General features: G+C 50.3%; 35 protein-coding genes and 2 pseudogenes. 12 read left to right on the top strand and 25 right to left on the bottom strand.

All coding sequences use genetic code 11. The features are described 5' to 3' along the window. Window positions 1–437: 437 nt before the first annotated feature. The 7 genes from araC to SPM24T3_RS21415 all read right to left on the bottom strand — a co-directional run bounded on the left by araC (window position 438) and on the right by SPM24T3_RS21415 (window position 10,270). Window positions 438–1,313, bottom strand: a complete 876-nt coding sequence (gene araC / locus SPM24T3_RS21445; RefSeq protein WP_009638929.1) for an arabinose operon transcriptional regulator AraC — start codon at window positions 1,311–1,313, stop codon at window positions 438–440. A gap of 39 nt (window positions 1,314–1,352) precedes the next feature. Beyond that, window positions 1,353–3,374, bottom strand: a complete 2,022-nt coding sequence (locus SPM24T3_RS21440) for a beta-galactosidase (RefSeq protein ID WP_009638928.1) — start codon at window positions 3,372–3,374, stop codon at window positions 1,353–1,355. Between the two features lie 14 nt (window positions 3,375–3,388). Further along, window positions 3,389–4,621 carry an oligosaccharide MFS transporter gene (locus SPM24T3_RS21435; RefSeq protein WP_009638927.1) on the bottom strand — a complete coding sequence of 411 codons (1,233 nt, stop codon included), beginning with the start codon at window positions 4,619–4,621 and terminating at the stop codon, window positions 3,389–3,391. A gap of 264 nt (window positions 4,622–4,885) precedes the next feature. Then, a complete protein-coding gene (locus SPM24T3_RS21430) occupies window positions 4,886–6,139 on the bottom strand; it encodes a cytochrome c (protein ID WP_369699995.1) in 1,254 nt (417 codons plus the stop codon). A 14-nt stretch (window positions 6,140–6,153) separates the two neighbouring features. Next, entirely contained in the window at window positions 6,154–7,923 is a 1,770-nt protein-coding gene (locus tag SPM24T3_RS21425; RefSeq protein ID WP_009638925.1) for a GMC family oxidoreductase, read from the bottom strand. Between the two features lie 53 nt (window positions 7,924–7,976). Further along, window positions 7,977–8,702: a gluconate 2-dehydrogenase subunit 3 family protein gene (locus SPM24T3_RS21420; protein ID WP_037379403.1), complete on the bottom strand. Its 726-nt coding sequence runs from the start codon at window positions 8,700–8,702 to the stop codon at window positions 7,977–7,979. A gap of 545 nt (window positions 8,703–9,247) precedes the next feature. Further along, window positions 9,248–10,270, bottom strand: coding sequence for a LacI family DNA-binding transcriptional regulator (locus SPM24T3_RS21415; RefSeq protein WP_009638923.1), 1,023 nt, complete (start codon window positions 10,268–10,270; stop codon window positions 9,248–9,250). Window positions 10,271–10,481: 211 nt separating this feature from the next. Between SPM24T3_RS21415 and SPM24T3_RS21410 the strand changes: the two genes are divergently transcribed. Beyond that, window positions 10,482–10,667 carry a tautomerase family protein gene (locus SPM24T3_RS21410; protein ID WP_009638922.1) on the top strand — a complete coding sequence of 62 codons (186 nt, stop codon included), beginning with the start codon at window positions 10,482–10,484 and terminating at the stop codon, window positions 10,665–10,667. Between the two features lie 52 nt (window positions 10,668–10,719). Here the strand turns inward: SPM24T3_RS21410 and SPM24T3_RS21405 are convergent, their stop codons facing one another. Continuing rightward, window positions 10,720–11,820, bottom strand: coding sequence for an NADH:flavin oxidoreductase/NADH oxidase (locus tag SPM24T3_RS21405; protein WP_009638921.1), 1,101 nt, complete (start codon window positions 11,818–11,820; stop codon window positions 10,720–10,722). 365 nt (window positions 11,821–12,185) lie between these two features. On the opposite strand from SPM24T3_RS21405, the gene SPM24T3_RS21400 reads away from it, so the two are divergent. After that, window positions 12,186–13,241, top strand: a complete 1,056-nt coding sequence (locus tag SPM24T3_RS21400; protein ID WP_009638920.1) for an NAD(P)-dependent alcohol dehydrogenase — start codon at window positions 12,186–12,188, stop codon at window positions 13,239–13,241. 630 nt (window positions 13,242–13,871) lie between these two features. Continuing rightward, a complete protein-coding gene (speF, locus tag SPM24T3_RS21390) occupies window positions 13,872–16,031 on the top strand; it encodes an ornithine decarboxylase SpeF (protein WP_009638919.1) in 2,160 nt (719 codons plus the stop codon). 61 nt (window positions 16,032–16,092) lie between these two features. Here the strand turns inward: speF and SPM24T3_RS21385 are convergent, their stop codons facing one another. From SPM24T3_RS21385 to mutY, 4 genes and pseudogenes are all read right to left on the bottom strand, one after another. Beyond that, a complete protein-coding gene (locus SPM24T3_RS21385) occupies window positions 16,093–17,436 on the bottom strand; it encodes a hypothetical protein (RefSeq protein WP_009638918.1) in 1,344 nt (447 codons plus the stop codon). 233 nt (window positions 17,437–17,669) lie between these two features. Continuing rightward, window positions 17,670–18,746 (bottom strand): membrane-bound lytic murein transglycosylase MltC, encoded by a 1,077-nt coding sequence (gene mltC / locus SPM24T3_RS21380; RefSeq protein WP_009638917.1) that lies wholly within the window; start codon window positions 18,744–18,746, stop codon window positions 17,670–17,672. Window positions 18,747–18,814: 68 nt separating this feature from the next. Then, window positions 18,815–19,086, bottom strand: a pseudogene (locus tag SPM24T3_RS21375) (oxidative damage protection protein). A gap of 92 nt (window positions 19,087–19,178) precedes the next feature. Continuing rightward, window positions 19,179–20,231 carry an A/G-specific adenine glycosylase gene (mutY, locus tag SPM24T3_RS21370; protein WP_009638914.1) on the bottom strand — a complete coding sequence of 351 codons (1,053 nt, stop codon included), beginning with the start codon at window positions 20,229–20,231 and terminating at the stop codon, window positions 19,179–19,181. A gap of 224 nt (window positions 20,232–20,455) precedes the next feature. Between mutY and trmB the strand changes: the two genes are divergently transcribed. From trmB to SPM24T3_RS21350, 4 genes are all read left to right on the top strand, one after another. Then, entirely contained in the window at window positions 20,456–21,175 is a 720-nt protein-coding gene (trmB, locus tag SPM24T3_RS21365; protein WP_009638913.1) for a tRNA (guanosine(46)-N7)-methyltransferase TrmB, read from the top strand. Beyond that, complete coding sequence (locus SPM24T3_RS21360; protein WP_009638912.1) at window positions 21,175–21,501, top strand: YggL family protein; 327 nt, start codon at window positions 21,175–21,177, stop codon at window positions 21,499–21,501. Before trmB ends, SPM24T3_RS21360 begins: the two co-directional genes overlap by 1 nt. A 226-nt stretch (window positions 21,502–21,727) precedes the next feature. Continuing rightward, the gene (glsB, locus tag SPM24T3_RS21355) at window positions 21,728–22,654 is read left to right on the top strand and encodes a glutaminase B (protein WP_009638911.1); all 927 of its coding nucleotides are present in this window, start codon (window positions 21,728–21,730) and stop codon (window positions 22,652–22,654) included. A gap of 60 nt (window positions 22,655–22,714) precedes the next feature. Further along, window positions 22,715–23,443 (top strand): DUF2884 family protein, encoded by a 729-nt coding sequence (locus SPM24T3_RS21350; protein WP_009638910.1) that lies wholly within the window; start codon window positions 22,715–22,717, stop codon window positions 23,441–23,443. Between the two features lie 108 nt (window positions 23,444–23,551). Here the strand turns inward: SPM24T3_RS21350 and hemW are convergent, their stop codons facing one another. The 5 genes from hemW to SPM24T3_RS21325 all read right to left on the bottom strand — a co-directional run bounded on the left by hemW (window position 23,552) and on the right by SPM24T3_RS21325 (window position 27,686). Further along, window positions 23,552–24,688 carry a radical SAM family heme chaperone HemW gene (gene hemW, locus SPM24T3_RS21345; protein WP_009638909.1) on the bottom strand — a complete coding sequence of 379 codons (1,137 nt, stop codon included), beginning with the start codon at window positions 24,686–24,688 and terminating at the stop codon, window positions 23,552–23,554. After that, window positions 24,681–25,289 carry an XTP/dITP diphosphatase gene (locus SPM24T3_RS21340; RefSeq protein ID WP_009638908.1) on the bottom strand — a complete coding sequence of 203 codons (609 nt, stop codon included), beginning with the start codon at window positions 25,287–25,289 and terminating at the stop codon, window positions 24,681–24,683. The genes hemW and SPM24T3_RS21340 overlap by 8 nt, the downstream gene beginning before the upstream one ends. A 76-nt stretch (window positions 25,290–25,365) precedes the next feature. Then, window positions 25,366–25,920, bottom strand: a complete 555-nt coding sequence (locus tag SPM24T3_RS21335; protein WP_009638907.1) for a YggT family protein — start codon at window positions 25,918–25,920, stop codon at window positions 25,366–25,368. Between the two features lie 131 nt (window positions 25,921–26,051). Continuing rightward, a complete protein-coding gene (proC, locus tag SPM24T3_RS21330; RefSeq protein WP_009638904.1) occupies window positions 26,052–26,873 on the bottom strand; it encodes a pyrroline-5-carboxylate reductase in 822 nt (273 codons plus the stop codon). Window positions 26,874–26,972: 99 nt separating this feature from the next. Continuing rightward, window positions 26,973–27,686, bottom strand: coding sequence for a YggS family pyridoxal phosphate-dependent enzyme (locus tag SPM24T3_RS21325; protein WP_009638903.1), 714 nt, complete (start codon window positions 27,684–27,686; stop codon window positions 26,973–26,975). Between the two features lie 21 nt (window positions 27,687–27,707). On the opposite strand from SPM24T3_RS21325, the gene SPM24T3_RS21320 reads away from it, so the two are divergent. Beyond that, window positions 27,708–28,706, top strand: coding sequence for a type IV pilus twitching motility protein PilT (locus SPM24T3_RS21320; protein ID WP_009638902.1), 999 nt, complete (start codon window positions 27,708–27,710; stop codon window positions 28,704–28,706). A gap of 34 nt (window positions 28,707–28,740) precedes the next feature. Here the strand turns inward: SPM24T3_RS21320 and ruvX are convergent, their stop codons facing one another. The 8 genes from ruvX to metK form a co-directional block, all read right to left on the bottom strand. After that, window positions 28,741–29,175, bottom strand: a complete 435-nt coding sequence (ruvX, locus tag SPM24T3_RS21315) for a Holliday junction resolvase RuvX (protein WP_009638901.1) — start codon at window positions 29,173–29,175, stop codon at window positions 28,741–28,743. Next, complete coding sequence (locus SPM24T3_RS21310) at window positions 29,175–29,738, bottom strand: YqgE/AlgH family protein (protein WP_009638900.1); 564 nt, start codon at window positions 29,736–29,738, stop codon at window positions 29,175–29,177. The genes ruvX and SPM24T3_RS21310 overlap by 1 nt, the downstream gene beginning before the upstream one ends. Before the next feature lie 140 nt (window positions 29,739–29,878). Continuing rightward, window positions 29,879–30,832, bottom strand: coding sequence for a glutathione synthase (gene gshB / locus SPM24T3_RS21305; protein ID WP_009638899.1), 954 nt, complete (start codon window positions 30,830–30,832; stop codon window positions 29,879–29,881). A 23-nt stretch (window positions 30,833–30,855) separates the two neighbouring features. Then, entirely contained in the window at window positions 30,856–31,587 is a 732-nt protein-coding gene (rsmE, locus tag SPM24T3_RS21300) for a 16S rRNA (uracil(1498)-N(3))-methyltransferase (protein WP_009638898.1), read from the bottom strand. 116 nt (window positions 31,588–31,703) lie between these two features. After that, entirely contained in the window at window positions 31,704–32,420 is a 717-nt protein-coding gene (gene endA, locus SPM24T3_RS21295; protein ID WP_009638897.1) for a deoxyribonuclease I, read from the bottom strand. A 111-nt stretch (window positions 32,421–32,531) separates the two neighbouring features. Continuing rightward, on the bottom strand, window positions 32,532–33,047 hold the full coding sequence (locus SPM24T3_RS21290) for a SprT family zinc-dependent metalloprotease (protein WP_009638896.1): 516 nt from the start codon (window positions 33,045–33,047) through the stop codon (window positions 32,532–32,534). A 124-nt stretch (window positions 33,048–33,171) separates the two neighbouring features. Then, a complete protein-coding gene (locus SPM24T3_RS21285; protein WP_037379396.1) occupies window positions 33,172–34,569 on the bottom strand; it encodes a sugar porter family MFS transporter in 1,398 nt (465 codons plus the stop codon). Between the two features lie 414 nt (window positions 34,570–34,983). Next, window positions 34,984–36,135, bottom strand: a complete 1,152-nt coding sequence (gene metK, locus SPM24T3_RS21280) for a methionine adenosyltransferase (protein ID WP_009638894.1) — start codon at window positions 36,133–36,135, stop codon at window positions 34,984–34,986. A gap of 710 nt (window positions 36,136–36,845) precedes the next feature. Here metK and SPM24T3_RS25990 point away from each other — a divergent pair. The 4 genes and pseudogenes from SPM24T3_RS25990 to SPM24T3_RS21265 all read left to right on the top strand — a co-directional run. Then, window positions 36,846–36,989: a hypothetical protein gene (locus SPM24T3_RS25990; protein ID WP_237713129.1), complete on the top strand. Its 144-nt coding sequence runs from the start codon at window positions 36,846–36,848 to the stop codon at window positions 36,987–36,989. Beyond that, entirely contained in the window at window positions 36,982–38,961 is a 1,980-nt protein-coding gene (gene speA / locus SPM24T3_RS21275) for a biosynthetic arginine decarboxylase (protein ID WP_009638893.1), read from the top strand. The genes SPM24T3_RS25990 and speA overlap by 8 nt, the downstream gene beginning before the upstream one ends. A 94-nt stretch (window positions 38,962–39,055) precedes the next feature. Further along, complete coding sequence (gene speB / locus SPM24T3_RS21270; protein WP_009638892.1) at window positions 39,056–39,982, top strand: agmatinase; 927 nt, start codon at window positions 39,056–39,058, stop codon at window positions 39,980–39,982. A 324-nt stretch (window positions 39,983–40,306) separates the two neighbouring features. Further along, window positions 40,307–40,666: pseudogene (locus SPM24T3_RS21265) on the top strand (transketolase); the annotation flags it as partial.

The following is a 40,666-nucleotide window of genomic DNA, read 5'->3' as shown; positions in this document are numbered from 1 at the left end:
ATCATCCGATTAAGTAGTTTGGGGATTTGCAGCATCATAGACTCCGACTCCTTGCCTTTCGGCGGGTAAGAGGCTAACCTGATGTTTCTGACGCATCGAGTAGGCCTCGTTTTGATTAATTTCAATTCGGGGCTTTTCTCTTTTTGTCTTCCGCATACCGGTTACAGCAAATACTAAACGTATAAAACAGGACATCATGCTCGGGACAAAAAGATCCAGAGCACCCGCGAGCAGTGTACCAGCAAGTTAATATTAAGGCTGCGAAAATAACTTATTAAAATTAACGTTTCATTATTTTTAATATTAGATCATTCTAATTAACCTAATCGATAAACTGTTTGCGTGATATTATTATGATAATTTCTTATGATTTTTAATGCCAAGAAAAACGTTTCCATATAAAAAGCCTATAAAAAAATACCAAAGTATTAATGCTACTAAATAGAGATCATATGTTCATAACGTTTTTTATATTGACGCGGACTGACTCCGACGTGATGCCTGAAAATGCGTGAAAAATAAAGTGCATCCTCATAACCTACCGCCTGAGAAACTTGGCCGATGGTCAGATGCGTGGACTGGAGCAGGTTTCTGGCGCGGTTAACACGCTGTTTCTCACGCCATGCAAAGATAGTTTCCTGCATTTGATCTTTAAACAAATGAGCCAATCGTGAGGGAGAGAGAAAAACCTGTTTTGCCAGATGTTCAATGGTCAGATCCTCGACTATATGCTCGGTGATATAATGGCATAGGGTACTAATTCGTGGATCGAGACTTTGGTGGTTGGATAAAGGTTGTAATTTAAAGCACGATATAATTAGCCGCTCGAGTGCGTTCATTGCCAGTGCTTCACTCAGTAATTCATTGCTGGCATTCTGCTGGATAACTTCCCAAAAACAGCTCTGAATAATCTCGGACAATGCAGGGGCATGAAGATGGGTTATACCAATATGATCTTCTAACCTGTCCCAGCGTAGCCAATCTAGCCAATAGGGACGTGGATGAAAATAGATCCATAAGTGATCCCAGTGTTCACTCGTTTCTGCACGTCCGTAGTAGTGGGCTACATCAGGTGGGAAAAGGAATAGGTCGTTTATACGGCTGGTGATGTAACGATTGCCTGCTTTGATCCTTCCTTCTCCTCTTAGCGTCAAATGCAGGATATAACCTTTCATTCCTCCAGGGCGATTAATATAAAAATCGAGCTGGCTGGCTCGCGAAATGGGGGTATAACCGGCAACCAGATAGGCATTGAAAGTAAAGCTTTTCATTAGAGGTGAATAGCTCACCATATCCTGCGGGTTTAATTCCATTGTGTCCTGCTCGGTTGCCGATAAGAGAATTGTTGGGTACTAAATATCTGACAGGTAAATACGTAATCCCCAAGGTTCAATTTGCTGACAGTTGGTGGCATTCGCAACATGGTCACCTATTAGGCAAACTGCATTCTCGGGCGTCTGGATCTGCTGCGTATCTTCAGAATAGTTAAAATAGAATGTCAGGGTTTGACCATCCTTGGCTACGGCCTTTTTAACAATGATTGGAAAACTGTGAGCCGAGTGGCAAGATGATAGCGTGGTCTGTTTGCCAAAGCGCATTATCAGCTGTGAAATCACGGTTTTACTGCTCAGGCAGCCTATATAAATTGCTGAACCTTTTCCGTATCGTGATTCCGTTATTGCGGCATATTTCCCCCAATTAGGATGCTGATAGGTTGCAAGTACCTTTACTTGATCAGAATCATCGGCGGTTAATAGCTCCATCCATAATTCAGCCCGTTCTTCAGCATCTATCTCAAAATCGGCTGCACAGCTTTTAAAACCTACATTCTGAGGTAGAACAAATTGGCTGTAGCTCACTCGGCAACTTTCATTCAGTATACCGGGCTGTTTTCCTGTTCTGACTTTAACATTCTGATCGCTGAAACCGCTTTTGAAACCGATAAGCACATTGCCGCCAGATTCCACATAATGATTAATACGTTTTAAAAGTGCATCATCGGCGGCGTAAAGGGCAGGAATAACAATTACCCGATAACGTGAACAGGCTGAATCGACATCATTGATGATATCTACCGAGATATTGCTGTCATAGAGCGCATCGTAAAATCGGCGAAATACATCGTTGTAAACATTAGTTTGTGCATCACCGGGCTTGAACCAGTTCACGGCATCCATCGCCTGATTGCTAACCAGAATGGCCACGTCGTTATTCATTTTCATGCCATCAAAATGATCGGCTAATCTGGCGAGGTCTGCCCCAATGGTTTTGGCTTCAAGATACGTAGGATTGGGTGCGAAGTCGTGGCTGAGTAATCCTTTCCAATAGGTTTCAAAAGAATTGTGGATTGAGTGCCAGTGCCAGTATGAAACCATTTTCGCGCCTGAAGCAATATGACTAAAGGCTTGCAGGCGAAGCTGGCCAGGGAAGGGAGTCCATTGGGCAAATCCCTGAGCCTCGGTTTCAAGTACTAAATATCCGGCTCCCTTTTTTAATGCTCGGGCGATATCGCCACCAAATGAAATCTCACGCCCAGTAAGCTGTTCCTGTGAAGGGTGATATATATCCACCCCGGCAATCGTTAATGATTTGGCTGCCTCAAAATGATCGACGCGAGGCTGAACGCCGTAAGAAAAACCGCGCCATTCAAAATCGAAATTGTGGGTAATAAACTGTTCAGGGCGAGAATATTCTCTAACGATCTGACTCTGCCATGCCAGATACTCGGTCACGGTTTTACGCTGAAAGGCTGAAAATGCACAGCCAAGGCTAGCATTAATCGTTGATTCTAAAGGAGGAAAATCCTCCCAGTTATCTATACGATTACTCCAGTAATCAAGCCCGAAGTCTTTATTCAGCTGGTTCAAATCGGGATAACGCTGTCGCAGATTGGCGATAAATTTTTGCTGCATTACCGGACCGACATTATCGTAATGCTTGGTTTCATTATCTAGCTGATAGCCGACAATTGCTGGGTGAGAATGAACATGTTTCAGCAGTACGCGGATGATATTTTCCGCATAGCGAAGAAATACCGGACTGACGATATCCATGATTTGTCGACGGCCATATTTTTCCTGGCCTTTAAGCGTGGTGACCATCACTTCTGGGTGTTTACGGGCCAGCCATGAAGGAATGGCATAGGTTGGCGTGCCGATAATGACTGCAATACCAGCCTCATGCATGGCATTAAGTACCCGATCAATATGATAAAAACAGTATTCCCCTTCCTGCGGTTCCAAGGTGCTCCAGGTTGATTCGGCAATACGCACGATGTTAATGCCAGCTTCTTTCATCATGCTAATATCTGCTGCCAGCCTGTCCTCTGGCATATATTCGTCATAATAAGCAACACCATAGTAAATCTTCGACATACTGCCTCCTGATATTAGTCAGTGATTGTCTTTTGAGGAATGAAAACGCGTGTTTTATCCAGAGTAAAATAGGAAATTAGTGTGAATGAGAATGCAATGAAACCAAGCACCAGATAGCTGTCGGCAAAACCAAAGTTTTTATACATATGGCCTATAGCGCTGGACAGAAATATTTCGCTAAATCGTTTCGAAAATTGAAAGCCAATTAAATACACTGTTGCTGATAACCAGGGATTAAAGTTTTTGGCAATATATTTTAATCCGGCAACCAGAAATACAGAGCTTTCAAAACCATGCAGCATTTTAACCGCGCTGATAGAGACAGGTCCGACTGCGTAAGCAGAGCCAATGATTCGTAAACTCATAATCAAGCCACAATAAATAAGCGCATTTTTAGGGCCGATTTTGTTTACGAACCACGGCGAGAAGAACATGACGATGGCGTCGAGGAATATTTGCGCCGTATACAGATAACCGAATACTTCCGCGCCACGGGCTTTAGTTGAAAAAAAGTGGCTATAGTAAATAGCGAATTGCTGGTCGTAGGTCTCATAGACGGCTCCAACGCCAATCATGTAGAGTGCGAAGAACCAGAATTTTCGCATTTTCAGTAAATTACGGACGTCGCGTAAAGTAACCGGAGCCCGTTTGGTGCCTTGCGCGGCATCTGCAATTGAAATCTTTGGGTTGGTCTTCCAGACAATAAACAGTAATACTACACCTGCCAGGCTTGCCATCCAGAAAATGTAATTCTGATCGATGCCGTAGAGTATTCCAGCCAGAAATGTGGCGATTGCAGCGCCAATACCGCCAAACATTCGAGCTTTACCAAACTCAAAACCGGTCATGCGGCTGACTTTATCAATGTAAGCTTCGCACACACCACAGCCTGCACCAAAGGCAAAGCCAATATATACCCCACCGGCAAATGCACCGAGAATAACGTTATATTTTAGCAGTGGTGCAAAGATCCAGATCCAGTAAGGAGCAAAAAGTGTGACTATTATTGCTAGCATCCACATTAGATTTTTTCTGAATATCAACTTGTCGGCGATAAAACCAAAAATAGGCTGCACGCAGACAGAAACAATAGCAGTAAAAGAATAAACTAACCCTACATCAGCATAATCTATGCCGATAGTATCCGTTAGCCATAATGACAAATAGGGATAACAACTTCCCCAGCCAATAAAGAAGAATAAAAAGAACAGGCAACACATGAAATAATTATTATTAAGTTTTGGCATGATCCACCTCTTTTCCCCCGATGGGTTATTGGCTTAATTTAACGCTAATAATCCTGATAAAGAGGTAAAGAGACGCTGCTAACATAGAAAAATCTGCTGCGCATGAAAGCTTTGTGAGCCATCTCACGCTGGGGAGGCTGCATAAAAAAACGGCCCCCGTTAAGGTGGCCGTGAGGGGCTAATTAAACTGGCTAGAAATTCAGCGAACTTTACAAGAGCTGTTCTTGAAGTTTATAACCAGTCTCATTCCATCCGCTTAGGGACTTATTTTTCCAGCGTTTTTCTAACCTTACTGACCTGATCCGCTGTAACTGCTGGCGCTTTGTTACTCCAGCCTTGGCGAATAAAGGTAGATAGCTGCGCGACGTCATCATCTGATAGCCGAGCCGCAAAGCCTGGCATTGCCAACGTTGAAGGTGCCCGCGCGGTAGAAGGTTGCTGAGCCCCGGCCAGAATTGTGTGGATTAGGCCGGTAGGATCCTGAGCGTTGACGATCGTCGCCTGATCCAGCTGTGGGAACACGCCCGGCGCACCTTTACCGGTGACAAAGTGGCATGCACCGCAGTTGTCGAGATACAAACGTTCACCTACGCTAAGATTTTTGGCTGTCGTTAGCTTGGCCTCGGTCGTGCTGGCAGCCTGAACATTGGCTGCTGGAACCGGTGGATTACCGCCTAAATACTTCACATAAGCGGCGATAGCTTTGAGGTCTGCATCAGTCATATAACTGGTGCTATTCTCGACAACTGAAGTCATTTCCCCGCCAACCGCTGCTTTGTCATTGCGGCCTTTACCAAGATAATCAACGATTTCTTGTTCATTCCAGTGAGCAACACCGCGCAAAGAGGGCACTTCCCAACCGTTGAGACTGCCGCCTGCCAAGAACTTGGCATCGCTGCTGTCGAGGGCTTTTTCGTTCATTCCCAGCCCGCGCGGCGTGTGGCAGCTGCCGCAGTGACCGAGGCCTTCAACCAGATAGGCTCCGCGATTTACTTCTGCAGACGCACCTTCAATCGGCTTGAATGGTTTCTCGGAAGTAAATGCCCAGTTCCAGAAACGCATCCCCCAACGTTGGTTGAACGGGAAGCTCAAATCGGTTTTTGAGGGTTCTTCCGCACTCGGTTTCACGCCCTGCATAAAGTAGGTGTAGAGCGCATGCATATCCTCATCGTTGATTTTGGCATAATCAGGATAAGGCATCGCAGGATAAAGGCGGGTGCCGTCGGGCAATACGCCTTTGCGCACCGCATCGGCGAACTGCTGCTCGCTGTAACCTCCGATGCCGTGGTCTTTGTCCGGCGTGATATTGGTCGAATAAATAGTGCCTAAATCTGACTTAATCGCCAGCCCGCCGGAAAAGGCCGGCTTGCCCGCGACGGTATGGCATGCGCCGCAGTCTCCGAGGCGAGAAATGTATTCACCCTGTTTAATCAACTGAGCGTCGTCGGCCTGCGCATGTGCCATAAAGCCCGCGCCCATCAACACGACGTTAGCAATAAAAAAGCGTTTTAAATTCATCATGTTCATGTCACTTATACCTGTACCAGTGGGCCGGGATTTTTCAGATAGTGATCTTTAATTGCCTGTGCGGCCATCAGAGTGATCGCTCCGATAGTGTCGGTTGGGTTGGCCTGGAAGTTTTGCGGGAAAGCATTGCCGCCCGGCACAAAGACGTTGTGTACGTCCCAACTTTGCAGGTACTTATTCAGCGCCGAAGTTTTCGGGTTATCACCCATCACCGCACCGCCAACGTTGTGAGTCGACACGTATTTGGTCAGATCAAAGTGAGCATCCATCGGCAGGAAGCTTTCGCTGTAGCTGTCTGGATTTAACTCTTTGGTGATATTGCCGACGATGCCTTTCAGATACTGCTGCAGTTTGAGTTCATTCTGCTTCCAGTCGAAAGTCATACGCAGCAGCGGCATGCCGTATTCATCTTTGTAGTTCGGATCCAGGTCGAGATAAATATCGCGATAGGACTGGCAGGTCGTGGTGATACTTATCTTCATCGAATGGCCGTACCAATCTTCCATCCCTTCTTTCCAGCCGGTTCCCCAGCTCGGCGTGCCTTTTGGCAACGCGGTGCTGATAGGTGTGCCGGTAGCCTGGGAACTGTGGATCTTGGCACCGCCGATAAAGCCAAGGCCAGGACCGTCGTAGTTGCCCGGAGAAATATCGTTGATCATTTGCCCGGTCGCGCCAGCGGTTGCAAACGGATTGAAGTTTTTGTCTTTGAAGAACAGCGTCGAACCGCCGTTGCTCAAGAATGCATAGTTGCGACCCACCACGCCTTCCTCGGTGATCGGGTTGTAAGGCTTGCCGATCCCGGACAGCAGCATCAGCCGCACGTTGCAGAATTGGAAGCTGCTCAGCACCACAATTTTTGCCGGCTGGAAGCACTCGTTGCCCTGTGCGTCCATATAGATAACGCCTTTGGCCGTCTTTTTATCGTCGTGCAGCACCACTTTCAGTACGTTGGCGTGAACTTCGTAAGAGAAGTTTTCCATGCGCTTTAGTGCGTCCATCACCGCAGTTTGTGGCGAGGCTTTAGAGTAGTTCAGGCAAGGATATTTACTGCAATAGCCGCAATAGTTGCAGGGAGCGATCTGGTTGCCGTAAGGATTGGTCCAGGCGCGCGAAACGCAGGCCGACGGATTTGGAAACGGGTGATAACCCATTTTCTTTGCCACGTCAGCAAACATGCTGCTGTTGAGGGTATCTTCCAGCGCGGGAAGGGGAAACGGTTCAGAACGTGGGCCTTCAAACGGATCGCCACCTTCCATGATTTTCCCGCGCAGGTTGCCGGTTTTTCCTGACTGCCCGCAGATGTGCTCGAACTTAGTGTAATAAGGCTCGATCTCGTCCCAGGTGAACGGGAAGTCCATGATCCGCATTTCTTCCTGCAAGATCCCCGGCTTGTAGGCCTGATCGGCATAAGTTTTGAGTTTCAAATCGGTTGGTGTGGGGCGGATCAGTACCGCTGTCCAGTGCAGACCCGATCCACCAACGCCGGTACCTGGTGCAAAAGCGCCCCATTTTCGGGTTGGCAGCGCGGTTTCGCTCATATTATAGCGAACGGTAACTGCGGCCTCTGCCGGAGTCGCCATCACTTTATTTCTGACCGCGTAAGCGTATTCATCTGCTGGTTTTGGGTAGGCGAACTCTTCATAGCCGCGATCGCCCCCGCGCTCCAAGGCACGGACTTTCAGTCCTGCCATCGCCAGCTCGATACTCATCAACGAGCCAGCCCAGCCCAGGCCGACAACAACGACGTCGACTTCTTCTTTAGTTACTTGTGCCATCATTAATCCTGTCAAATCATAAGAAACGGAAAGTTTGAATACAGTCAGGTCTGTTAGGCGCGTGCACCAGCCAGACTGACAGGACCCAATGGGTAAGGGATATTGTGCTGCTTGACCCATTCCGTGTAGCTGGCTCGCGCCCCTGGGAATCCGATGGCTATCCAGGCTTTCATGCCTTTATTACCGCCGTAAATCGGGTCTGCGAGATAGCCATGTTTGGTATCGGAGAGCAATTCGCTGAAGAATTGCGAAGCCAGCAGAGACTCCTCGCCCATGTCGGCGAATTTAATACCGTTTTTCTGCAACTGAGTCAGGGCGTCGTCTTTATCTTTTTCAGACAATTCGTGGAAGGCTTTTTGATGATTTTGCTGGCACCAGCTATTGGCGAGTCGGATGCCAATTTTATAGATTTGCTGCGGGCGATAGGGTAATTGGTAGCCCATAGTGGCAGGGGCGTGGACGTTAAAAGGTCCCTGCATATAGATCTCTTCACCAAATTCGCCGTGCATTTGCTGATCGATAAAAACAGGCACGTTAGTTTCCAGTGCGCCCGGGGCTTTACCTTTACCGCCAGCCGGGATCAGACGATCGGCAGCGGCCATAATAAATTGCCATTCATCGGCGCTAAAAAATACTGGCTTGTAATCGCTTAATTCAGGTGCTGCCATTTCTGCTGCTTGTGCAGCAGTGAATCCTTTCATAATGACTGCACTCACAGGCAAAGCCATTACTGACCCTAGTAAGAATTTACGACGAGTAGTTTTCTTTTGAAGAAGCATAGCATTACAACTCTCACATGTTTAAATGTTAGAAAGGGGTTAGTTTTTATTGTTGTTTGGGTACAAATTTATAATATCACTGCTACATTAAAAATAAATTATTAAATTCCATGCTAATTATGGGTGCTTAAATTCATCTGCTTTAATTGAAGCTGTTTTTATTTGTATTTTATTGTTTTATATGAGTTTATTTTAATTTTTCTTGTTGATAAATTCAGTGTTAAATAAAGCATTTAGGTATCATGATGTTCCATTTGGTACAGTTTTTAATTTAGATTTATCTTCCTTTAATATAATTAAACAATGAAATTCACTGTTATTAAATGTTGGTTTTGTTAGCTAACATTTCTAACAAAATAAACAAATAAGAATGGTTTTCAATTAAAGGTAAATAACCGAGGGCGTATTCTGGTTAACTAATGATATTGACCATTAATAAGGAAGCCTACAGGATGATTTTAAATTCAGGGGAGGAATTCTACTAAAGGTGGGGGTAAATACTTCGCCTATTCCTGATTTGGAACAGGCGGATAAAACTTAACGACTCATGCTGATTCACGAACGATGAGTGTAAAACCAGTATCGACCACGTTCTCGGATATTTCGTAGCCTTCAATTTTATCGGCCAGCATGGTGGCGGCCTGCTGGCCTATCTTTTCTTTATCGACACTCACGGTGGTGATAGCAGGTCTATTGTGGGCAGCAAAATTTAAGTCGGCGAAACCAATCACCTTGAGATCCGCAGGCACGCTTAGCCCCTGAGCTTCGGCTTCCATGATCACGCCCTGCGCCAACGTATCTGAGGTACAGATAATGGCATCAAACTGCTGGCCTTGTTGAATCAACTCGCGAAAAGCGCTGCGGCCTACCGCCATATTCGCCGGGGCTGGCACGGTGATTTCGCGGATCAGGTGATCAGAGTTTCTGCTCAGGACCTCAACTGCACCTTTATTACGCACCTGCGCGCGGCGGTCGCTGGCAGTAATAAAACCAAACCGGCTAAAGCCCTGCTTAAGGAAGTAGTCACCAATCGCGTGACCGATTTTTTCATGTGAAAATCCAATCAGCATATCCAGCGGTGTCGGGGTGAGATCCCAGATTTCCACCACCGGAATATTGGCATTCAAAATAATGCGTTTGAGTTCGGAAGTGTGATGGATGCCGGTCAGCACAATGCCGTCCGGGCGGCGCGACAATAAGGTTGCGACAATTTCCGTCTCTGATTCAGGGGCATACCCGACTATACACAGCAGCATGTGATAGCCGCGCAAGGCCAGCTCATCGCCAATCGCCTGCACGGTGTCAACAAACATGTTGTTATTGATTTGCGGCACTACCACAGCAATCAGTTTGGTGCGTTTGGTCGCCAAACCTCCGGCCAACATATTGGGGATATAGCCGGTGAGATTGACGGCTTCCAGCACGCGGGCAATCGTTGCTGGGCGAACGACTTTAGGGTTGTTCAACGCCCGACTTACGGTCATCGGCGAGAGCCCCGAAGCTTTGGCTACGTCCTCAAGGGTTGGGGATCGCGATGGATTTTTGTTAGCGTTTTTTTCGTTATTCAAAGCATTTTCCACAGGTTACATAAGCCGACTTGCGTCGTAAAAGGGTAATGTTTGCGCAATCATTTTAGAATCTGCCCATAATATCCCTTCATAACCTTTGGTTAAAGTGTTCAATTATTGTTACTAAAATTAATAGTGTTGGTTAATGGCTAGTGTATTATTTTTTATGGGTTATTATTTGACCGCAATGGTCAGCGCATAGGAGATGAAGATGCCGGAAATCGTGGTTTATGCCGTAGAAGGCCGTTCCAATGAGCAGAAAAAAAAGCTGATGAAGAAGATTACTGAAGCCGTGGTTGATTCTTTTGAGGTTGATGCCGAACGCGTCGTGGTATCGATTGTTGAAACCAAAAAGAGCAACAAATCGCGCGGCGGCGTGCCGTTTGACGAGCTTTAAGCGTTAAATAGAAAAAACCCGCCAGTTGACGGTTTTCTCATTTCCTGGCGGCTTACTCAGCCGTTTTATAACGCTCAAGCCAGTGAGCGTAAGGCGCTGGCAGAACCCATGAAGGCTGTTCTTTTTGCAGCGCCTTTGCCGCCTGATAAGGCCAGTTAGGATTAGCCAGATGCGCGCGGCCTACCATCACCAGGTCCAGCTGATCTTTCTCGATTGTATCATTGGCAATGACCGGTGAGTCGATACCCCAGGCCGAAGCCACTGCAATCTGTGCTTCTTTGCGGACGCGCTCGGCGATAGGGGCCAGGAAGCCAGCGGCCCATGGAATATTGGAATCAGGAGTCGAGAAGCCAATGCTGACGCTGAGCAAATCCAGACCGCCCGCGCGGAATTTTTTGGTAAGATCAATCGCCTCTTGCAGGGTTTCTTCATCACGCCCGTCATACTCAATTACGCCAAAACGCGCGGTCAGCGGCAGATTATCAGGCCATTCTTCGCGCACAGCGGCCAATGTTTCCAACAGGAAACGACTGCGGCCTTCAACGTTGCCACCATAGGCATCTTGACGTTTATTGGCATGTACCGAGAAGAAACTCTGTGCCAGATAACCGTGGGCAAAGTGCAGTTCAATCCACTCAAAACCGGCATCGCGGGCACGACGAGTTGCTGCAACGAAGTCGGCCTTGACGCGCTCAATGTCGGCCAGCGTCATTTCGTGAGGCACTTTTGGCAGGTTGGCACCAAAGGCGACCGCTGAAGGGGCAATAGTTTCCCACGCGCGGCTGTCACCGGCAGGAATGTGATCGTCACCTTCCCACGGCAGATTGGCGCTGGCTTTACGGCCCGCGTGACCAATCTGGATCCCCGGTACGGCACCGGCAGCCTTGATCTCTTTAGCAATTTTCGCCAGGCGTGCAGCCTGTTCATCGTTCCACAGTCCCAGACATCCGGGGGTGATACGCCCCTCGGGGGAAACGGCCGTTGCCTCGACAATGACCAGACCAGCACCACCACGCGCCAGACTGGCGTAATGCACGCTGTGCCAGTCGTTCGGCAGGCCGTCAACCGCGCTATACTGGCACATTGGTGGGATGACAATGCGGTTGCGCAAGGTGACGTCTTTCAGTTTGAAGGTGGAGAATAAACCAGCCATTGAGATCCTCAGATTTGTTTTTTGATTAATAACATCAAGATCGGAATATTGCTGCAATGATGCGTCACGTGGAGTGTTAATTGATTGCCAATCGGTGCTGCATGATTAATGAGTTTTACTCATAGATTTAACCTTTCTAGTTGCCTGTACCAGGCATCCGATCACTGCTACCTTTCCATTGCCTTGATTAATTTTAGGTGGAGGTGCGATTCACAAGGTTGCTGCTTAAAGCTCTAATTATGCTGCGATCAACGCGGCATCTCCCAAGTTCTGCGTCAAAAAGTCAAGCCCTACAAGCACGTGCTGTGATAATACTTTCGGGTTCCTCGAGCCTGAAACGTTGCCTCTAAATCAGGAGAAATAACATGACGATGAAAGTACTCGGTTATGCCGCGCAGTCTGCCAAAGTTCCTCTGGCTGCGTTTGAGTTCACCCGCCGCAGTCCGCGAGACGATGATGTGGTTGTCGACGTTTTATACTGTGGCGTCTGTCATTCCGATTTGCATCAGGCGCGCAACGACTGGGGCGGCAGCCAGTATCCGGTGATCCCCGGTCACGAAGTCGTCGGACGCGTGAAGTCTGTGGGGAAAAACGTCACCAAATTCAAAGCGGGCGATAACGTCGGCATTGGCTGTATGGTTGATTCCTGCCGCGTTTGCCAACCCTGTCAGCACGGCATTGAACAATATTGCCAGGAAGGCTGCGTGCAGACTTACAACGGTTTTGATCGTCATGACGGCCTGCCAACCTACGGCGGTTATTCCAAAACTATTCTGGCGTCTGAGGATTTCATTCTCAAAATGCCTGACGGGCTGGATCTGAAAGGGGCGGCACCACTGTTATGTGCCGGTATCACCACCTGGTCGCCGCTGCGTCACTTTAAAGTGGGCAAAGGCAGCAAGGTCGCCGTTGTCGGGCTTGGCGGGCTGGGGCATATGGCATTGAAACTCGCCCATGCACTCGGTGCGGATGTCACGCTTTTTACCCGTTCGCCGGGCAAAGAGGATGACGCTCGTCGTTTAGGCGCGCAGCATATTGTGATCTCCACCGATGATCAGCAGATGAAAGCCGTCAGCGGCCAGTTTGACCTGATTATTGATACGGTTCCGTATGAGCATGATATCAATCCGTATATGCCAACGCTGACCTTGGATGGCACGCTGGTGTTTGTCGGACTGCTGGGCGACATCACGCCAGTGCTGAGCACTTTGCCACTGATCATGGGGCGTCGCTCGGTGACCGGTTCGGCAATTGGCGGCATCAAGGAAACGCAGGAAATGCTCGATTTCTGCGGCGAGCACGGCATTGTCTCGGATATTGAGGTGATCAAAATGCCCGAGATTAACGACGCCTATGAACGGATGATTAAAAGCGACGTGAAATATCGGTTCGTTATCGATATGGATACTTTGCAGGCGTAAACGACTTGTGGCCCGGTTAAAAGATCAGTCGGCGAGAAAATCTGGCTAATTCTGCAAAGTTTTATTACCTGCCACACGGCTTGGCCGTTGGATTTTCACTGAAGATTCAACGGCTAATCTTGACCTTAAAACCAATCATTTTTTGATAAAGTTTGTGGCTTGAACCCAAGGGTAAAAGGTGCGATTATTGCGCCGATTTATTTGAATCAGACGCGTTATTTTCTTTCTTCGCGACAGCTCAAGAGGGTTGCGGCACATGAACGGTTTATCACATTGCACTTTCAGCAAGTGCCACAGAACATTGATGATGACGCCAGGGTGCAGTGACCTCACGACTTCCTGTTTTTCTCCCGTTGTAAATCCTTTCATGCGGTAAGGCTACCCTTTGCTTGCTGTTAGGCATTATTAAAAATAGAGCGTTGCTCTGATTTTACTGATGTCTATCAGACGTAGCTAAGACGGTACATCGTTCTGTAACAGTTAGGCTTAATCATAAGCCTTGCCTGATTAAATCTGGACTTCCACCACTTAGCTAACGTCACTTTGCCGGGCCGGTGTCTTTAAACAAACCTGCTCATTGCCGTGCCAGTTGGCACACCCTCTTACTTAACCGTTTGAGAGTCCTGTAATATGAAACAGTTAAAAATAGCAGCAAGCGCCTCCGTGGCATCCCATCTCGACACACCGCGCGGCGTCGTTGCCCTCGAAAACGCCGACTATACCGACGTTGCGGCGATAGTGATTTCCGTGGATGACCTTAATAACGGCAGACTGGCAGAAGTCGAAGCTCTGGGATTCAGCATCCCTGCGTTTGTTGCAGTACAGGGTGCGGAACAGGTTTCCCCAAATTATCTTGCGGCACTGAAGGGCGTTTTTGCGCTGGCCGATGCCAACCAGGCGTTCTACGCCGCTCAGCTTGAAGCCGCTGCAGACGAATACGAGCAGGGATTATTCCCACCGTTTTTCGACACGCTTAAAAAATACGTCGAAATGGAAAATTCGACCTTCGCCTGTCCGGGACATCAGGGGGGCGAATTTTTCCGTCGTCATCCTGCTGGTCGCCAATTCTTTGAATTTTTTGGCGAAAACATCTTTCGTGCCGATATGTGCAACGCTGACGTTAAGCTCGGTGACTTACTTATCCATGAAGGATCGGCCAAAGATGCGCAGAAGCATGCGGCAAAAGTATTCAGCGCCGACAAGACCTATTTCGTACTGAATGGCACCTCGGCGGCCAACAAGGTCGTGACCAACGCGCTGCTAACTCGCGGCGATCTGGTGCTGTTTGACCGCAATAACCATAAATCGAACCACCACGGCGCTCTGCTTCAGGCCGGTGCGACGCCGGTATATCTTGAAACCGCGCGTAACCCGTTTGGTTTCATCGGAGGTATTGATGCCGCTTGTTTCGATGAGCGCTACCTTCGCAAGCAAATTCAAGAAGTTGCCCCAGAGCGTGCGGCAGAGAAGCGCCCGTTCCGCCTGGCAATTATCCAGCTTGGCACCTACGACGGCACGGTTTATAACGCCCGTCAGGTCGTTGAGAAGATTGGCCACCTTTGTGATTACATCCTGTTTGACTCTGCATGGGTCGGCTATGAGCAATTCATTCCGATGATGAAAGAGTGCTCGCCGCTGCTGCTGGATCTGAACGAAAACGATCCGGGGATTATTGTGACCCAATCGGTGCACAAGCAGCAGGCCGGGTTCTCGCAGACCTCGCAGATCCATAAAAAAGACAACCATATCAAGGGTCAAAAGCGCCATTGCAGCCATAAAAAACTCAATAACGCCTTTATGATGCACGCCTCGACCAGCCCGTTTTATCCGCTGTTTGCCGCGCTGGATGTCAATGCGCGCATGCATGCAGGCGGCAGCGGCAGGCACATGTGGATGGAGTGCGTGAAACTGGGTATCGATACCCGCAAAATGCTGCTTGACCAGTGCAAAATGATCCAGCCGTTTGTGCCGCCGGTTATCGACGGCAAGCCGTGGCAAGATCACGATACCGAGCAGATGGCCAGCGACGTGCGCTTCTTTGATTTTGTGCCTGGCGAGCGTTGGCACGCCTTCGCCGGTTATGCCGAGAAGCAGTATTTTGTCGATCCTTGCAAGCTGTTGCTGACTACGCCGGGCATTGACGCCAGCAGCGGTAAGTACACCGAGTTTGGTATTCCGGCAACGATTTTGGCCAACTATTTGCGCGAAAACGGCATTGTTCCTGAAAAATGCGACCTCAACTCGATCCTTTTCCTGCTGACGCCGGCCGAAACGCCAGCGAAAATGCAGCATCTGGTCGCAGAGATTGCCCGTTTCGAGCGCTACATTGAAGACGATGCCTTGCTGAGCGAAGTGTTGCCGACCGTGTATCGCAAAAACGAAGAGCGTTATCGCGATTACACTATTCGTCAGCTGTGTCAGGAAATGCACAATCTGTATGTCAGCTTTGACGTGAAAGAGCTGCAAAAAGAGATGTTCCGCGAAAAGGGCTTCCCGCAGGTGGTGATGAACGCGCAGGACGCACACAGCGAATTTATTCGTGACAACGTTGAGCTGGTGCCAATCAGCCAGGCCGAAGGGCGTATCGCGGCGGAAGGGGCATTGCCTTATCCTCCGGGCGTGCTTTGCGTGGTGCCGGGAGAACTCTGGGGCGGCGCGGTTCAGCGCTACTTTATGGCGCTGGAAGAGGGCATCAACATATTGCCGGGCTTCTCTCCAGAGTTGCAGGGTGTTTACGTTGAAAAAACCGTGGGCTGGAAACGCGTCATGGGTTATGTCATCGCGGAATAAAGCATTTCGGCTGATTAAAAAGTAAAGCGGAGCTCTCGAGCTCCGTTTTTTTATGCGGCAATCAGGCTTCCGATATGTCTGATATGTCGGGTTTATCTGGATGAGCGACGATGGTCGCAACAAAACTGGGATACAGGCAGCCGAGCACGCCAGCGCAGATTATGTCATCGAGCTGCCCAAGCGTGTGTTGGTCAAAATATTCGGCCAGAGCAGTATTCAGCGCTGTACTGACCAGGATCGGCGTATTCATCAGCGCCATTCGTGCGGCCAGGGCATTGAAAAAGGTATCAGCCATGTGCTTTTTGTCCGGCAGTCCTATAGTCAGTTCGTTGCGTAATTTAATCCTGTTTTGCATCGCGTTTAATCCACTAAATACGCTTAAATCTGCCGCCTCACCCAGCGTATTCAACGCTGCACGACTCAAATCATTGAGCCAGACGTCGCGATAGTTGGCCTGCAACAGTGCTGCCGCGCTTCCCGACGGCGAGGCGATTGCTGACATGGTTAGCGAAGTTGCTATCTGATTGGGAATATACATTCCGGCAGTGGCAAAAGTACTGATAGCTTTCACTGGCAGGTGATTGTCCAAGCGAATACAAGACTGAGCTCCTTCTCGCATCACGCTATAAGCCTGAAAGGAAACCATTGTTGAGGCTAATCCCGCTAATACACCTGTCGAGGCTGCCGCAATCATTGCCGCAGCAGAAACACCAATATTTAGCGCTCTTGAGAAGGTGCCGACAGCCGTACTGGTTCCCTGCAAATACTCACGAACACCGCCAGCCAGATTCAGGATTAACGGCAAAGTACCGGCTAAAGTCGCCAGAGTAAATCGGGAAGCTTCACTGAATATATACTCAGTTCCATAGGCGACTATTTGCCGTAACAAAGTAGGTAGCGCGACGCAGAGCACGGTGCGCACGGCGATATTTCTGGCGTTGTGCAGATAGCGGCATACGTCACCGTCAGCGGCCATGCACAACACGTTTTTTAATCGCATCCAGCATCCCTCGTAGTGGCTCTGGGGGGGCGGATTGCTGTCATTGATATCTCGTAGCCTGCTGCACAACTCGCAGTCAACCAGTGCCTCGTTTTCGAAAATATAGTGACTCAGTTCGTCGCAAAGTAGCTGAGCGTCAGTCGATAACGTGGAAAACGAATCATCGCTTTCCTGCCTTTCGGCCGCAATGAGAATCTCGTTTAATGCTCCTAACGTGGCGGTGATTTCAGCTTCACTGGGCTGTTGCAGGGCGAAAAGCAGTTTGTTGGTTAATTGTTGGCTGGCTTGCGCGAGATCCAGATAGTCCAGCGAATGGGTAGAATCACTGTCACAAGTAGATTGATAGATAGAAGATTCAGATACCGAACGCAGCATTGCAGGCGATGAGGTTTTATTTATGACCATGATCCATCCATGAACCAATGCCGACGGAAGCAATCGGCGAGCTGAAAGAAGTAATTACGTCATTACGTTAGTTAAAGGCATACAGAATGACTATAAAGCGATTTCCCGGCCGCTATTTTCAAATTTCGACCAAATTAAAATAAATTTATCTCATCGGCCTGTTGCAAGGGGGAGCTTGAGGCAAAAAAAACGGAGACCACAGGGTCTCCGTTTCACTAGGCGAGAAATTTTCGTCAGTCAGTCCGACGATAGCTTCTCTGAGTGTTGTTAACTTTATACAGATAACGGCGCGATTCCGCGGACGGATGGCGATTGATCAGGGTATCGTAAACATCACCTGCCGACATGTTATTGATAATATTGAATGCCTGAGTCTTGTCGCTCGAGAACACACGTAACACACTTCCCGCACCGCCGTTGTAGGCAGTAATGACCGCATAACGCCTGGCTGTAGGGTTAGCGATACCCGCGAGATAAGAGTTTTGCAGAATGGCCAAATAGGCGGTACCAGTATTAATGTTATTAGCCGGATCAAACAGATAGCTTCGGCTCGGCGTACCCCAGTGACCTTCAGACCTGAAAACGTCGGCACCGGCAGTGTGTTGCACCACCTGCATCAGCCCAAGAGCATCGGCATTACTGACCGCATACGGGTTAAATGCCGATTCGGTCTGCATAATCGCCAGAATCAACGACTGATCGACGCCGTATCTGGCTGCTGCTTCGCGCACCAGTGGCAGATATTTGTGCGCACGTTTGTCAAGGTGGTTTGGCACCATCTGAATGGTCACGGAATAAATAATATGCAGGCCAGACTGGCGCTGTTGCAGCTTGTATTGCAACAGATAGTCGGCAAAGCTGGTGGCGCGACCCTGCCAGCGGATCGGCTGCCCGGTGTTGTCGAGCACCTGACCATAGAGCATCGGCTCTTTGCTGATCTGGATATCGTTGGCGTCGGAATAAAGGTCTACGCCGCTGGCATCTTCACCAACCAGCAAGGTTTTGACGATTGCCTGACGCAGCTTATCAGTGGGATCGATACCTGAAATTGTTTCAATAGTAATGGTACCCGCCTCAAAGTTGATGTGGCTGCGGGTTTCATACTGATCGCTATATTTTACGTAATCTTTTGGACCAGCAATCAGAACTTCATTAATGCCCCAGATGTTTTCGATGTTGTGGGCAAATTGACCCATCAAAATATCAAAACCGTTGGTATCTTTGACGTACGCTTCGTTAAATTGATTCTTATGGCTCGAGCAGGAAATCAGTAAAGGCGCGATCACTAGCAACGCTAAAATTTTCTTCATCTTAATAGCCGTATCGTGATGAAAAATAGGGCCAAATCCTAATGGATCCGGCCCCAATTATATTGATGTTACTCAGAAGGCGGGGTATAGCCTTCAATGTGGACATCATGGCCTTCGAACAGGAACTTGACCATTTCCTGCTCCAGCAGTTTGCGATCTTCCGGATTCATCATGCTTAATTTTTTTCGTTGATGAGCATGGTTTGTTTCTTCATCCACTCTGACCAGGCTTCCTTGGAGATTTCGTTATAAATACGTTTGCCGATTTCGCCCGGATACAGCTGAAAATCCTGGCCTTCAGCTTCTTTATTCAAGAACGTACAAAAAATTGTCCTGCTCATAACTCATTCCTCGTCATTGGCCCCGAGGGCCGTTTCCCACTTGTCGATTGGATAATTATTCAATATTGTCAGCAGGTTGGGTTAAAGTATTGCTATCGCGGCAACCCCTTGGTCAACTCCGCCAGCAGGCGTTCGACCGGGGCAGCCAGCCCGACAGACTGTGGCTGCGCTAAGTTATACCAGAGACCTGAGCCTTCATCCATGCAACCTGCTGCCGAGTCGATATTTATCCACATTGGGACGATATCTAGATGGAAATGGCTAAAAGTGTGGCGGAAAGCGACCATTTGTTGCATCGACTTACGCGGCACCTCGTATTTCTTGCCTGCGCCTATTAACTCATCTTCATTGCTGAACTGTGGGAAGCAAAACAGACCGCCCCAAAGGCCTACCGGCGGGCGCTGTTCCAGCCAAACTTTATCTCCTTGCTGAATCATCAGCATCCAGGCAGTTTTTTCTGGCAGAGTTTTCTTGGGTTTTTTTCCAGGATAACTCGCCCAGCTATGATTGGCATAGGCAACGCAGCCAAAACTCAAGGGACACAGCTCGCATTTCGGACGAGAACGCGTGCAGACCATCGCGCCAAGGTCCATCATTGCCTGGTTAAATTGCTGGACGCCTTCGGCGGGAGTCACTTTTTCGCTGATCTCCCATAGGCGGTTTTCAACCTTTTTCTCGCCCGGCCAGCCGTCGATAGCATAGCAGCGAGCCAGCACGCGTTTGACGTTACCGTCGAGGATCGGGTGATGCTGACCAAGCGACAGAGAAAGTACCGCGCCTGCTGTTGAGCGACCCACGCCAGGCAATGCGTTAACTTCTTCAAAAGTGGTCGGGAATTCGCCGTTATGTTGTGCCACAATAGTTTGCGCGGCTTTGTGTAAATTGCGGGCGCGGGCGTAATAACCTAATCCGGTCCACAAATGCAGAACTTCATCCAGCGGAGCAGCAGCCAGCGCTTTTACGTCTGGAAAATGTTGCATAAAGCGCAGGAAGTAAGGGATTACCGTTGCAACCTGCGTTTGTTGCAACATAACCTCGGAGAGCCAGACTTTATAAGGTGTTTTTTCGAGCTGCCACGGCAGGGTCTTACGACCATAACGTTGATACCAATCGAGTACCGCAGGCGCGAAGCGATGCGCTTCCATCATAGGCGTATTACAGATCCCATCGGGGTTAAAATTTAGCTAAGGATTGCAGCATAGAGTGGTTTGCGTGTAAACCGGAACTTTCCCTTATCACCTTCATTCTTCGCAATGCAAGGGTGATGGCAGATGTTCCCGACCGATTTTAAACGATCGCTTGCTAAAGCTGGGTATCTTTGGATAATGCGCCTTTCCCTAAATTTATCGCCAGACAGATAGAAAGCACTATGAAAAATGACGTCATTTCACCGGAGTTTGATGAAAACGGTCGCGCCATGCGCCGTATCCGCAGTTTTGTGCGCCGCCAGGGCCGCCTGACTAAAGGTCAAGAGTATGCGCTGGAAAATTTGTGGCCGGTGATGGGCGTTGAGTATCAGTCGCAGCCTGTCGAGATTGCCTCGCTGTTTGGCCGTGAAGCCCATACTGTGCTGGAAATCGGTTTCGGAATGGGAACTTCGCTGGTGACAATGGCCCAGCAGCACCCGGAACATAACTTTATCGGCATTGAGGTCCATTCACCGGGCGTCGGTGCCTGTCTGATGACTGCAAAGGAAGAGGGTGTCGAGAACCTGCGCGTGATGTGCCATGACGCAGTCGAAGTTCTCGAAACCATGATCCCCGATGGCTCACTCGACATGGTGCAGCTATTCTTTCCTGACCCGTGGCATAAAGCGCGTCATAACAAGCGCCGCATCGTTCAGACCCCGTTTGTTGAACTCGTGCGTCGTAAATTAAAGCTGGGTGGCGTATTCCACATGGCGACTGACTGGGAACCTTATGCGGAACACATGCTCGAAGTGATGAGCGGCGTTGAGGCTTACGGTAACCTGTCGGCGGAAGGCAACTTTGTGCCACGCCCAGAGTCGCGCCCGGTTACCAAGTTCGAAATGCGTGGTCAGCGTTTAGGCCACGGCGTATGGGATCTGATGTTTGAGAGGAAGCAATAATGGCTAAGAACCGTAGTCGTCGTTTACGTAAGAAGTTACACATCGAAGAGTTTCAAGAGCTGGGTTTCTCAGTAAAATGGCGCTTCCCGGAAGGCACTGACGTTAATACTATTGACGAATCTCTGGACGCATTCATCGAAGGCGCTATCGAGCCAGGCAAACTGGCTTTTGACGGCAGCGGTTATCTGCAATGGGAAGGTCTGGTTTGCCTGCAGGAAATCGGTCTTTGCACCGATGAGCATCGTGAGCTGGTGAAAAAATGGTTGGAAGACCATAAAATGCAGGACGTTGAAGTTAGCGAACTGTTCGATATCTGGTGGGATTGATTTCTAAATCCGCAGCTATCCAAAGCGCCTTCATGGCGCTTTTATTTTAATCCCCGTTGTTCTTGAAACCACAGCTGTGCTGGCTGCTCTTGCTTACCCGAATCACTTACTTGTAGTTATGAACTACAAATAAACTCATCGGGCTTCGTCTGTTTGCCGCCTTGCTGTCGCTCCAATTACTTTGGGGATCGTTTTAAGTATTTTATAAATATCTTAAGGAACGACGGTGGTGACTGAATTAGATAACGGGCTGCTGGAAGAAATTCTGTTGCAGGTGCGGCCTTTGATTGGTCAGGGAAAAGTGGCGGACTACATTCCGGCGCTGGCCTCGGTAGATCCCAATAATCTAGGCATTGCGGTCTGCACAGTGGACGGCCAGCAATTTTTTGCCGGTGATGCTCAAACGCGTTTTTCCATCCAGTCGATTTCCAAAGTGCTGAGCCTTACGCTGGCGCTGGGCCGCTATGAAGAGCACGAGATTTGGCAGCGCGTAGGTAAAGAACCCTCCGGGCAGCCGTTTAATTCTTTGGTACAGTTGGAATTGGAAAAGGGCAAACCGCGCAACCCATTTATCAATCCCGGCGCGCTGGTTATTTGCGACATGCTGCAATCACGCCTCGCGGCACCCAAGCAGCGGATGCTGGAAGTGGTCCGCCAGCTCTCCGGCGAGCAGGATATTCATTACGATCCGCTGGTGGCGCGTTCAGAGTTCGAGCATTCAGATCGCAATGCGGCCATCGCCTATCTGATGAAGTCGTTTGGTAATTTTGAAAACGATGTTATTACCGTACTGCAAACCTATTTTAACTACTGTTCGCTTAAAATGAGTTGTTGCGAGCTGGCGCGAACATTCCTCTACCTGGTCAACAAAGGTCAGGCACCGGGCAGTGAAGAGCCTTTACTTGAGCCTGGTCAGGCGCGTCACATCAATGCACTCATGGTCACCAGCGGCATGTACGACGGCGCGGGTGAATTCGCCTATCGCGTAGGGATGCCGGGCAAGTCGGGCGTTGGGGGCGGAATTATCGCCGTTGTGCCAGAAGAGATGTGTATTGCCGTCTGGTCACCTGAACTTGATGCCGCAGGGAACTCTTTGGCAGGAACCGCTGCCTTAGAAATACTGGCACAACGCATTGGCCGTTCAATATTCTAAATCGGGTGCTGGCAGGACTGCTAAAATTTCCTGCCGCCGTCCGTACTCAAGGGAGTAAATATGTTAGCAAAAACGGGATTGAAAAACGGCCTGATCGGCCTGCTGGCTTTGACTGCGCTTCAGGCACATGCCGAATTTCAGTGCAGCGCCAAGCCTCAGGACGACGTAGTTATCAAGCAAGATACCGTGCAGGTAGTGGGGGCTAGCGGAAACCTGCTGATTTCGCCAAATGGCGATTTAAGCCAGAACGGCAAATCTATTTCCCTGAACGCCAAACAGCGTCAGGAAGCTGTGGACTATCAGTCAGCGCTGCGTCGTGATTTACCGTGGATCGATCAAGGCGCCAAAGAGCATCTTGAGAAGGCACGGGTGGCGATGGACGGCGTGATCGTCAAGCAGTTAGGCCCTGAAAGCAATGTTCGTAATCGTCTCAAGACCCTGGATGGCCAACTTAAACAGCAGATGAACCGCATTATCGAGCAACGTCCGGACTCGCTGGTATTCCACCATCAGGCAATCGATCAGGTGCAGCAGCAAGGCCAGCAATTGATTGATCAGACTATGGGCGGCGTAATGCAAGACAGCATGAACGAGATGGGCACCCGTCAGTTGTCCAGCGGTGGTAATCCGTTGCAGGCGATGATGAGCAACCTTGGCGGCTTGCAGCAGGCAGTGAAAGCCGAGTGGCAACGTCAGCAGGGTGAGTTTGAAGGCTTTGGTCATAACGTGTGTAACCGCGTGACCTCGCTGGAAGAGCAGCGCCGCGAACTTTTGGCAGATATTAAGTAATTTCTGTTAGCTGCATTGTAACGGCAGGCTGTTATTGGCAGTTTTAAATTAAAGATAGGGGAGGGGATGATAGCGATCCCTTCCCCCGTTTTTTTGGAGTGAACCCGCTTAGTCTGCTAAAAACAGTTCCAGCAGTGAATTTAGGAACAGTTTTCCTTTTTCGGTAATCTGCCAATGGGTCGCCGTCTCCAGCAGATAATCTTTTGCAATCGCCTCGTCGAGCTGCGAGCGGATGCTGTTTTCTTCCAGTCCTGTGTAAATTGCGAACTCTTCTCGCGGCGCGGCTTCCAGCAGCCGGAAGCGATTCATAAAGAATTCGAACGGCAATTCTTTACTCTCAACCTCATGCTGTTTGTCCATGTAACGACCCTGCATATAACCGCGCGGATGCTTGGTTTTTACCGTGCGCAGAATGCTGCCGTCCGGTTGAGTCAGTTTGCCGTGTGCGCCACAGCCAACGCCCAGATAATCGCCAAAACGCCAGTAGTTCAGATTGTGCTGACACTGGTAACCCGGTTTGGCATAGGCAGAGGTTTCGTACTGCTGATAGCCTGCTGCTGTGAGCAGTTGATCGCCTTGCTCGAAGATGTCCCATAGCGCGTCGTCATCGGGTAAAACCGGCGTTTTATAGGCGAACAGGGTGTTAGGTTCGATGGTCAGCTGATACCAGGACAGATGGGGAGGATTCAGAGCAATTGCCTGACGCAAATCGTCCAGCGCCTGTTCCAGAGTCTGATCCGGCAAGCCGTGCATCAGGTCGAGGTTAAAACTGCGCAGCCCCAAATCGGTTGCCAGATGCGCGGCGCGTTTAGCTTCATCAGGGCCGTGAATACGACCGAGACGCTCTAACTTCTCAGAACTGAAACTTTGCACGCCGATTGAAATGCGGTTCACCCCGGCGCGCTGGTAACCGCTGAAACGATCGGCTTCAACCGTGCCAGGGTTCGCTTCCATGGTGATTTCAGCGTTGGGCGAAACAGGCAGGCGAGCGCGAACACCGTCGAGCAGGTTTTGCATCGCTTCGCTGCTTAACAGACTTGGCGTGCCGCCACCAATGAAAATGGTGTCGATCGTGCGACCTGAAGTCAGATGCACATCGGCATCTAAATCTGCCAGCAGGTGGGCGACATAATCGTCATGCGGCACTTCGCCCTTAAGGGCATGCGAATTAAAATCGCAGTAAGGGCATTTCTGGACACACCACGGAATATGAAGATAAAGGCTTAACGGCGGTAGCTTACGCATTTTTTTCAGCAGCCCCGGACATGGCTTGCAGTAACTGAGCCAATGCCAGACCTCGGTGAGAAACGGCGCTTTTCTCTTCACGCGTCAGCTCTGCGGCAGTTTTGCCCAGCGACGGAACATAGAATATCGGATCATAGCCAAAGCCGCCTTCACCGGCCGGAGCGCGAATAATTTCACCCGCCCAGCTGCCGTGACACACCAGCGGCGTTGGATCTTCTGCGTGGCGCATATAGACCAGAACACAGTGAAATTGTGCCTGACGCTGGCCTTCCGGCACGTCTTTCAAGGCATCAAGCAGCTTCTCGAGGTTCTTCTGATCGGTCGCACCTTCACCCGAATAACGGGCAGAATAAATACCCGGTGCGCCGCCGAGAAAATCTACCGCCAGCCCCGAATCATCGGCAACAGCCGGCAAGCCAGTTATCTGAGCTGCGTGACGGGCCTTGATAATGGCGTTCTCGATAAAGGTCAGACCGGTTTCATCTGCGTCATCAACGCCCAGCTCGGTTTGCGCCACGACTTCGAGACCAAAGTCTGCGAGTAAGTGCGCGAGTTCACGCACTTTTCCGGGATTGCCGGTGGCCAGTACTACTTTTTGCATTTCTACTTCCTGAATTGAAAAATTTAACGCCGCGAGCAGGAAAGCTCCTGGCCGCGGCGTTTTTAGCAGCCTGGGATCACAACAGGAACCAAAGCTCGCCTAACAAATCCATGCCGAGATAGTTCAGCATATACAGAATAAGGATCACCACCATGGCCGAAAAATCGATGCCGCCCATTGCTGGAATAATGCGGCGAATCGGTGCCATCAGCGGTTCGGTAAGCTGCATTAACACGTAATCCATCGCGCCGCGACCTTGGCTCACCCAGCTCATTAGCGAGCGGATGATGATTAGCCAAAACACCAGATAACCGGCTGACTTGACCAGCGCAATCAGGCCGAACAACAGGTTATACGGGCTAAGCGCGATCCCTCCTCCCTGAATCAGCAGCAGCAGCGGATACTTTATTGTCATCAGCAGGAATGCCAACAGCAGCGATGCGCTGTCGATTGGCCCTAGCGGTGGAATGATTCGGCGCAGCGGCGCAATAATCGGCTGGGTTATTTTAACAACAAATTGCGAGAATGGATTGTAAAAATCGGTTCTCGCCCATTGCATCCAGATGCGTAAAAGTAAAACCATGACGTAGAGGTCAATCAGTGTTTTGACCAGAAAAGTCAGCGTGAGCATAAATAACCTTATTCTTGTGATCGGAAATTCAAAGCAACACTTTGAATCGTTGACGCTTTACTCTAGTTAGTTTCAAGCCTGCCGCAGCAGGCCCGAGGTAAAACTAAACCTTTAAAACTCAAACTCAAAACCTAAAAAAGCTTTTCCATTTCCTGCGCGCGGGTGATGGCCGCCTGCATTGCTTCAGCCACAATCGCAGGAAGCTGGCGTTCGTTGAACACTTTAAGCGCTTCGAAAGTCGTACCGCCCTTAGAGGTCACATTTTCGCGTAATGTAGACAGTGGCGTTTCAGGGTTAGCCTCGACCAACGCGGCTGCACCGCTCGCCGCCTGTTGCACCAGAAGGCGCGCATTGTCGGCACTCAGTCCCTGACGCTCGGCTTCTTTTTGCATTGCTTCCATAAACAGGAAGAAATAGGCCGGAGCGCTGCCAGCGGCGGCAATCACCTGATTGATGCCTGCTTCACTGTCGACCCAGCAAATCTTGCCGACTGCGGTCATCAGCTCGCCGCTGAATTCTTTATCTTGTTTACTGACTAGCTCGGGAGCGAATAATCCGCTCATACCTTTGCCCACAAGAGACGGCGTGTTAGGCATAATACGTACTATATTCAATCCGTTGCCAAGCAGTGTATAGAAACGCTCGACGCTAATGCCAGCGGCGATGGACAACACCAGCTTGTCAGCAAAATCGACCTGCTTTTGCAGTTCAGTGCAGACGTCAGCCATTAGCTGAGGTTTTACGGAAAGCACCACAACTGCGGCTTCTTTAGCGCCATTAATGTTATCGCCGCTGCTGTTAATGCCGTATTTTTCGGCCAGAGCATCACGGTTTTTGGCTGATGGCGCGCAGACGGTGATCAAATCAGCAGGGTATCCACTGGTGACCAGACCGGCAATAATGGCGCCTGCCATGTTGCCGGCACCAATAAAGCATATTTTACGATGTTGCATCATTGCTCCTTTATACCCGTCAAACCTGAGGTCGTCGCTGCATTATGTGTCGGCTGACAACGCCAGTGAGTTGGGGTAGCCGTTTAAAATTTCCAATTTTTAAGCTGAATAATCCCGAGCACCAAAGATAGCAGTGCCGATACGGACCATCGTGCTGCCTGCGGCAATCGCAGCGGGCATATCGTCGGTCATGCCCATTGAAAGCGTATCGACCTGAGGATAGTTCTGCTTCAATTGCTGGTAAGCCTCACTCATTTGACTGAAAACTGCCAGCTGGCGCGAATATTCTGTCTCTACCGCAGGGATAGCCATCAGGCCGCGCAGGGTGAGGTTAGGCATCTCGGCAATAGCTGCCGCCAGCTGCGCAACGTCGTTCAGTTTGATCCCGGACTTACTTTGCTCATCGCTGATATTCACCTGAATCAGCACCTGCAACGGTGCCTTGCCTGCAGGACGCTGTTCGTTAAGGCGTTGAGCAATTTTTAGTCGATCGAGGGTATGGCACCAGTCAAAATTCTCAGCCACCAATCGACTTTTATTGGACTGCAAAGGCCCGATAAAGTGCCAGACCAGCGCGGGTTGATGATCGGCGAAGGCGGCAACTTTCTCTACGCCTTCTTGCACATAGTTTTCACCAAAGGCCAGTTGCCCGGCGGCGATTGCTTCTTCGATAGCGCTCGCAGGTTTGGTTTTGCTGACTGCAAGTAAAGTCACTTCTTGTGGAGAACGCTCGCAAAGCGCCGCAGAAGACGCGATACGATCCCTGACTTGCTGTAGATTTTCTGCAATAGCTGATTGCTGACGTTGATTCATAGTGGCTCAGGAGTGTTTCAAATGGATATCGATAATTTTGTGGAGCTTAGTGTAAAGCAAAACGCCTCCGATCTGCACCTTTGTGCCGGGCATCGACCAATGTTACGCGTTGACGGTGAGCTGGTTGCCTGTCAAGACTCGTCACTGGTTGAGCACCAAGAGCTTAAAGCCCTTAGCGAGCGCTGGCTTGCCGATGCGCAGCAGATTGATTTACTGCAGCAGGGTCAAACTGACGCTGCGGTGACGCTGGTCAACGGACGTCGTGTCAGAGTTAATTTTTTCCAGCAGATTAACGGTTTGTCACTGGCGATTCGCCCTTTGCCGAATTCGTGCCCCAGCCTTGAGGATTTGCAGACGCCGAGTGTTTTGCAGCATCTCAGCGCGCTGGAAGACGGATTGATATTGATAACGGGTGCCACAGGCAGTGGAAAATCGACCACTTTGGCAGCGATGATAGGTTATCTCAATCAGACTCGACCCCGGCACATTATCACGTTGGAAGACCCGATAGAATTCTTGCACACCAGCCAGCGTTGTTTAATTCAGCAGCGTGAGTTGGGTACGCACACGCCGTCATTTTCTCAGGCTATTCGCGCGGCACTGCGTGAAGATCCCGACGTGCTATTGCTGGGCGAGCTGCGTGACAGTGAAAACATTCGTTTAGCACTTACTGCTGCTGAGACCGGGCATCTGGTGCTGGCAACACTGCATGCACGTCATGCTGCGCAGGCGGTAGACCGGCTGGTAGACGTTTTCTCTGTCGATGAAAAGGCCTATGTTCGCGCACAGCTAGCTGGAAGTCTGCGCGGAATTCTGGCGCAAAAGCTGGTGCCGGGACAGCACGGTAGTCGAATCGGGTTGTACGAAATGCTGACATCAACACCGGCAGTGTGCAATTTGATTCGTGAAGGTAAAACGCATCAGTTGCAAGACAGCCTGCAAACCGGCGCTGATGCCGGCATGCAAACTTTCGAACAAAGCAGGCAACAGCGAATCAACGCCGGGTTGCTGGCAGGCTAGGCAATAACCTATTGAGCGAAACCGTATGGCAATATTACGCTTCGGGTTTGTTCCACTGATTTTCGAACCAGCTTTCAAGAATGATCACTGCCGATGCGGCATCCACGCTGCCTTTGTCCAGCGCGCGAAAACCGCCGCGTTCAAACAAATCGGCGCGAGCCTCGACGGTACTGAGTCGCTCGTCGTGCAGCTCGACCTGAACGCCAAAACGGCCGTGCAGACGATTGGCAAACTTGCGCGCTCTGGCGGTCAACGGCTGCTCGGTGCCATCCATATTGAGCGGCAGACCAACAATCACTAAATCAGGCTGCCACTCTTTAAGCAGTTTTTCGATTTTTTGCCAGTCTGGAGTGCCGTCCTGAGCTTTGAAAGAAGTCAGTGGGCGTGCGGTGCCGGTGACTTCCTGACCAATCGCCAGGCCAATACTTTTCGTTCCGAAATCAAAAGCAAATAACGTGCGGTTACCCATTACGCGTGACCTGCATGAGTCGCCAACTGACTGACTTCGATACCAATCATTTTGGCTGCTTCGCGCCAGCGTTCGGCAATCGGCGTGCGGAAAATAATATCGCTATTGGCTTCGATAGTCAGCCAGCTGTTGTTTAGCAGTTCCTGCTCAAGCTGACCCTGCTCCCAGGCGGCGTAACCCAGCGCAACCAGCACGTCTTTCGGTTGGTCGGGAGTGCCAAGAGTTTCCAGCACGTCTTTTGACGTGGTGATCATGGTTTGATCGGAAATCTGAATGCTTGAACCAAAACCTTTGCGCGGCGTGTGCAGGATAAATCCGCGATCGTCAGCCAGCGGGCCGCCGGAAAACACCGGGCGATCGAGATTAATTGCCGGATCGCGCGGAGTGGGTTCAATTTCCAGCTTGTCGAGTACGTTTTTAATGGTGAAGTCATCGACAAGTTTATTGATAACCAGGCCCATGGCACCTTCATCGTTGTGTTCGCACACGTAGATGACCGAGCGTTTGAACATGGGCTCTTCCAGTCCGGGCATGGCAATTAAAAAGTGGTGCTGTAAATTCATTTCTTATGTCCATCCAATATATTTCGCGCCCCGGCTGTAGCTTTCGCTCGCCGCAGTCACTTACCTGAGTAGGCTCCTGCGTGCTGTCTTGCCAGAACACGAAATCTAAAGGATCTTTAGTCAGTTATGATGATTTAAGCTTATCGCGCAGCCAGGCGGGCTTCGATTGCGTCCATCAGCATTCCGGTGATAGAAATATCCGGGAATGCCGCTTCGATTTCACGGACACAGGTCGGGCTAGTGACGTTAATTTCGGTCAGGCGGTCGCCGATGATGTCGAGGCCGACAAAGATTAGGCCTTTTTTCTTCAGAGTTGGCGCTACGGCACGGGCAATCGCCCAATCGCTTTCGCTCAATGGACGCGCTTCACCACGACCACCGGCCGCGAGGTTGCCACGGGTTTCGCCCTGAGAAGGAATGCGCGCCAGGCAGTAGGGCACTGGTTCGCCGTCAACAACCAGCACGCGTTTGTCGCCGTCTTTGATCGCAGGCAGGTAATTCTGGGCCATACAGTAGCGGCTGCCGTGTTCGGTCAGGGTTTCGATCACCACTGATACGTTGGCATCTTCCGGCTTCAAACGGAAAATAGACGCGCCGCCCATGCCGTCGAGCGGCTTGAGGATCACATCGTTATGTTCTTTATAGAATGATTTCAGCTGCGTGGCATTGCGGGTTACCAGCGTGTCAGGCGTCAGATCGGGGAACCAGGCGGTAAACAGCTTTTCATTACAGTCGCGCAGGCTTTGCGGTTTGTTGACGATCAGCGTGCCTTTCTCTTCCGCGCGTTCGAGAATATAGGTTGCGTAGATAAACTCGGTATCAAACGGTGGATCCTTACGCATCAGGATCACGTCGAGGTCTTGCAGAGCAATGTCCTGCTCGTCACCAAACTGATACCAGCTTTCGTAATCCTGTTTGACCAGCACTTTACGAGTGTGTGCACGGCCTTCACCGCCGCGCAGATATAGAGAATTCATCTCCATATAATGCAGTTCATAGCCGCGACGCTGAGCTTCCAGCAACATGGCGAAGCTGGTGTCTTTCTTGATATTGATGGATGAAATAGGGTCCATCACGATGCCAAGCTTAATCATCTTCTCTCCTTTAGAGACGGCTTCTAGCCCAGGTCGCCAAATCGCACCTGCAGGGCGGTAATGGCGGTGAGCGCTGTAGTTTCTGTGCGTAAAACGCGCGGTCCCAACAGGATATCAGTAAATCCATAGCCCGTGGTCATTGCAATTTCGTCGGCGGAAAGCCCGCCTTCTGGACCAATCAATAATCGCACACGTTCCACCGGCAGTGGCAGCGTATTTATGCTGTGGCTGGCTCGTGGATGCAAATTTAGCTTCAGGCTGTTGTCTCCTTCGGCGCACCACTGTTCCAACTGCATGGCCTCGCGAATTTCCGGAACACGATTACGCCCGCATTGTTCGCAGGCTGCGATGGCGATTTTTTGCCATTGCTGCAGTTTTTTGGCCAGCCGCTCGCCGTCCAGTTTAACGCCGCAGCGTTCAGAAAACAGCGGTGTAATAGTGTTCACGCCCAATTCGATGGATTTTTGAATTGTGAATTCCATCTTCTCGCCGCGAGAAATAACCTGACCAAGATGCAGATTCAATGGCGACTCGTTATCAGCCAGTTCGCCCCCGGCTAACTGCACGCGCACGCTTTTCTTGTCTACCACGGTAATACTGGCGGTGAAGATCTGATTTGAACCATCAAACAGCTGGATTTGCTGCCCTGGTTGCATACGCAGCACGCGGCCGACGTGATTGGCTGCGTCTTCGCCGAGAATGACTTCGCTATGCGGGCTGAGCAACTCAGGATGATAAATGCGGGGTATTCGCATGTGAGGCTTTAATCCTATGATAAAAAAACAGCGCCTCGGCGCGGTTAGGCAGCACGCCCGGCCAGGCAAAAAGGGCAGGGGCGTGCGTGACAGGCGTATTAGTCAGATATAGTAGGTTAGCTGTTTCCCCGCTGGCAAGCCTGCTGAACATAGTTGTTATGATTCCCCTGCACGACAGCGATGCGATTGTCGCGTTCACATTCCCATGGGGTTACTGGATAAAGCTTGTTCCACGCGTTAAAAAGCTGCGTTTGCTGGCGCGACAGGCTCAGGTTATAGCGGTCACGCATGTAGAAATAGGTGCGGGCAATCGCTCCTCGCGCGCGGACTGGCGGTTCGGCTACCTTGGCTTTGAAATCGACTTTCATCTCGCAGTGACCGTATTGATCCGCCGGGCTATTCCATTGACTGTACTGGAAATTATTGCGATCGCCATTAACCTCGCCAATGGAGGGTTCAAGATTATGCAGGTCAGTTTCAATCTGACGATAGCCAGCATCTTTGGCACAATTTTTTCTGCCACCTTTTTGCCAGCATTGGCGCTGATGGCCAAATTCCCAGGCAGGAACGACGTGCTCCCATTCGATACGGCTGGCGCGCTGGGCGCTTTTACGCGGCACGTAGCCACAGGATTGCAGGTCAGGCGTGCCTTTTTTTCCATTCCAGCTTACTTTGCAGCCGCAATAAAACGTCGGCGCATCGTGGTTGATTTTCACTGCCGCCGCCTTGGCCTGGCTGAAATTGTTAATCTTGAGATGATTGAGGGATTCACTAGAAGCGTGGGCAGAAGTAAAAATAAACAAAGACAGCAACGGCAGAATTTTGCGAGACATATTCCAGACAGCCTGATAATCAAAAGCAGGCAGAGTACTGGATGCAAAATTTGCTATCAATGAGAATTTTGATAAATTTTAACGAGTTAGGCAGAGGTCTAATCGAGAGGACTAACCGGTATTCCCAACCTTAAAATGCAGCACTGACCCACAGTGGCTACAGCGATATTCCGCCTCTTTGCGCATCACTTTATTGTGTCGACGCACGGTCAGTTGATGATCGCGACACTGGCAGACATAGGGATAAGTTTTGCTTTGCACCGAGGTCACGGTGAACTGATGAGTGCGGCTGGCGGATACGCCGAGAACCGACTCCATCATCCAGCGCCACTCTTTGCCATGAGGCGCAGCGGCGCGGCCGAAATGGCGATAGACCAGCAGATGCGCCAACTCGTGCGGCACGACTTCATCGATAAAATCCTGCTGATTTTCCATCAACAACACCGGATTGAGGCGTATCTGCCAATATTGCAGATAGGCGGTGCCCGCACTGGTGCCGCGCTGCTGATAGTTTATTTCAGGTTCAGGATACGTGGCCGACAGTTTCTGATTGGCAAGCTGAAGTTTTTCGCGCATACAGCGCATGACGGCTTGTTGCAGAGCAATGGGGATTCTAGTGCTTTTCATGGGTAAAGCATAAATCTGATAGCCGGTTTTAGGCAAGAAAAATGGCGATAGAAGAAGTTCTTACCTTGCCTGACGAGGCAAAAATAAAGGCGCTCATTGAGCGCCTTGTCAAGCATGCGGAGTATTACTGGCCGATATCTTTCAGAGCTTTACCGCTCATCAGATTACGTTCGATATGTTCCAGAGAAACGTTTTTGGTTTCCGGAATTAGTGCCAGGGTGATGAAGATAAACACCACGTTCAGCGCGCCGTAGACCCAGAAGGTATTGGCGTTACCCAGGCTGTCCAGCATGGTCAGGAAGGTTGCACCGACGATCATATTGGCAATCCAGTTGGTCGCAGTGGAAACTGTGATACCAAAATCGCGGCCTTTCAGCGGCTGAATTTCGGAGCACAGTACCCAGATCAGCGGACCGGCACTCATTGCGAAACCAACAATAAACATCAGCAGCATAGCAATCGAGAAGTATTTCGCGGCCATTGATTCCACGCCGATGTGCAGCATGGTCCCAAGAATGCCCATACCGACGGCCATTACCAGGAAACCGAGGATCAGAGTAGGTTTACGGCCCCAACGGTCAACCAGGCCAATAGCGATAAAGGTCGCCAGAACGTTGACCAATCCGACAATAACTGTGCCCCACATCTGTTCGGCGCTGCTGGCAAAGCCGGCTAGACCAAAGATTTTTGGCGCGTAATACATGATGACGTTCATACCGGTAAACTGCTGCATGACCTGCAGGCCAACACCGAGATATACCGCGCGGCGGAAGTTTTTGTTGGCGGTAAACAGCTGCCAGCCGCCCTGTTTAACTTTCAGGCTTTCACGAATTTCATTCAGTTCGTTTTTCGCTTGCTCACTGGTATCGCGCAGTTTTTCCAGCACGCGACGGGCTTTTTCATCGTTACCACGAGCAGCCAACCAGCGCGGGCTGTCTGGCAAGAAGAACACGCCAACCAACAGCAGCAGGGCCGGGATGGTGATCACACCCAGCATCCAGCGCCATGCGCCGCTATAGCTGAACGCGGTATCAGACAGATAAGCCGCCAGAATACCGATAGTAATCATCAACTGGTACATGGAAATCATGCTGCCGCGAATTTTTTCCGGAGCGATTTCTGACAGATACAGCGGGGCAGTGTAAGACGCAACACCCACTGCCAGACCCAGCAGCACGCGAGCGATAACCAGAACTTCGGTGTTTGGAGCCAGGGATGAACCCAGTGAGCCGATTACGAACAGCACGGCACCGATCATCAGGCTATACTTGCGGCCAATGCGGAAGTTCATCCAGCCACTGCCCACAGCACCAACCGCTGCGCCGAACATCATCGAGCTTACAACCCACTCTTGCTGATGGCTTGAAATCTGGAAATCATGACTAATAAATGGCAGCGCACCTGCGATTACGCCGATGTCCAGACCGAATAGCAGCCCAGCCAATGCAGCGAGAAAACAGACAAAAAAAGTCACACTCTTGTTAGAGCGCTTCCCTGCCTTATATGACGTTGAGTTACTCATCCTGCCTCCGAAAATGACTATAATGCTTAGCCTGTTATGTTATTGGCCCTTACAGTACTAAAAAGTGCGCCAGATCACATAGTTGTAATCGCTTACACTTAATCCAGCGCGGGTAACTGTGTCAGGGCTTGCTTTATTATGACTTTATTAAGGTGGGCCGTTAGCGGCTTACAGTTTTTAGTATATCCCTTGCTTTAAAGCAATCAATTCCTGTCCGTTTGTTATTTACTATTAGTGTAATAGCTTAATTCGTAAAAGATTATAACTTGTAACCGTTTTCATTTTAGGCATTTTCTGTCTGTTTTTAATCAAAGCGAGACCAAATCCCAGACATAAAAAACCCCGCCGCGAAGGCAGGGTTCATAACCTGTTGCTCAGTTTTTATCCTAAGCGAAGGCTTTAGTAGCGAAGCTATTAAAAACCGGCAGCTTCACGCAGCTGAGCGGCTTTGTCGGTTTTTTCCCAAGGGAAATGTTCGCGACCGAAGTGACCGTAAGCTGCCGTCTCTTTGTAGATTGGGTGCAGCAGGTCAAGCATCTGAATCAGGCCATATGGACGCAGGTCGAAGAACTCGCGAACCAGCAGAGTCAGCTGCTCGTTGGAAACTTTACCCGTACCGAAGGTTTCAACCATGATTGAAGTCGGTTCAGCTACGCCGATTGCGTAAGAAACCTGAATCTCACAGCGGTCAGCCAGGCCAGCAGCCACGATATTTTTAGCAACATAACGTGCAGCGTAGGCAGCAGAACGGTCAACCTTGGATGGATCTTTACCGGAGAATGCACCACCACCGTGACGAGCCATGCCGCCGTAGGTATCAACGATAATTTTACGACCAGTCAAACCGCAGTCACCCATTGGACCACCGATAACGAAACGGCCAGTCGGGTTGATGTGGAATTTGGTAGAGGCGTTCAGCCATTCGGTCGGCAGAACCGGCTTGATGATCTCTTCCATCACCGCTTCTTGCAGATCTTTCAGGCTAACTTCTTCTGAGTGCTGAGTAGACAGCACAACAGCATCGATACCGACGATTTTGCCTTCATCATACTGGAAGGTGATCTGGCTTTTGGCGTCTGGACGCAACCAGGGCAGTGATCCTGATTTACGAACTGCAGCCTGTTGTTGCACAAGGCGGTGAGCGTAAGTCACCGGAGCAGGCATCAGAACGTCGGTTTCGTTGGTTGCATAACCGAACATCAGGCCCTGGTCGCCAGCACCCTGTTCCAGTGGGTCGCTACGGTCAACGCCCTGATTGATGTCTGGAGACTGTTTGCCAATGGCGCTCAACACGGCGCAAGAGTTGGCATCAAAGCCCATTTCTGAGTTGACGTAGCCAATTTCACGGATGGTGTTACGGGTGATTTCTTCGATATCAACCCAGGCGCTGGTGGTTACTTCGCCGCCAACCAGAACCATACCGGTTTTAACGTAAGTTTCACACGCGACACGCGCCTTTGGATCTTGTTCTAAAATCGCGTCGAGAACGGCATCAGAGATTTGGTCAGCGATTTTGTCTGGATGTCCTTCTGAAACAGATTCGGACGTAAAGAGGTGTTTAGCCATTATCTTCTTTACCTTTCATACGACGGGTTAGAGACTGCTACCAAACTAGGCAGCATGAAAATAGGTCAGATTTGAAGCCCTTCCTGAAGCCGTTTGACGGTTGCAAAAAGTAGACGGATTAACATCTGGATGGCTATTTTAGGCTAGCTTTTGAGGTGATTGCCAGCCCTTTTTTACTGCACCCGTATTCATATCGTGCCCAATTAGCGTGATATTCAACGATGAATACCCTTTTGGCCCCATTTTCATTTTGCATTTTTACATCCTTATCGGTATAAACGCCCCCGCGCTGGCATGTTTCATCACTCTAGGATTAACTCAGCGTATTCCAGTAATTACTGTTCTCTTTTTGCCCTATATGGCCGGATGCCCGTGGCTTTGCGTGGCACCTGTGGAGGTGGTTAGGTTAATGACCCACTTTTTACCGCTTGTTACATTTCAACAGCATCCTCAGCAGACGCATTTTATTTCTGCGTCCCACCACTGTGAAAAAATTCTGTCATCTATCCAATGTTATAAACAGCGGGTAATAACGCCGCATGCTTATAGACAGGTCAGGTTCAGACATTTTGGCGCTACTCAAGATTCTCGGGCCGGTTAAACGCCGTCAACCGCACAAATATTGAGATAGCCTGCGACCATTTGGGGCTTATGTCCTATGGTTTCTACTGGCTCGTTTCACGGAGTCTGACAACGTGATTTACAATTATATGAGTGATCAACTTCTCGCCCAGGTTGAACAACCGGCATTTGCACGCCGTTTATCAGCTTTGTCCGGGTTGTTCTCACCTGTTGTTACTGCAATAGTGGCTGGCCATGCTGTCAGTGTAGAAAAGGGTATTAACTATGTCTGATGACATGCATTCCCACCGTCCGTCACATGCGGGCGACAGTGTTTCTTTGCGCTCCATGCAGGAGGTTGCCGTGAACGACCGTGATGCCAGCAAAATGCTGCGCACTTATAACGTTGCCTATTGGGGCAATAACTATTACGACATCAACGAGCTCGGTCACATCAGCGTATGTCCCGATCCGGACGTACCTTCGGCCCGCGTAGACCTGGCTCAGCTGGTGAAAGACTTGCGTGAGCAGGATGGTCAACGTCTGCCTGCGCTGTTCTGTTTCCCACAAATTTTACAACACCGTCTGCGCTCGATTAACGCCGCCTTTAAACGTGCGCGCGAATCTTTCGGCTACGAGGGTGACTATTTTCTGGTTTATCCAATCAAGGTTAACCAGCATCGCCGCGTGATTGAGTCACTGGTTGAATCCGGTGAACCGCTGGGTCTTGAAGCAGGTTCCAAAGCCGAGCTGATGGCCGTTTTGGCGCACGCGGGCATGACTCGTTCGGTGATCGTTTGTAACGGCTATAAAGACCGTGAATACATTCGCCTGGCATTGATCGGCGAAAAGCTCGGTCACAAGGTTTATCTGGTTATTGAAAAAATGACCGAGATTAAACTGGTGCTTGAAGAAGCCGAACGCCTGAACGTGATCCCGCGCCTTGGCGTGCGTGCGCGTTTGTCTTCGCAAGGTTCTGGCAAATGGCAGTCCAGCGGTGGCGAGAAATCCAAATTTGGCCTGGCCGCCGCGCAGGTATTGCAACTGGTTGAAATGCTGCGTAAAGCAGATCGTTTAGACAGCCTGCAACTGCTGCACTTCCACCTTGGATCTCAACTGTCGAACATTCGAGATATCTCGACCGGTGTGCGTGAATCGGCGCGTTTCTACGTCGAACTGCACAAGCTTGGCGTAAACATTCAGTGTTTCGACGTCGGCGGCGGTTTGGGTGTGGATTACGAAGGAACCCGCTCGCAGTCTGACTGCTCGGTGAACTATGGCCTGAACGAATATGCCAACAATGTGATCTGGGGGATTGGCGATGCCTGTAATGAACACGGCCTGCCGCATCCAACAGTGATAACCGAGTCTGGTCGTGCAGTAACGGCACACCACACGGTACTGGTTTCAAATGTTATCGGCGTTGAGCGCAATGAATTTACGCCGCCGATTGCCCCTGCCGAAGATGCGCCGCGTGCGCTGCTGAGCCTGTGGGATACCTGGAACGAAATGCACGATCCAGAAAACCGTCGTTCGCTGCGTGAGTGGCTGCATGACTGTCAGATGGACCTGCACGACGTTCATTCTCAGTACGCGCACGGTATTCTCGATTTGACCCAGCGCGCCTGGGCGGAAGAGATTTACCTGAATATCTGTAACGTGATCCAGCAGCAGCTTGATCCCAGCAATCGCGCGCACCGCCCAATCATTGATGAGCTACAAGAACGTATGGCCGACAAGCTGTACGTCAACTTCTCGCTGTTCCAGTCGATGCCGGATGCCTGGGGTATCGATCAGCTGTTCCCGGTGTTGCCGCTGGAAGGTCTCGACAAGCCACCGGTTGGCCGCGCCGTGCTGCTCGACATTACCTGTGACTCAGACGGTACTATCGATCATTACGTGGACGGCGACGGGGTAGCAACTACCATGCCGATGCCTCCTTATGATCCGGAAAATCCTCCGGCGCTGGGCTTCTTTATGGTTGGCGCGTATCAGGAAATCCTTGGCAACATGCATAACCTGTTCGGCGACACTGCTGCGGTAGACGTGTTTGTATTCCCTGATGGCAGCATCGAGGTACAGCAGTCCGACGAGGGCGATACCGTTGCCGATATGCTGGAATATGTGCAACTTGACCCCAACGTGCTGTTGGCCCGCTTCCGCGATCAGGTTAAAGAAACCGATCTTGATGCCGAGCTGCAGGCACAGTTTATCGAAGAGTTCGAGAGCGGACTGTACGGTTACACCTATTTAGAAGACGAATAAGTCTGTTCGATAGACTATTCGCTGGATTAGACAATACAGAACTATAGCCTCGCCGAGTCAGTGCTCGGGCGAGGTTTCTATAAAAGGATAAGTGATGAGTACTTTGGGGCACAAGTTTGATAATTCGCTGGTTTCCAACGCTTTTGGGTTCCTGCGTTTCCCGGTGAATTTCGAGCCTTACGATAGCGATGCCGAGTGGGTAATTACCGGTATTCCTTTCGATATGGCGACTTCAGGCCGTTCTGGTTCGCGTCTTGGCCCGGCGGCTATCCGCCAGGTGTCAGTGAATCTGGCGTGGGAAGGCAAGCGCTGGCCGTGGGATTTCGACCTGCGCGAGCGCCTGAACGTAGTAGACTGCGGTGATGTGGTGTACGAATTCGGCGACGCACAAACTCTGGTCGATAACCTGGAAGAGCACGCGGACAAACTGCTGGCGGCTGGCAAGCGCATGCTGTCGTTCGGCGGTGACCACTTTGTCACTCTGCCACTGCTGCGCGCTCACCATCGCAAGTTCGGCAAGATGGCGCTGGTTCACTTTGATGCCCACACCGATACCTATTCCAACGGCAGCAAATTCGACCACGGCACCATGTTCTATCATGCACCGAAAGAAGGGCTGATTTCCGCTGAAAACTCGGTACAAATTGGTATCCGCACTGAGTTTGATAAAGATCTCGGCTTCACCGTGCTGGATGCTGCTCAGGTTAATGACCGCACCGTTGACGATATTCTTGCACAGGTTAAGCAAATCGTTGGCGATCTGCCGGTGTATCTGAGCTTTGATATCGACTGTCTGGACCCGGCTCACGCGCCTGGCACCGGCACTCCGGTTATCGGCGGCCTGACCTCCGATCGCGCCCTGAAACTGGTTCGCGGTCTGAAAAATCTGGACCTCGATATTGTCGGTATGGACATCGTGGAAGTTGCTCCGGCTTACGATCAGTCAGACATCACGGCATTGGCAGCGGCAACGCTGGCTCTTGAAATGCTGCACGTGCAGGCAGACAAGAAAGGCGCTTAAGCGTCCTTCTTTTCAGTATCACGTTTATGAGACCCGGCAATGCCGGGTTTTTTGTTTGTTAATTCGGCAACTTGGCAGTGAAATGCTGAAAACGGCGGCAAAAATTTTTATGGAAACGTTGCCAAAACAACATCTCCTTATAAGCCGTGTGCCGCGATTGGTTTTTGTCGGCGCTGGCGATATAGTTGGCAAGACTAAAAACTCTATACCCCCAGCGCTCGCTTCCTGAAGTGTGTTCCTGCCGTAATAGAGATTGCTGTTTTAATCCGTAGTTTGAGAAAATGATTTTTTCGACTGCTTTTTTAATCCGACCTGGAGTAGAACATGTCCTCTCGTAAAGAGCTTGCGAACGCTATCCGCGCACTCAGCATGGACGCCGTGCAGAAAGCAAATTCCGGCCACCCCGGTGCCCCAATGGGCATGGCCGACATCGCCGAAGTCCTGTGGCGCGATTATATGAACCACAACCCGACCAACCCGCACTGGGCCGACCGCGACCGCTTCGTGCTGTCAAACGGTCACGGCTCGATGCTGATTTACAGCCTGCTGCACCTCACCGGCTACGATTTACCTATCACCGAGCTGGAAAACTTCCGTCAGCTGCACTCAAAAACTCCGGGCCACCCGGAGTACGGCTACACCGCTGGCGTTGAAACCACCACCGGCCCGCTGGGTCAGGGGATC

Source organism: Serratia sp. M24T3 (genome assembly GCF_000257645.1).
GTDB lineage: Bacteria > Pseudomonadota > Gammaproteobacteria > Enterobacterales > Enterobacteriaceae > Rouxiella.
The sequence above is the reverse complement of the archived record's forward strand: the minus strand, read 5'-3'. Positions and strand labels throughout refer to the sequence as shown.

What these genes read in the sequence shown, in the direction of transcription:
- gshB (WP_009638899.1), bottom strand. Translation starts at nt 30,832, where the DNA reads ATGATTAAGCTTGGCATCGTGATGGACCCTATTTCATCCATCAATATC.
- SPM24T3_RS21385 (WP_009638918.1), bottom strand. Translation starts at nt 17,436, where the DNA reads ATGGTCATAAATAAAACCTCATCGCCTGCAATGCTGCGTTCGGTATCT.
- SPM24T3_RS21325 (WP_009638903.1), bottom strand. Translation starts at nt 27,686, where the DNA reads ATGAATCAACGTCAGCAATCAGCTATTGCAGAAAATCTACAGCAAGTC.
- SPM24T3_RS21410 (WP_009638922.1), top strand. Translation starts at nt 10,482, where the DNA reads ATGCCGGAAATCGTGGTTTATGCCGTAGAAGGCCGTTCCAATGAGCAG.
- SPM24T3_RS21400 (WP_009638920.1), top strand. Translation starts at nt 12,186, where the DNA reads ATGACGATGAAAGTACTCGGTTATGCCGCGCAGTCTGCCAAAGTTCCT.
- SPM24T3_RS21335 (WP_009638907.1), bottom strand. Translation starts at nt 25,920, where the DNA reads ATGCTCACGCTGACTTTTCTGGTCAAAACACTGATTGACCTCTACGTC.
- SPM24T3_RS21440 (WP_009638928.1), bottom strand. Translation starts at nt 3,374, where the DNA reads ATGTCGAAGATTTACTATGGTGTTGCTTATTATGACGAATATATGCCA.
- SPM24T3_RS25990 (WP_237713129.1), top strand. Translation starts at nt 36,846, where the DNA reads ATGAGTGATCAACTTCTCGCCCAGGTTGAACAACCGGCATTTGCACGC.
- SPM24T3_RS21430 (WP_369699995.1), bottom strand. Translation starts at nt 6,139, where the DNA reads ATGAATTTAAAACGCTTTTTTATTGCTAACGTCGTGTTGATGGGCGCG.
- metK (WP_009638894.1), bottom strand. Translation starts at nt 36,135, where the DNA reads ATGGCTAAACACCTCTTTACGTCCGAATCTGTTTCAGAAGGACATCCA.
- SPM24T3_RS21425 (WP_009638925.1), bottom strand. Translation starts at nt 7,923, where the DNA reads ATGGCACAAGTAACTAAAGAAGAAGTCGACGTCGTTGTTGTCGGCCTG.
- trmB (WP_009638913.1), top strand. Translation starts at nt 20,456, where the DNA reads ATGAAAAATGACGTCATTTCACCGGAGTTTGATGAAAACGGTCGCGCC.
- SPM24T3_RS21350 (WP_009638910.1), top strand. Translation starts at nt 22,715, where the DNA reads ATGTTAGCAAAAACGGGATTGAAAAACGGCCTGATCGGCCTGCTGGCT.
- SPM24T3_RS21405 (WP_009638921.1), bottom strand. Translation starts at nt 11,820, where the DNA reads ATGGCTGGTTTATTCTCCACCTTCAAACTGAAAGACGTCACCTTGCGC.
- SPM24T3_RS21285 (WP_037379396.1), bottom strand. Translation starts at nt 34,569, where the DNA reads ATGAGTAACTCAACGTCATATAAGGCAGGGAAGCGCTCTAACAAGAGT.
- proC (WP_009638904.1), bottom strand. Translation starts at nt 26,873, where the DNA reads ATGCAACATCGTAAAATATGCTTTATTGGTGCCGGCAACATGGCAGGC.
- SPM24T3_RS21360 (WP_009638912.1), top strand. Translation starts at nt 21,175, where the DNA reads ATGGCTAAGAACCGTAGTCGTCGTTTACGTAAGAAGTTACACATCGAA.
- mltC (WP_009638917.1), bottom strand. Translation starts at nt 18,746, where the DNA reads ATGAAGAAAATTTTAGCGTTGCTAGTGATCGCGCCTTTACTGATTTCC.
- SPM24T3_RS21290 (WP_009638896.1), bottom strand. Translation starts at nt 33,047, where the DNA reads ATGAAAAGCACTAGAATCCCCATTGCTCTGCAACAAGCCGTCATGCGC.
- SPM24T3_RS21310 (WP_009638900.1), bottom strand. Translation starts at nt 29,738, where the DNA reads ATGAATTTACAGCACCACTTTTTAATTGCCATGCCCGGACTGGAAGAG.
- mutY (WP_009638914.1), bottom strand. Translation starts at nt 20,231, where the DNA reads ATGGAAGCGCATCGCTTCGCGCCTGCGGTACTCGATTGGTATCAACGT.
- SPM24T3_RS21435 (WP_009638927.1), bottom strand. Translation starts at nt 4,621, where the DNA reads ATGCCAAAACTTAATAATAATTATTTCATGTGTTGCCTGTTCTTTTTA.
- SPM24T3_RS21320 (WP_009638902.1), top strand. Translation starts at nt 27,708, where the DNA reads ATGGATATCGATAATTTTGTGGAGCTTAGTGTAAAGCAAAACGCCTCC.
- speF (WP_009638919.1), top strand. Translation starts at nt 13,872, where the DNA reads ATGAAACAGTTAAAAATAGCAGCAAGCGCCTCCGTGGCATCCCATCTC.
- SPM24T3_RS21340 (WP_009638908.1), bottom strand. Translation starts at nt 25,289, where the DNA reads ATGCAAAAAGTAGTACTGGCCACCGGCAATCCCGGAAAAGTGCGTGAA.
- SPM24T3_RS21420 (WP_037379403.1), bottom strand. Translation starts at nt 8,702, where the DNA reads ATGCTTCTTCAAAAGAAAACTACTCGTCGTAAATTCTTACTAGGGTCA.
- ruvX (WP_009638901.1), bottom strand. Translation starts at nt 29,175, where the DNA reads ATGGGTAACCGCACGTTATTTGCTTTTGATTTCGGAACGAAAAGTATT.
- rsmE (WP_009638898.1), bottom strand. Translation starts at nt 31,587, where the DNA reads ATGCGAATACCCCGCATTTATCATCCTGAGTTGCTCAGCCCGCATAGC.
- endA (WP_009638897.1), bottom strand. Translation starts at nt 32,420, where the DNA reads ATGTCTCGCAAAATTCTGCCGTTGCTGTCTTTGTTTATTTTTACTTCT.
- speB (WP_009638892.1), top strand. Translation starts at nt 39,056, where the DNA reads ATGAGTACTTTGGGGCACAAGTTTGATAATTCGCTGGTTTCCAACGCT.
- speA (WP_009638893.1), top strand. Translation starts at nt 36,982, where the DNA reads ATGTCTGATGACATGCATTCCCACCGTCCGTCACATGCGGGCGACAGT.
- araC (WP_009638929.1), bottom strand. Translation starts at nt 1,313, where the DNA reads ATGGAATTAAACCCGCAGGATATGGTGAGCTATTCACCTCTAATGAAA.
- hemW (WP_009638909.1), bottom strand. Translation starts at nt 24,688, where the DNA reads ATGCGTAAGCTACCGCCGTTAAGCCTTTATCTTCATATTCCGTGGTGT.